This is a genomic window from Microcoleus sp. B4-D4, from assembly GCF_036705185.1.
Classification (GTDB): Bacteria; Cyanobacteriota; Cyanobacteriia; order Cyanobacteriales; family Microcoleaceae; genus Microcoleus.
Map to the genome: position 1 here is coordinate 1 of NZ_JAUBTX010000055.1, position 41,698 is coordinate 41,698.

The window sequence follows — 41,698 nt, forward strand, 5'->3', positions numbered from 1 at the left end:
CCGACTCTAGTGAAATTCCGATACTGCCATAGCCGAGTGCTGGTTTAACTAATAGAGGTGTGCCAAGGCGATCGCAAACTCCTTGAACGCGGCTGGGGTCTGAAATAACTTCGTAAGGAGCAGTAGCTATACTCCCCTCCATAAAAGCACGTTTCATCCAAATTTTGGATGTTGTGAGATGGAAAAAATTAGAATCTGCACCTGTAAAAATGATGCCTTTTTGTTCCAGCAGTTTGATAACAGAAGTACCAGGGTAGCCATCTATTTCACTCCCATCGCAATAGTTCAGCACGACTGGAATATATTCATTGCTAGAAACAGCTACCTCTTCTACAACCGCCTGCATATTCTCCAAGGTAATAGGCTGCCACTTCCATGCTAAGCCCAGTTCAGCAAAGACATCTGTTAGTTCCTGGCGAGTCTCAGGATTATCGTAGTCTTCGCTGATCAACTCTTGTCCTTTTATGCAGTAGGGAATGAACACCCAGACAAACAACTTGTTGCTAGGTACAGGCAATTTCTGAAAGATTGACATTGTTTTAGTAGCTCCAGTATTGACAGTAAATATCGGTACAAGTTCACGCTGCTTTGCTCACCGAGCGCGACTTGGTAGAATGCCTAGCAAAAGCCTCTGCGATCATTTCTGACATCAGTTGTGCAAAGGGTGTACCAGAAAGATGCAAGATAGTGCCAACTGAGGTTCCGGTTGGATCACAGAGATTGGAGAGAGACTGAGAGGAGATTCCGCAGTTAGGATTCACTTCCAAAACAAAGAGTTCTTGCGATACTCGATCCATCCGCAAATCCACCCGTCCATATCCGTTACCGCCAACCGCACAGTAAGCACGTTTACTTAACTCACAAAGCTTTTCATGCAAGTCAGAACCAACCAGTTGGAATGAGAGAAAAGATTCTTTTTCATCTCTTTCCCAATACCCGTAAGACAAAAACCGTTCAGTGTCAGGTACGCTGGAGTTAAATACCCGTTCCATTGGCGGATAGATTTTGAGTCTATCTGGTTGATGGGAAGAACCTACAACAAAAACCGTAAATTCACGACCATTGATAAACCGTTCCACAAAAATGTGCGAGAGCGTAAATTGCATCTCATGCTGTCCTTGCAGCAATCGCTGCACTTGTAACCTCACCTGCTCATCGCTATCAACAACCGACTGTAGAGAAATTCCTCGGCTTTCTAAAGAAATTGCAGGTTTGACAATTAGAGGAGTGCCAAGGCGATCGCAAACTCCCTGAATACAGTTGATATCTGAGATAACTTCATAAGCAGCAGTTGCTACACTCCCCTCGACAAAAGCACGCTTGATCAATATTTTATTGTCGCACAGATTGAAAAATTTAGTATCTGCCCCTGTAAAAATAATGCCCTTGGGTTCCAGCAGTTTAACAGTAGAAACGCCCGGATAACCGTCTATTTCAGTCCCATCGCAATAATTTAACACGACAGGGATGTAATCACTACTTGACGCTGCTACTTCCTCAACAACAGCGTACATATTCTCAAAGGTGATTGGCTGCCACCTCCACTTCAAGCCAAGTTCTGCAAAAACATCTGCCAGTTGCTGACGAAACTCTGGAATGTCGTAGAAGTAACTTATTATTCCTTCTTCCGTGACGCGGTAGGGAACAAACACCCAGACAAACAACTTGTTGCTAGGCACAGTTAGTTTCTGAAACATTGATATTTTCTCCATGAATGGGTGGCAAAACTGTGGCATAGTGTGCTTCGTTGAATTAAATCTGTAGGTTAACCAGTAACAACTAGGCACCCTTTATCCATCACAAACATCACATCTGCACGCAACGCATGAGCCATTTTGTGGGTAATGACAATCACTGTGCATTTCTTGGCAATGCGCTCTAAAGTTGTCATAATTTCCACTTCTGTTGCGGGGTCTAGCGCTGATGTGGCTTCATCCAGAATCAGAATGGCGGGATTTCTTACCAAGGCTCTAGCTAAAGCAATTCTTTGCCTTTGTCCCCCTGATAGCTGTCCCCCCCTGTCGCCAACAGGTGTGTCATAACCTTGAGGTAAAGTCAAAATAAAATCGTGAATTTCTGCGGCTTTCGCTGCGGTTTTTACCTCTTCATCACTCGCTTCCAGATAGCCCATGCGGATGTTTTCCCGCACTGAGCCATTAAACAAAATCACCTCTTGAGAAACCAGTCCAATTTGAGAACGCAGTGAGCGTATAGTGCAGTCGCGCAAATCAACTCCATCCAACAGAATGCGTCCCTTATCCGGGTCATAAAATCGCGTCAGCAAATTGACAATCGTACTTTTGCCAGCGCCACTTTGACCGACAAATACCGCAAAGTCTCCTTGGCGAATCTTCAGCGATAGATTTTTCACCCCGCCTCTATCTTTGGAGTAGCTAAAGCTAACATTATCAAAATAAATATCACTTTGAAAATGTGGCAAATCAATCGCACCCGGTGCTTCCTGAACTTCAGGGATTTCCGCCAAAATATCATTGATACGTTGCAGTCCTGTCACTCCATCGATTAAATAAGGCAGCCCCCAGGTAAAGTTGAGGATAGTTGAATGTAAACCGAGCAATAGAACCTGATACGAGACGAGTGTCCCTACTGAAATCCAATTCCCGTAGGTCATCACTGCGCTAAGACTCAAAATAACAAGCTGCACTAAGACAAAAGCGAGACTGGGAATTCTTTGCACTAAGCTAGACAGAAATTTCGCCCGGACGTAAACTTGCTTCAAGTCATTCAACTGGGCAGAAAAATCTTTTGAGACTCGTTTTTCTAGACCGAACACCTTGATAACGGATTGGGAGAGCAGATTCTCTTCGATTACGCTGGCAATGTGTCCTTCCTTTTGCCGCAGATGATAGCCTTCTTTGGTGGCACGACGGGCAACATTTGCTGGTGCAATTGCACAGAAAGTCAAACCGATGCAACTTAGAACAGCTAACTGCCAGTTAAGGGAAAATAGGAAAATTACCGAAAAAAGTATGTTACTCAGGCAAAAAATAACAACTGGCAGACCAAGGATGAAACTATTTTCTACCTTCTCTGCATCCGCCTGGAAACAGTTAATTATATCCCCGGCTGAACGTCGCCCAAAAAACTCCATTGAAAGGCTCTGGATGCGCTCAAATAGAGAACAGCGGATGTTGTTGAGTAACAGAATTCCCAATTTAGCTGATAAAAAATCACCAAGCAAGCCAACAACGATAAATACAATCGCTCCGCCTCCCAAGAGCAACAGAATTAAAACCAGAAGACTATAATTTTGAGGAACAATGGCTGCATCAATAATAAACTTGAAGCTGATCCTCATTGCTGATTCAAATGCGGCCTCAAAAATCTGACTGCTACAAAGGAAGATAGCTAGCCATCTATAAGGAGCAATATATTTATAAATTACCCTCACAAAATTCAAAAAACGCATTGGGCTTTGACATAAATGGGTAATATTTGTCCGTATAGCGAGCCTAAATCATTTATCTAAATAGATATGATAGGGGTAGTGCTAAGAGTACCTATCTCGGAGTGATTGGGACAACCAAACGGGGGATTGTTCCTAGAAAAAATCACACAATTATTTAGACGCGCTATATTGCTTTTGTGTGGGTCGAACCCTCACTTTCACTTGGAAGACAGCTAACTGCACCCATTGTCCTCCCAAATCTTTCGGCACCTTTCAAAAAGTTGGCTCAGTACGAAATTTCTTACCGGACGCTGCTATTGCACCCATACGTCCGCTCTTGAATGCCTTGGCAGCAGTAATACTCGGATTTTTCGAGCTACTACCCTCTGTAGATTCAATTTAATCTTTTTGCCCGCTTTACTCCTCAGTTCGTTTATTTATCATCTATCTTTAGACATACTTAGCTTAATTCTTTGGATAGATGCTTGTCAAGGGAAATCAATAAAACTTGTGTAAAGGAAACGTCATGGAAGGTAAAAATTCAACATTTCCTGGTTTGGACGTGAGTAACGTAGAAAAAGGTTGAGAAGAAAGGCCCCAATTTACATTCACTTCTAGAGCAAATAGTTCTTGAGATAATTGGTACATCCTTATATCCCTCCATCCATAGGGAATTTACTGATATAAAAATGATGGACGCACTATTCTGTAAATTACGAGCTAAACAATAGCCGTAATTTACAGAATAGTGCGATCATCGCGCACACTCAGAACAATATGTCAGTAATTAAGTAGAAGTGCCTTTTGTAGCGTTAAACCCTGATTATAACTGTATCGTTCAAAAGCTATGAAAGTCTATTAATTGCTTCCACAGCTTTTGAGACGCATCTTATCTCTATAATATTTCTTCTCCCCCGCCTTTGTAAGTCGGAAAAGTCGGATCGTAAAGTCGGAAAAGTCGGATCTTACATAATCTATCGAGCTCAGCTCTTGTTAATATCGGCCAAAAAATAGTTGCACGCTATATCACAACTTGTCTCTTAGTAGCCTAATTTTTTTAACTTCCTAACTTTTCCTTTCGGTAGCGGGACTTAAATAAATTTTCACAGTTAATAGGGTTAAAACCCTTGCTAGACAAGGAAAATACGTCAAAGGGGGTAAAATAACCTGAAACCTTTACCTATCAAAGATTTAAGTATTTTTGAGGTAAAAACTATACTAAACAAGGCTTTCAGCCATTTTTACCATTTTTTATCTAAGTCCCGTTAGGTACTACTTTTTGACAAAAACGATCAAGGTGAAAGACCAAAATCTTCCGGTTCCCACAAGCTCGATGCTGTGCGGCCGAACATGAGGAGATCCTGGATTTGCTCCTCGGTCAGGCTTTCATCGAACAGCCAAACTTTGGTGGTGGGTGCAAGTTTTCCCAACAACTCTATAGCTTCAGCTTTGAGCTTCGTTCCCTTTACTGTACGACTGAGGAACATCACTGCTTGGGGCGGGCCAAGCCTCACCTCCATAGCTTGTTTAATAATTTTCACCGCATCTGCTGCCGATTGTACGTCGATACCACTTGAATGAATCCCAGCCCAACAACACCCAATTTGTAAACTCTAATTCCTTCTCACGGCTAGGCGTTACAGCGTCATCGCCACAAAATTAAAGACTTGATGGCAGGCAAAAACACGCCCCTAATTAACGAATTACTGAGGCAACGCTATAAAAACATTCAAAACATAGAGTCAAGCATTTCGGTAACGTCCTGTTGGTCGCGCCCCCGGTTGTCGTCATATATCATGAGCGTGTTTAAATTCCTGTGCCTGCTGAGTTTCTGAACTTTCCGCACATCCCCGTCTGTTGCGTCCAGTGCCGCTGTGATAGCGCTGTGCCTGATGCGGTGAGGCGACATCTGTTTTTTAATACCAGCTTTTTCGCTGTGGCGGACAACCATCTTGCAGATACCGTCGCCACTAAGTCTGTGCCCGCTGTGAGCGGAGTCAAGTGCTATAAAAAGCGGGCTATCGGGCGAGCAACTTCCCCTTTCCTCCAACCAATCGGCGATCGCCTGCACCGTCGCAGAACCCAAATCGATCGTCTCAGCTTGCGTACCGCGTCCCTTACCAAGAATTCGCAAACTCTTACCGGCAGGATCAAAGTCACAAACACTCAACTGGCTGATTTCGTTGCGACGCAAAGCATTACCCCACAGCAAGCGCAACAAAGCATAATCACGCTTCCCAGCTTTCGTTGCCAGATCGCACGTTCCCAAAATCCGCTCAAAAGTCTTGGTATCAACCCCGGTTGTATCTCGGTAGCCGACAATTTTCTCCCCCTTGATATCCTCCAAACTGTAATGGCACGCGCCGAGCTTGCGACCCATTTCCACCAACGACTTGACAGCCGCCAGCCGCCGATTAACAGTCGCTTCCTTGAGTCCCTTGTCGATCAGCTTAGCTTTGTACTTCAACACCACCGACACCGCTTGACGTTCCTCAAGATGCAAAAACTCCAAAACGTTATCAGGCACGGCGGGCGTCCCCGTCATAGTAACTAAAAAGTCATTGACATCGCGTTCATAGGCGCGACGGGTATTTTCGGAGCGCTTCTCGGCGAGTAATCGTTTGAGCACGTCTGGATCGGTGTCTAAAGTGTCGAAATATCTTTCAATTTTGGCATCGAGAGAAGCTTCCAGGCGGGCTATCGAAAGTTCTGCTTTCATGATTTTTTGCTATTGATAAGAGTAATTTACGATGGCATGGGGGTAAAAATAGGTTCCGTCCATTTTGGACGGGGCTGTGGTGTCTAAGCCGCTCTGTGTTTTAGTATCTTAAGTTGGGCGCTCGGCCATAGTTTGATTTTCCGCTTCCAGGACTTAGCAAAGGAATCGTTTCGCAGGCTTTCGGATTGAGTCGATGTGCCCGCTCCGCCGCGTGATTGAAAGTGACCGCTCTCGACGAGAGAATCCGTCGAGAAAGAGAGCTCTCTTCACGCCCTTGAGTTACGAAGCTGCCGAGCGCCAGACGCGAGCGTCCCTGCAATTTCTAGTTCGCCCGGACGCACGTTGCAGACTGGCACATCAGAAGTGATGCGCTTTACCGAGACTAACGAGAGCATTAGTTTCAAGGCGGAGATCGGCCGGCGCCGTAAGCACTCTCCGTAGTTGGTGCGGTAGCGTCGGTGTGGCGATCGGTTCTGGGGCGGTGGTTTTGTTTGTACTAGATGAATACTAGCATTATGTCTAGTAATTTTTTAGTAATAAAGCTAGTTTTTGTGTCTAGTATTGATCGTGAGTCAATGCTAGTATTTCTGTCTAGCTTATGTACTAGATACCGCTAGCGAACCCTCCCATCGCTGGGGGCGGGCAACTGTTAGCTAGCGTCCCGGAGATCGGACTCTGTGACGATTGCCTTTAACCTCGCTGCGATTGCTGCTCGCGTCCCTTTTGTGTCGGTTCCCGGAGCCGATGCCAGCTTGCGGATTGATTGGATCGAAAGTTTATTAAGCCGTCCCTCGATGTCCGGCGTTGTTGGCGCGATCGGCCGGCGCCGTGCTGGGGTAGTTGGCGCGGTAGTGTCGGTGTGGCGATCGGTTCTGGGGCGGTCGGAGTTTTTTCGGGCAGTGGTTTTGTTTGTACTAGATAAATACTAGCACTATGCCTAGTAGACATTTAGTAATTAAGCTAGTTTTTGTGTCTAGTATTGATCGTGAGTTTATGCTAAAATTTTGTCTAGCTAATCTACTAGATACCGCTAGCGATGGGAGGGTTCGGTAGGGGTCAGGCAACTGTTGCTGATAGTCTTGGAGCTCGCGCTCGCTTGGCTTGTAGCGCTGCGATTTGGGCATTCGTGGCGTCGATTTTTGAGGTGATTTGAACGAACTTGTTGGCTAACAGAGTCATTGTTCTTCGTCCGAAGGGTTGTGTGTGCTGGTTGTGGAGCGTATGTAGCGAGCGGTTTGTGTCGTTTCCGTTTCGCTATATTTGTATACTAGCATGATGTCTAGTATTTGTGATGGCACAGACACTAGACACAAAGCCCAATTAAGATGCTAGATAAAAAGCTATTTGTGTCCTAGCATAATGTCTAGTATATATTGAGCATTTAATGTCTAGTATTTGCGATCGCACAGACACTAGACACAAAGCCCAATTAAGGTGCTAGACAAAAAGCTAGAGGCGCTAATTTTAAGCTAGCGTGATACTAGACAATTAAATAGCATTATGCTAGACTGTGGCTAGTTTATTACTAGACAAGACTATGACGAGCAAAACTAATAAGCCCGAAACCCCTACAAATAAAAGGCTTCAACTCAACTTGAGACTGGACGGACGGGAAGACTTGCTAGAAGCTATCAAGACCACTGCCGAAACAAAAGGCTTAAGCGTCAATTCTTGGGTTGTGGGGTTGCTAGAGTCAGCGACGGGGATAAAACCTGCTAGTGCAGCGCCGACAGGTGGGGATTTAGAATCAACCATCGCCAAAGAGCTAGACAAGTTGCTAGCAGAGAAGTTAGCCAGCTTTGAGGAACGGCTGGGAAAATTGAGTGCCTGATCGAGGGCAACGATGAATCGATCAGGCTTGAATTGCAGGCTGATGTAGGTTGGGTAGAGCAAGAATTGAATGAGGTTCGCGGCGATTGCCGAGTGCTCAAGGATGAACGCGACGAAGCCCGCGCGGACTACGCCCTGCTTCTAGAATCTAGTACCGCAGTGGCGGACAATATGCGAGAGGATATTCGGCAATTGCGATCGCAACTCGAAGCCGAACGGGCCGATCGCCAGCAAGTCGAGGCCCAACTCTCCAGCCTGCAAGCGCAACTTGCAACATTGGCAGCCGATCGGGAAGAACTCGCCCAACTCAAGAAAGAAGCCAAGGAAGCTGCGGAAGAGGTACACCGGGAGGGAAGGTCGATCGAGCTTGAGAAAGTCCGCTGGCAGCAGCAACTGAGCGACGCCAGGGCTGAACTAGAAGAGGCGAAGGCAACTATTCTCAAGCAAGGCGACAAGATTCGGGAATTGGAGCGGGGATACAATTTCAAGCCCAACCCCGCAGAGTCCGCCTTGAGGTTAGAGATAGGCAACTTGCAAGCTGAGCTAGAAGCCTATAAGCAGCAGCAGCCAGCGACTGAACTTGAGTTGCCGGAGCCGGCCGACTTGCTCAACCAGTTGAAAACCAGGCGCAAGAAATCAACCACAACGCTCGCAGATGTTGAGAAAATCTTAGAAATTCTTGAGGAAGGTAGTAATGAGCCAGACTGACTTTGAGCGTTTTGTAGAGAACAAAAAAGCAGAACTCGCGCTCGTGCTTGCGCGGTAGCGGCTGGCTGGATGAAGATATCCCCGATATGCCCGCCAGCAGTGATGCCGACCAATTATGCGAGCAATTCTACGATTCGATCGGGCAACCCGTAAACCTCTTGCTTTACCCGCGCCCAAAAGACGGCATTGACTGGGAAGCACTGGCAACGGAACTCAAGACTTTTGGGAACGAGATTATAGATAAGTGGCACGAACGGAAGCAAGCCCAAGATAAGCGCGAAGCCTACGAGATGGGGAGGGAGTGATGATGATGAACCAACTTGAACAGAAAACCTTTAAGGAGCTCAAAACGATCGCCCACCAGCTCAACGCCAAACCGACGGGGAGCCTGAAACAGCGCCAGACTTGGGAAGCGGCGATTATCAACCAAGCTCAAAAAATGGAGCTATCGATCTCCGCGGTGACAAACCCCATCCTCCGCACCTATTGCCTCGGTGGCCGGGATGGGTGCAGCACTCTCGACGATCGAAGCGGCTCTCGAATTGGTTGAGAGGCACTGCTACCCTAATCTTTTTAAGTCCAGTTCGATCGACTTAATCGAAAACAGTCCCGCGACTCAATTGGCGGCGAAAGTGCTACCGGGGATATTAGGCCCAACAAAAAAACCCGGCACAAGGTCGGGGCGTTTAATGAAGGGTAATTAGTAATTGGTAATTGGCAACGGGTGTTTGCCCCCAATTAACCACAGTGTAGCGGCTTAGGAGTTTGGGCGATCGGTACAATAGGTTTGTCGTTTCAGCAGCGGCGACACATTCCAAAAAAGAAGCCCCCGGAGATTCCCGGAGGCTTCTTTTTTAGTCGAGCTAGTGTTCGTTTGTTGTTGTCAAATCACCGATAACACAGTCCGGCTCGGTTCATCTGTGACAAGGTAGCGCTCGGTTAGGTTGCCGATGTTCAGTGGGCGATGTGAGCGTGGGCGATGTTCAGTGGGCGGGATTCTAATTCGATTCGCACTTATTCACTCTCTTCTAGTGAGATAAAAAAATCAGCAGTTCCTGAAACCCGCCGGACTTGGCGTGGCTTAAGTTTGTTCGGTCGGAGTTCTGCTGTAACCCGATCGCCTTTGACTTCGATCACCCGCCAAACCGAATCAGGATGCTCGACGCGTGGGCGTACAAAATCCCATAGTTGATGTTGCCTGGTCATTTTTGCCTCCTTTAATTAACGCCATCTGTTCAGAGGTTAGCTGCACAATCTGCTGCGGTGGCTGCCAGCGATGGCCCCAGTTCTGCCGAAGTTGGGAAAGTGCGATCGGACTTGGCAAGAGTTCGGCCCCACCAACCCAAACACCAATTCCTGATTCCTGTTGGGCATAGTAAGCATTGAATTGTGCCTGTGATATTTTTGCCAGCCTTCCTTGCTCCGATGCCCGCCACAGTCGATCGAGCGGTAGTCTCTCACGCTTCAAAACCCGCACAATTCCTAGCACTTCAGCGGTCGGCATTGTGGCGTAAATTGCAATATTATCGCCCGGTTTTAGGGATGCTCCAAAGCTGCCTTTACGCAGTTCGATCGTCTTTGGGTTACGGTCAAGGAAAAAGGCATCAGCCCAAGTCGGTCGCACTGAGATTAGGTATGTACTGCTGGGGTTATTCATCTTCTTCCTTATCCCTCTTCAGAGCATTTCTTAGAGCTGCCAAATTTTCCACAGCTTCATCAATGGCAGTGCTAGCCGAATCCATCAATCGCTGTTCGGGTTCTTCGAGCCACGATTGGTCTGTGAAGGGGTTGCTTATATGCTTTTCCGCTCTGATTTTTGCAGCTTGTAAGAAGGCAATGCAGAGAGCTAATTCATCAATTTTGGGTATTTCATGCTCATAAGGGTGGTCATATTGCTTTCCAGTCGGCATCAGTCATTCTCCTTAGTTAGTTGTAGTCGTTGTTGTTCAAGTCATCAGAGAGGATGATGTCACCGCGCCTGACTAACTCTGCAAAAATGGCATCGTAAATTGCATCAAGCAATTAGCCGGGAATCACCCTTAATAACTTACTAAGCATTGTTATTACCCCTTTCGTTTTGTAGGAACTCTTGAATTTTGGGCAACTGTGCAATCTCTCCATCATCGTAATTTTGAATTAGCCACTTCAAGAGGCTTTTTCCGTGGCGTGAATAGCTGCGTGTTGGATGACCGTTTTTTTCACCACACTTTAAAACTGACTTGATAATTGTGCGGATATTTGCGCCCGATAAAGCAGCCTCGGACACGGACACAAATAATTGCTCAGGAGCCAGGTTAGGGAACATCTGACCAAACCGTCGGACAGTCCACACGAAGCCGGACACTTCGCCGGACAGCTTGTCGGACAACGGTTCTGGCTGTCCGTTGTCATAGTCGGACACTTCCTCTGGGGAATCCTCTGGGGAATCCTCTGTCGGACTATCGGACGGCTTTTTATCGCCCAAATTAAACTCTAAATCGTAAGTTCGCTGCCAATATTCAGAGCCAGATGGCTGTGAATATTGGCTGGTTTCAGCAGTCGCTATTCCTGCCTCACACTGGATTAAATACTGCCTAAATTTCTCGATATCAAAAGCCAGTTGTTCGTCTCTTTCTTCTGGCGTAAGCTTGATAACAGCCTTCTCGATACGAGGCAACAAACCGACGTTTCCATTCCCCAAAGTCGTAAAGAAAACTGGAATCTGTTTCGCTTCAGATTCAGCCATTAACTCGTTAAGCTGTGCTAAGAGCATTGCCCTTTGAGCGTTATCGGAGACGATGTACTGGTTCTTAATCGACAACTCAACCAGCAGATAATCGCCCTTAGTTTTACCGTCTGCGGTCTTGACCAAAAGCCCCTGAGCTACAATCGCCATGTTTGCCCGCAAGTTTGCATCTCCAACCAATCCAAGCGCTTCAAGGTTTAGCGACTGAGCTAAGACTAGAAGGCAAACATTGTAATCTCGACCGACTGTAATAATGTCGAGCAACATCAATTCAATCTTTGCCCAGAGAGCCTTGTAAGCCTTCCGAAGCGTCAAAACGATGGATGACCAATCCTCTAAAATCAAGCGTAACGGGGGTAGATGTTTGCGGTCATCTTCGGATATCTTGTCAAGTCTGGCTAAGAAATTCTTGTGGAAACTCTCAATTAATTTGTAAGCTTTCGTCGGGTCAATCGAATTAAAAATTGTTAGTTTCCCCGCTTCCCGCAACCCGCAGAAACTATCGTTTTTCCGTCCAAGAATCCATACCGATGCAGTTTGTCCTTTGCTTCGTGCTTGGCTGTACACAGAATCTAACCACGCACTCAGAGTGTGACTTTTCCCCGCCCCGGTAGACCCTGCAAGAATCATTGACTTGTCGGAATATGCCAAGTCATCTAAGAGTTGTTCTCCGGGGGTTTTGGCTGACTTAATTATTGATACTGAATCAGATTCTACTTTGTCGCTAGGGTTGTTAATACCATCGAGTGTTTGAGTACCTGTCAATTGGAAGGGAGTCTTTTGGTTTCGCAAAAAGGCGATGTATTCTTGCTTCTTCTCATCCGACAATCCCGCAGTTTCTGCATCAAAAATGGCTTCCTCAGCCTCCAGTTGAGCAATTTTAATATCGGCTTCACCCAAAACTTCGCATTGCTTGAGAACCACAGCGCAATCGTTGGCGGTAGCGTCCAAATCGCCCTGCACCTGGACTTCCCTAATTGTCACATTGCGGTAATCTTCCAGTAACTCAGCACGAGCAGCCAGTTGCCCTTTTGCTAGGTCGCGTTTCTCTGCAATGACCTCATAGTTTGCAAGCTGTCGCTCGGAGTTTTGCAAGCTTCTTAAACCCATTCCCGCGACACCAAAGCTACAACCAGCGAGAGCCATCCACAGTGCTTTATTTGGATTTGTGGCGGGTATTGTGTCCTTAAAAACCACTTCACGGGGGATGCCGTTTGCCTTCCACTGTTGTGCGTGGTACTCGGTCATGATGTAGGGTTTGCCTGCCTTGTCAGCACATTGCAAGGCTTGTTTGTTGTTACGGATGCAGAGTCGCACCCTATTGCTGGCTGTTCCCTGGATTGCGTTTATTCCGCTATATATTCCCAGTAAAAGCGCCAAAGCAACTGCCGACAACTTGCCAGCAATCGGGAGTCTTTCAAAGGTCAGAAGCAGTGCGCGGTTTGACTTAAGTAATTGAGCGTGTTTTTCGGTTAATGGCAGCATTACTTGCTCCCTCCCTTGACCTTAAAGATTAAGTAAAAAACGATGGCGGCAAGAGCAATTGACGGCAAGTAATCAAAGTTATTAGAAGCAGGTTTTTTTACTGCCTGAATTTCTTTGATGCCTGTTTTTAGGCGTATTTTTGCCTCGCTTACTTGCTGCAATTCAGTAGCTGGTTCAGCGAGGCTAGCAATCATGCCAAGCGTCACGCCACCGCCAACAATTGCAGTAGGCAAGCGATGCTTAGACTGCCCGGTAATCTTGGCTGCTAAATAAATTTGATAGATGCCAATTGCAACCATTGACCCGCCCGCGACTTGCATGGCATGGAACATAAAAACCACTGCTGAACCAAGCGCTGTGGGTGTGATGACTTCACAGAAATTAGCAGCGTCCCGGTAGTGGCGCTCAGCGTTGGTTTCTTCCGGCTGCGGTTGGTCAATTGTTGGTGCTGGTGCTGTAGCTTGATATTGCTGCTGCTGCTGTTGTTGCTGTTGAATTCCCCCTCCCGAAAAGGAAAGGGGACTGGCCCCGATGAATTCGTGCATAAGTCCCCTCTTGCTTAACGGTTGTTGAAGTTCATTACGTTCGCAAACCAGCCCCCAAACCCTCTAGCTGTACCAGTTGCCGACACGCTGGCGCTGTTGTTGCTGGCAGATCCAATAGTCACTGGTACTTTTTCCTGAATCCCTTTGTCCGAGCCGACTGTGGCGCGACTGAGCAGCTTCTGTCGCCTTTCCCTAAGAGACTCTTGAATTGTTTGCCTCTTCTCTGCAACCTCGCCCCGATTTGCGATGGCTTCCATCTTGTTTTCATGTCGCCAAAGCTCGGCCTGTAAATCCCCTGTGAGCTCGGAAGCAATCTCGGCTAGTCCGTGCTGACGCTTGGTTTCAATCTTGAGCATTGCTGCACGGTCTTTGGCATCTAGTTGCTCCATCTCAGCCCCAAATTCCGCATTGAGCTTGCGGATTTTAGCGATGGCATTTGCAACTTTGGAGCCGAATTTTTTCCTAATTTCTGTCCATCTGACCTGACCATCGCTGATTTTTTCCAGCGACTCTAAGTAGCTTGTAGCGTTATCAAGGAAGGGTTCTAAAACTAAGGCAAGCTGTTCGGCATTGGCTGCTTTATCTGCCATCGCTTCAAGCTTCGTAACATCGCTCAAGTAAGAGAGAATGTCCGCCTCGGTGTCAGCCCACTCCCCCGCCTTCTCGTCAATGTATGGGCTGTGTCCCGCTGCTGGGTTCCTTATTGCTACGCTGCTAGTGTCATTGCGACCAAAATCCATAGTAAAATCTCCTTAGATTAGTCCCCCAGCGCAAGCTAGGGGAAGAATTACGAGCCAGTCGGTTACTTTCTCAGGGCGATCGGCTGGCTTTGATTTGTCATTTGGTTGAGCTTGTCAGATACTCGATCGCCCGCCGGGTGACCAATAACGGGCAACAACTCCCCGCGTCGCCAGCTTTCCGAAAGTTCGATCGCCGTTGCCAAATCCAGTCCAACAGCCGTAAATTGGCACTCCGGGAATCCGAGGTTATCGCAATTGATGCACGGACGCTCTGGCTCATCGGTAACAGGCGGCTGCAACTGAGCCCAGATTTCTGGATTGGATTCAGGCGTAATTTCAAAAACTTTGGTCATTGATCAATCCCTCCTATTTAGAAACGCTTCCAGCATCATCTGAATTCAGATTAATGCTGTTGTTAATCGTGACGTTTCCGTGAATAATTGTCGGCTCTGGAACTCGCTTGGCTCCAGATTGGTAGCCCGTATCGTACCCAATTGCAAAGACAAGAGTGCCAGCTACAAGCGCACCGCCAACCATTATCTTGGTCAGGTTTTTATCGAAGTCTTTGTCATCATCGTTAAGCATCGTTTAAACCTCCTCAGATTTCACGTCAATTGCCTCGCCATCCTTAGACAAATCCTTGCGTTCCGGCGTTGGTGAAGACTTATGGTTGATGACCGTGCCAGCAATGAAATCACCCTTAATTGTTTCGACGTAATTACCGCCATTCGTATTGATAACCCGTTTTCCAGGTTTGCCGTCTTCAAAAACTACACCGTTAATAATTCGTACCATTTTTAATCCCTCAAACTGTTGATTTGACCGAGTATTTCAATGCCTTTCGCGTCTGTAATGCCTTCTTCTCTCAGACTCTGAGCTGCCACTACAACAGCGTCCTGAGATTTGTTGGCAACTACATTGAACACTCGCGGTGCGTTGTACTCGCGTTTGACCTGAATCTTGTAAAAACTCATGATTCGGCTCCCAGCTTCATTGCCCGCAGTTGTGCCAGAACTTCAGCTTGTGCCTTCTGTTCAGCCTGAAAAACGGCCAGAGCACGTGCAGCCCCACGGTTTTGAGCGGCGTTGATTTCAGCAGTGTCCAAGTCAGCGTCGCGCTGTTGGGCTGCCTGATTTTCGGAAGCAATTTGAGCTAGAAGCTGCTGCACATTTTGATTCAAGGATGCCGAAGCAGAATTTGCATTCTGATTCAATTGGGTGATCCGGCGATCGAGCACTGGGATATATTCGGAGATTGCCAAGGCTTCGGCGATCGAGGGAGAAGATGCGGCGGGGGATGCTTCTACTAATTTCCGCAGTTCGCTAAGCTTGCCAGCATTCAGCAATTTGCAAGCTTTGAGGGCAAGCTCAGAGTATTGGGTCGCTCGTGCAGCGCCACGGCGGAGAGTTTCGCGGTCGAGTCCGTAAATGCTAACGAGCTTGGAAATCGATTGCTGGAGGCCTGCTTTGCTCAGTTTCAGCAGCCCTTGAATTTGCACCGCAGAGTACCAAATTTCTTCATCCTCTGGCTCTGAATTATCGATAGGCTCGGACTCAACGTCAATTACTGCAAGGTTTTCTAGTTCCATAGTTCAGTCTGTTTTAAAATTGGCATTTATCGATGAAAACGATTTCTATCGATATGTGTGTTAGTATATCAGTGCATCAGTGCATTAGTCAACTAATGCTTTTTGTCTCTTGTTACTCCAATAAATTGATGGCTTTATGCCTTAATGCCTTGTTGCTCAAATAAACTGGTGGATATGTCCATCAGCAAAAGGGGTAATGTGGCTAAAGGAGAGATGTCAATTCGGGTCTATCTGTTGCCCGAATTAAAAGACAAATTCAAAACAGCTTGCTTTCTTAATGGGCTGAATATGTCGGATGTTACCGCCGCACTTATTGAAGAATGGCTGACGAAAAATGCTGTAGACCTACCAGCACCCCAAAGAATCTCTAAGGCGCTAACCGAAACTGGTTCCGCCGACCCGCAGCCAGCCACAGAACCGGAGCCCACAGAACCGGAGCCAACCGCAGCAAAGCCAGCAACAGCAGCAACAGCTAAGCGGGGTAAGGCCAGTAAAGGTGCTAGTTAATGTCTAACAAATGTCTAACAAATGTCTAGCAAATGTCTAACAAATATCTAGCAAATGTCTAGCAAATGTCTAGCAAATGTCTAGCAAATGTCTAGCGACTATCTAGCAAATGTCTAGCAAAGGAAACAGACAACCATGATCCAAACCCAAACCAAAACAGTCACATTTGATGAGTTTGTTGCCTGGTATCCAGAGAACTCTGTCCGCCACTACGAACTACACAACGGAGTTATTGTCGAAATGCCTAATCCTACAGGAGATCATTCAGACGTTACAAGCTTTATCACCATCAAAGTAGCAGGTGAAATTGAACGTCGCGAATTACCTTACTCCATCCCTGGTCATTGCCTACTTAAACCCGTCCGCGATCGGGCAGGTTATCAGCCAGACGTAATAGTCCTAGACCGAACAGCGGTCATCAACGAGCCACACTGGAAAAAGGAATCTGTTATCACGATGGGCTCTTCGGTACGACTGGCTGTAGAGGTCGTCAGCACGAATTGGCGGGATGATTATTTTCTCAAAGCTTCCGAGTATGAAGAGATGGGCATTCCCGAATACTGGATTGTGGACTATCTCGGTTTGGGCGGTCGCAAGTTCATCGGTCATCCCAAACAACCCACACTTTCGGTTTGCCAGTTGGTAGATGGGGAGTACCAGGTCAAACAGTTGAGGGGGGACGATCAGGTTGAGTCGCTAGCTTTCCCAGAGTTGAGGTTGACTGCCGAGGTGATTTTTCGGGCCGGGATGCCTGCAAACGGGTTGAGCTAGAATGATGGGGCATTCCGGCGGCGGGCGATGAGTTGGGGGAGTTGCGGGCGATCGGTGCATCCCATGCACCAAAATTACTGCATCCTATGCAGTGAAGTGTCACAAACTCTCAAGCAAAAGATCCTTTAACTGCCGATATTCCAACGTCTTCTGGCACTTTCTCACCATCAAAACTCACTTCATTCTATGCAGTGAGTCGCTGTAAGTTTTTTGGGATAGCTTTAAAATTTTTCCCCTAAAATTACGAACTTCTTAATGTTATCTGCTAAATTAAAAAGAGTCGATTCGATCGAGGGCAAAACCTATCGATCGTATGATTCGGAAATTAGAGTGAAAACTGACAACTAGCAAAAGTTAAGAAGGTGCTTATGCTTTCAACTACAAGAAAACTGAGAATATCTTTCGCGCTTTCCCCGGAATTAACAGAGGCGCTTGATAATTATGCTGTCTCTTTTGGAGTATCTCGATCTGCCTTTACTGAAGAAGGACTTTGGATTTACTTAAATCAACTTGACAAGCACATGGAATCGAAAACTAAAACACGATTTCAAAACGAAGATGCGCTGGCAGCATAAGGGCTTCAGCGCATCTTTTTTTATCTTAAATAGTCCATACTTTGTCGCTAAGTCTTGGCAGGCGAACGACAAAAGTTAACCACACATCAACTCGGCATCCTAAAAAGATTGCCGATTGCTATCCCTATCATGCCATACATTGAAAAAAGAATAAAGCGCTATTTTTGCGCTGTTTTTGCGGTTGATGCTAGCTTGCTGGCTAGTCTTTGTGCCATCTGTAGCGGTGCGATCGAGCAAATTCTGAGTTTGAGCGCTACCTATAGATTTCAAAAGCCTGCAAAGCTTTGTTACATCTCAATTCTGCCACAAACTCCGGTAAATACGAAACATAACCGGGGATTGTTTGGGGTCACCTTTGAAGCGATCGGGGGTGCGGCGTAATGTACACCACAGAATCTACGCAAGAAAATCAAGGATTTGATACCGCGCAATCCACGCCAGAGCATCAAGGCCACATCGAAGCCGAGAGTGATCGAGATGCTGAAATGATAGCCACTTCTGATCAATCAATCCAGCAGCACCCTACAACACAAGGGCAAGTAGACTTAAGCGGCTTCGGGGTATTGTGCAGCGTTAACGAAAAATTCCTATCCCCTGAGCATGAAGCCCACATCGAAGGCAGAGGCTTACTCAATCCTTGGGCCCGCGAATGCAGCTTCAGTGCCAGCATCGCCCAAGCTTCGCTCTATGGGATTTCGACAAAATCGGCGGGCATCCTGTTCATAGGGCAAAATGGGCAAGTACAATTCCGGCCTGATGTCCGAGAACCGAAGCGAGGCAAGAAGGAGCCACCAAAGTATTTAACGTCAGTCGGAGAATTCGATGCTTTTGTCCCCCCATCCCCCGACAACCCGCTCTACTGGGAGATTGAAGCCCTAAAGCGAGAAGCTTTTTATATCAATGATGTGCCTTATATTCTCCTTACTGAGGGAGTATTTAAAGCCCTTGCCGGGTGCTCAAATGGCATCCCCACAATTTCCTTGCTGGGAGTAGAGCAAGGCCTCACAGGTAAAGCCCGCGACCCCGAAAATCAGCGATTTCTAGTACCCGCGCTGAGAAAGCTCGCAGAGGCTGGCTTTGGCTTTATCATTGGCTTTGATGCCGATGCGGCCACAAATCCAAATGTGCGGGCGGCCGAGAAGAAATTGGCTAAGCAATTGGCTAAATTCAATGTGCCAGTGAGAAGTATCACGGGAGCCTGGGCCGCTGCCTCAGTGATTGAGTCCGGCGAGGTGAAAAATACTAAAGGCATGGATGATTTTATTCAGCACAAAGGGATTGAGGAATTCCGAGCAATCCTCAGCAAAGCAAAACTGTTTGGCGAGAAAGAGAGTGATGCCGAAAATGGAAAGGACAGAACTAAACCTATTACCCCCCGCGAAACAGCAGCGCAAATAGCCGAAGAATACGGGCATCACTGGAAATTTGACAATGAACAAAAAGCTTGGCGAATATGGACTGGCAAAGAATGGGAGAAAATCGAAATAGGCAATTTTGAAACTCTACTAATGACCGTAATTGATGCCAAAAATATTCCTTACAGCGGGGACGCCTACTTAACTGACGTACTCAAACTTTTAACCAAAAGACTGAGGGTTGCTCGCTGGCAAACTTGGGACAGGAAGCGTTACATCAATTTCAATAATTACGTGCTCGATGCTAGCAGGTTTACACGCTTAGACCACTCGCCGGGTATGGGATTTACTTCACACCTTCCTTATGAATACAAGCCTCTCACAGGCAGTACAAGCAGCGAGGTGTTGGAGACGTTAAAACTAAACTGCCCGAAGGTTTACCGATGGATGAATACGGCAATGCAGGGCAACCGCAAGAAAATCCTCAAACTGTTGGCAATCATCAACGGATTGCTTAAGTTTCGATTTTTTGACTTGCAGATGCTCGTTCACTTAATCGGTAAGCCGGGGAGCGGAAAGGGTACATTTATTCGACTACTTCAAAAAATAGTAGGTCGAGAGAATTGGAAAGGATGCAAACTCAAAAATATGGATGACGGCTCAACAATTGCCAGTATTATCGACAAGCAATTGGTAGCCTGTCCAGATGAGCGCACTGCTTTGGGTGTAGATGCGATATTGTCCTTGACTGGTGGCGATGCCGTCAGTTACCGGGAGGTATATAAACCAGCCTCTGATGCTTTTTTCTACGGCTTACTAATCATTGGAAGTAACAACCCGATTTTCGTAGGCGATACAACTGGTTTAGACCGCCGTTTGTGTCTTGTTCACTTCGACAATCCCTTACCAGCGGTGTTGCGAAATTCAAACATTGAAGCGGAGATGGATGAAGAAATCTCTCAACTCATTGCCGTGGCTCTTAGCCTTTCTGACAGCACAGTTACCGAGTGCATTCAAGGGGTAGGCAAAAATCAGATTGCAGAATTCAAGCTCGAAGAATGGGACATGAAGCTGCAAACCAACAGCGTTGCAGCTCACTTTGATGATTGCTTGATTGTAGACCCGACTGCCTCGACACCTACGGGCAAGATTTACGAACATTACAAGAATTGGTGCGACTCCAACCTCAAAGCAGTTTCTCATATCAAGTATCCAAAGATGCTCTCGGAGCTCTGCAACGATTACCTTGAACTCACTGGAGTCAAGTGGCAGCGTTCCCGTGGTCGCAGTTGGATTGAAGGACTAAGACTTCGCACCGAAGGGGAAACATCGCCCACTCATTCTGATGTACTTTCGGCACTTATCCCTGAAGATTCTCCTACCAATGATGCGGGGTTTGACGGGGTTACGACGGGGTTACGACGGGGTTCAGAATCCTTGCCAGACGGGAATTACAGCCATTTGCGGGGTTTAGACCCTTTAAACATTCCAAATAAAACCGAAACTTCTGCATCACACGAGGAAAGCCACAAGACGAACCAGGAAACAGAAGCAGTGGAAATAGAAAAAGTAGGTTTGAACCCCGTCAACCCCGTCAAAATACCAGAACCCTTACCAGTAGAAGATTTAAACCCCGCAACAAACCCCGCACAAACCCCGCACAAACTCCGTCAAACCCCGCACTCTGAACTCAACGAAGATGAACTCAACCTGCTGGACATGATTCGGATAGCAACGGCAGAACCCGACCCCGAATCTGCACGACGGGCAGCGGCAGACATTCTGCCAATCCTTAAAGATGTCTGTACCAGGGGAGCTGCCAACCGCGAGAAAGTTTGGGCCGCTTTGACCGATTCGGAGCAAGCAATATTCTCGGAACTGACGGCGAAGCCGATGGCCGCTCGCGACAATCCGCAAGAACCAAACCCCCTCCAACCCGTGCCAGAGCCAGAAATTATCGCCCCCGCCGATGCCGAAATATTGCGAGAAATTGCAACAGTTTGGTGGGACGAATTTTATGGCGAACAACTGCAAAACCTACTCACCCAGATGTTTGGCTGGCAAGCACCGGGGACTAAATACGACGCCACCACCATAAACGCTTGGCTAGTGACTGAGGACGCAATTGTGCGCGATCGGATAGGCGAATTGTGGCAACTAAAACACGGCGAAGGCTTGATAGATTCCCTTGACTGTGGCTTTTAGGCGAACTCCCCACACCCGTCGTTTACCCAAATACTTGAGTTACCCCATGAAAACTTTTCTCGAATTCCATCGCACTTACCTGTTTGCAAGCAAAACGTTGATCCAATTGGCAACCGACCGCCTCACAAACAATCGTGCGTATCAAATCTCGCAAGCAAAACTGGCGATCGCAATCGCTAACCAAAAACTCGAAAAATTAGAATCTCCCGTGTCTGTGTTTAGAACTCTTTCTGAGTACGAGACGGAATTGCCCAACGTGGGGGAGTTGCGGGAGGAATTAACGGTCTTAAATCGGAGATTGGTGGCCGCCTGTCGAGTTCCCGATATTCTGCCGTCCAAGCGCGATAAACGACGGGCGATTGAGCAAGTTAAGGATGTAGTAGAGGGCGTGGTTTTGAATCTCAATCCTGAATCAGTGATCAAGTGGAACCCGCAATTATCGTTGCTGGAAAAGCACTTGCTCTCACGATTTCCGTACCTGTCGGAACAGGAAAATCTCGTGGTAGAGGGCGTTATTTTTGGGATGGGTAGTACCTGGTACAATGTCACGTTCTCTGGGGAGTATGACACTTTAATGGAGCCGATCATCCAGCGTGTTGGCGGGGGTATCGTAACTCGAAACTCTTACGGGGTTCTGGTACTTAATTCCCCTTCCGTAATGTTTGTGGATATCGACATCGAGGGGGAGGACATGAGTTGCCGATCGCGATTCGGCGGGGATATCAAATCGGCTGTGAATTTGATTGAAGCATTCACCAAGTATTCGGGGCTGGCTTTTCAGGTTTATAAAACGAAAAACGGGCTTAGGTTGCTTGAATTGTCCCGGACTTGGGATGCGCGGGGAAAAGATGCGGCGGAAGTTTTTGACAAACTTGACGCCGACCCATTGTTTGCTCAACTGTGCAAAACGCAAGGTACTTTCCGGGCGAGACTGGAGCCTAAGCCTTGGCGCGTGCGATCGAACTCCATTAATGCTGTCGCGTGGAATTTGGGGGTACTTGGACAACCGTCAAAAATTCCTTTGCAAGTACGCAAAATCCAGCAATATCACGATGGCGCGTGTTGCACCTCGATGTCGCAAAAAAGTGTCCTAGCTTAACCCACAACCCACCGCCGATGTTCTGGCGGTTGTCGGCGCGACAGAATTTGCCCGGTTCAAGCGGATTGCCGATCGTTGCCCCGTTTTTTGATTTCTTCGTGCTGACACGGAATGAACCAGGTGATCGGCTTGATGCGGTAACTCGATCGCCCGCCAGCAGACTTATCTGTTCGCCACTCGCACCGTCGATCGAAGCCGCCACCAAAAAAATTAGCTGATTTTTTGTGTGCCCTAAAGTCAGGCGTTTGCAGTATAAAGTCAGGCGTTTGCAGTATAAAGTCAGGCGTTTGCAGGTATTTGTAGGGGCTGCATTTTACCTGCATTTACCTGAAAATATCCTGCAAACACCTGCAATTTCCTGCCTTTTTGTGCTGTTCGTGTCTTGATCTGTTGGGACTGGTTATAGTTGTTCTCTCTCAGTAGCAAGCAATGTTTTTGTGATCACAAACCGTGACTAATGTGTGCAGAGAAAACTATCCACCCCCATCAATATTGAGCATACTGCTTACCCACAGTTCAACCCCTGTTGATATGGAATCAGTTCCGACTCGCGAGTGGCTACTGAAGCCCAAATACATCAATAAGAGCGGTAAGGTATGGGACAGGACGGCGAACTAATTTTTTGTGGGAATGTATTAGCGATCGCTCTTTACGCCTAGAGATTACTGCCTGTATTAATAACGTGGAGAATTATAACCGCCATTAATAGGTGGAAGTCGAGCGACTACTCTAAACCGAGCGACTACTGTAAACCGAGCGACTACTGTAAACCGAGTCAGGCGGTAAATTTTTATCCGACTGTCAAGCTCGCTCGGGCAATAACAGTTTAGCCGATTGCAAAGCGCGGGCCCGACAATAATATTTCACCCGACTGTCAAGGCTGACATAACGGCTGCTGTGTTGCCAATTTTCTCACACTTGCTTAACTTGATTTTTAATTCAAGTTAGATACTGTAACTTGATTATTAAATCAATTCACTTTTTGTTAAAAACGCTAAAAAATCACTAATTGTTGCGTCAGCTAAAGTCAGGCAAGTGCAGTATAAAGTCAGGCAAGTGCAGTATAAAGTCAGGCAAGTGCAGTATAAAGTCAGGCGTTTGCAGGGGGTGCACTTTACCTGCATTTACCTGAAAATATCCTGCAAATGCCTGCAATTTCCTGCCAAATTACTGCTTTTTTGTGCTGTTCGTGTCTTGACCTGTTGGGACTGGTTATAGTTGTTCTCTCTCGGTAGCAAGCAATGTTTTTGTCCGTACAAAACCTTATTTATTACTTTTAAATAAAAACGATGCACCCTTATGAATGGGGAATCCTAAGTGCAAGGCGATCGCGCTCTTGCTGGCTATCGAACGAACGATTCCCTCGCGATGATCATAGCCATCAGCCGGCTGCTTCGCTTGCAAACAGGAGAGCGGGCGCGCGCTCGCGTCGGGCATTCGCCACCAATGCCGAACTGCACCAACTGGCTTGTGTCGTGCCCGGCAATGCTCCTTCGTAAAGGCGGCTGCCCTGTACACCAACAGGCTCGCTCCTGACTTCAAGAGCGACTGGCAGGAGCACAGTTCTATCCTTGTCCAAACTGCCCCATCAAACTTTCTTGCCTTGGCTGTTGTCGTGTGCGTGAGCGCCAGTCCTGCCTACCAACAATTCTCATAGCAATCTTGCAAAAACCCTTAATTTGCAAAGAGTGCTCAATTTTACCCCCTATAACGTCTATTTGACATGGCTTGCTATGCGACTAGGGTACTAACTACGAGGATTGAGGAGGATTCAGAAGGGTCTAAATTACCAAAAATCGCGTCAAAAGCAACAATTCTTTACAAAAACTGATAAGTATTTATACTGATTGTGACCGAAAAAGTAGGAATTACGAGGTGTAACGAGTAATAACTGTGCTGGTTTCTCCTCTTTTTTCCTCCCAAATTTTAGCGAAAAATTGTGAATGAGTAAGTGCGATTTTCCTGCATTGTTTTGGTCAAAGTGTACTTGGATTGATAGCATCAATGGTGAGCCAGTGGTAGCGACTTGCAGGCTGATTCGGATGTTCGAGTAAGGGCAGCGGAGTCGAATCGCGAGTTGTAGTTTTTAAAGTCAAAACAATTCAAATCACCACAAAGGTTAGGCTTTGAATCGATCGAAGCAGCTATCGCCACAAACACCTAAAAACTAGAGATGGAGTGTCAAGGGGCTTAATTTTACCCGATATTCAACTGTGCCTCCCAATCAATGCCACTGATGGATGTTAACCAAGTGTGACAAAGGGCTTAATTTTACCCGATATCCCACTGTGCCGATTGCTCATACTATTGTGGCGACAGTTGTGGCAACACTGGCATCAATTGCCGCAACTGTCCCCATTGAACTTGGGTAGCATCGTTACGGCCTAAAACTTAGAGGCGCGAGGCTCACGCGCTCTCTCTGAAATCAAGTACAACCGTACCATCGCGAACACAATTGTCACTGCCTTCTCATTGCCTAGTTTAACAAGTTTTGCCGCATTTACTTTGACTACAAAATTCACTGGGTTGCCGAAGTAACTGTTAGAGCATTCTGGCAGCAAAAAAATATTGAGGCACTTCGCTTTTTTTGTACAAAAGTGCGGTAGCACTGCATTCAATAAAGCCAAACAAACTTAACTGCAACTCTTGCTAGAAAACGGCTACCGCCTTTGTCCGATACATTAATATGCAATAGCTGAATGGCTAATAACGAGGCGGCAATTTTTAGGCAACCTTAACAGCTTTCAATTAGTTCGGCTTGCTCAATTGTGAAAGTACAGCTTGCTATAAATGCTACCACTTTTGAGCCTCTACTACATTTGCCTAAAATTGGAGTGTAGAGCTTGCTGTTAAATTATTAAATTGATATTAAGTGTACCGGGACAGGAAAAAACCTCAAAATTAACTTTTTAGGACTGATTTTTCGTGAGTTTTTGGCTGTTTTTGGCTGTTTTTTCTGAGAATGTGCGAGTAAACTTGTGCAAGCTCAGCTTAATTGTTAGCTGAATTTGGGGGCTTGTTAGCAACAAAAACCGCATGAGAACTCAAACTTATGCAGATAGGAAGCTTGCACAAAAAGCAGGATCACTGATAGCAATAGCAATGTTCAGAGATATATTTATACCAAAATATAAAAAACTTCTCCAATAAAGAGGAGCGTTTGTATTGTAGAGCCACAACACGCTCAGTATTGAACAAAAATTCAATTAGGCAAACGATCGCCCTCGTAGTTTTAGCAGACTTAGCAAACTCAACAAATACTTTTCGATGCAGTATGCGGGGTGAAATGAGCAGTCGTACAGAAACTTACGCTAAGAAATTGATTAGTCGTTTTGAATACTGCGCTCGCCTCTTATAAACTTGTACCAATTGATCTGTCTGAAATTTAAAAGTCTCTAATCCTTACTGTACCGTACAAAAAAGCTGTACCAAAAAATCTATGCTTTAATTGGTACAGTTTAATTTTTAACTCTTCAAGTTTTTGAAAGACAAAAAGAGTGATTCCTAGAATGCTTATCCAGTAAAACTTTCAGCCGATTCGTAAGTTTCTGTACGACTGCTCACTTCACCCCTAATAGTAGCTATCCTTGACCATCAGGGAACAAGCTTCGGCAATGCGGCAGGCGGTGTAGAGACAAACCCCGAAGAGCGTGCGATCGCGTGAGGTTTGCAAACCTTTGTTGAACAAAAGCTCGATTTCCTGTTGCGTGAGTATTTTTGCCTGGCCGTGCCGTTCTATCTTCATGCAGGCGTGTATACTCAAGCCGGGATAGCCTATATGGTGGCAGTCCGGGTTTTTCTGTCTTAACCCGTTGAGGGAAAGTTATACGAGCGCGTTTTCTGATCTCAAATTCAAAAATTATGGATAAATATTATAGATAAATCTGTTGTGCTGGGTTGGGGCTGAGTTGGTTTCTAAGATGCCTAATACACCGTTGCCTCAAGATAATGCCCGACTTCTAAAAGCTAGAGAGTCGAATAATAATAAGAAATCTTCTGAAGTTCGCGACCAGGAATATTGACTAGAGTCCGAAGTCACGGCGATGATGAACGCAGCCAGGGCGGGTAGATGGGGGCATCGTGAAATGGCATCCTATGGACACGAAAAACAAGGACTTTGTGGCGTATGTCGGCTCAATGCCTAATTAATTCGTCCGATCGTCTAGCCCCAACAAGAAACTGATATCAGGCTAGCTTCACCTTGCCAGCCAGCCGTAGCCCAATATTTTCTCTGCTTGCAGTCATCATTATCCCACTCTCAACTGCGTTACTCCATTTGTCTGGAGTATTTCTCAACGCGGTAGCGAGCAGGATCAAGCCGAGCGCATTCAGAACCATTACACTGCTAGCCGCGCCACAATACGCAGGACGCTTTGGGGTTTCAATGTGAGCGCTAAGCGGTTGAAAATCCTGTAGCTCTTGCTCTGGCGAGCGTAGCTGTGGTCTTTATCAGAAACACCATTGACAGAGTGTAATGTACCTGACATCATCGCTGGCTGTCTCATTTGCCAGAGTTCCTTGCTTCTCGACACTGGCAAGTAAATAGATTCCTAGCTCCTAGTTGTAGAGCCAATAATCTAGTCCTCACATATAAACCTATCTTCTTCCCTATTGAGAGAATGCTCATCTAAAAACCTCTTCATTTTACGTTTGCCCTCGGCAATATTTTGAGAGCAAATCGCTACAGAAGCGTAAGGAAGAGGGCTAGCCATCTATAATAGGCAATATATTTATTAATTACTTTCAGAAAAACCAATAAATTCAGTGATTTTGAGATAATCGGGTAAACTTCTCACTGTATAGGAATAACTATCTTCTCTTTTGTTTCTCTGGAGAACCTGGAAATTACTTAGGAAAGAAAAATTAATAACTTGCACAATTCAACCCCAGAAGCCTTGATCCAAGGTAAACTATTGCTCTATTAGTCACCTTATTTACAGCGGTTCCCGCTGTTATGAGGTACACTGGATGAGTGAATAGTCAAAGCCTATGAAATCATATTCCCTCGATCTCAGAAAAAAAATAGTGACAGCACACTTGGCAGAAAAGATCTCAATCAGAAAAGTGGCTGCCAGGTTTGGTGTCAGTAAAAGCCTAGTACAAAAACTGGTGAAACAGCAACAAGCTGAGGGTAACTTACAACCGAAACAGAGGGGGAAACCACAATTGAGTCATCTGACCAATGCAGAGGCTGAAGTTAAAGCATTGGTGGCGGCTCATCAGGATGCAACTTTGGTTGAGTTGTGTGAATTATTTGCACAGCAAACGGGAAATTGGGTGAGTCGGAGTGCCCTAAGCTGCTACCTACAAAAATTAGGACTCAATCGTAAAAAAAAACGTGGTACAGTAGCCAAGCAGGGACAGAAAGAGTCTTAAAATTAAGAGAGGAGTATTGGGTAAAAATCAAAGATGTCCAGCCTGAAAACCTAGTATTTCTGGACGAAACCGGAATTATGCTGGGTTTGAATAGAACTCATGCCCGCTCACAGGTGGGAACAAGAGCCTGTGATTTCAAACCATTTTATAGAGCAGCTAAAGTGACAGTTATTGGTGCAATTAGCTTAAGCAAAGTGCTAGCAGTAATGACCTTGAATGATTCAATGGACGGAGCAGCATTTTCTGTATTTATCGAGCGTTGTTTATGCCCTCAATTATGGAAAGGAGCGGTAGTCGTGATGGATAATTTACCAGCTCATCAAGTTGCGCCGATTGTACCAATGATTGAAGCTGTGGGTGCGCGTGTTATTTATTTATCCCCGTACTCTCCTGATTTTAATCCCATTGAACTCTGGTGGTCACAACTTAAATCTTTTTTGCGAACTTTTGCTCCTACGACCCCAGAAATGATTGATAGAATCATTGCGGTTGCCCTCCACTTAATCAATTCTGTACATTTAAAAAATTGGTTTACTAAGTGTTGCTACTGTACCTCATAATAGCGGGAAGCGCTGTATTTTTCATTCCTTAACTTATTGTGAAAAAAGAGATAGGCTGTGTACGTGAATTCTCTATTGACAACTATCCCCTATTCTCGTAAAGTCATTCAGGTCAGATATAGAGAATGAGCCACCTCTATTTTTAGTTGTGAATTCTTTAACTTCTTTTGGCGCTGAGTTACAGAATTTTCAGGTGTGCCGCGAATAATTCCCCGACACTTAGGCGACCCACACTGACACTGAAATTCGGGAAAATTTTCATTCTCGATTGTTGCGTAGTCTACGGTTAACTCTTCTCCTGCTGCAATATCCTTGAGCGCGTATATATTGAGTCCTCGGTAGCCTATATTGGGTTCGCAAGAGTGGTTTTGTGGTATCCTGTTGGCTGGGTTTTCGTCCCCAAACATAAAGACTTCTTCACTCAAAGGAACAGCATACTGCCGAAACTCTTCTTGCTCTGATGCACTCCAGTGGGATTGGATATAATCACGGGTAACAATCCTTTTTGGATACTCCTCTCCCTGGAAGATAATTTCCCCAGTTTTCAAATCAGTCACCGCATAAATGCCATAGCCAGAAATAGCATTTCCACATACTTTAAATTTTTTCTGACGGCGTTGGTATCTGATAATACCTTCCGCCATAATATGTTTGAGAAAGCTTGATGCACCTACATCGTCATACTTTAAAATGTAGTCAGCCGATGCTTCTGCGCCTCCTTCAAAAAAAATTGAAGGGTTAAAGTTAACTTCAAGAAAGAAAATTTCTTTTTGCTCATTTACTCGAAAATCTAGACGAGCATAGCCAGCACCGTTAAAAGCTAAGAAAATATTCTTAGCAGCGTCTCTCAAGCGGAGGTCAAGTTCTGAATCGGAACAAGGAATATTACGCTTTGGGTGATGTTGTCGCACCTTCAAATCGTAGGTTTTAAATTGTTCTCCTTCCGGAAAGACGAACTCTAGAGATTTATACGTTATCGGAGAGCGGCGCTCTTCAGGGTTAGCAGCCACAAGGACTGTAAACTCTCGCCCAGGTATATACTCATCGATTAGAACTTGACCAAAGTTGGCTATGAGTTCAGCCACTTTGCTCTGTAATGCCTCTTTTGTTGTTACATAGGATTGATGGTCAATTCCCAGACTGTCTGATGAGGCTGCTGGTTTAACAAACAGGGGGAATTGCAAGTTTTGACAAGCCCTCTCAACATCAGCTAACGTTTCAGCTTTCACAAATGCTGGTGTGCGTACTCCTGCAATGTAAGCAACGTACTTCATTAACTCCTTGCCTGGATCGTAGAGGTCAAAAGTCGGACCCGTGTAAGGCAAATTAAGCTGCTCCAAGGCAACGATGACATCAATAGAGGGAACATCCCAGTCCAAACATCCCGTACAGAGGTTGACAAAAATATCGTAACCTTGCTTCTTTAAATCTTTTAGCTGACGATACGTTGTCGCTTTGTTGAGAAATACATGGTCTACCTGGTCTTGTGGTAGTAGATGAGAAAGGTTACGTGGCGGTTCGCAGTTTTTGTAGTCTGCTTCTACTGTTGATTGAGAATAGTCAGGTTGCAGAACGCAAATTTTCATGTTGATTTCCTAGAGTGTCAGTTTGATACAAGTATCGTAAAAGATTGGATTAGTTTTGAGTTATTGCGATCGCCTCTCGGATTTTTAAGTGCCATCATCTCAGAGAGGGGCAATCGCCTTTCAGATAGAGGAACTGCAAGAAGATAGTGCAGCTATCCCTGAAGCTGTTGCACGAGGACGAGTATCGAGTATAGGGAAACTGGCTCAAGGAGCGATCGCTCCTCTGACTCCTGAATCAAATTAGGCTGAGGAGTGATCGCTCTGATTTTGCTGTAAAGGAGTACGAGGTTCAATTTCAGCAAAAGCTGGAATTCCTACCGTGATTTGTACTTGCTCCACTCCTCTTTTAGCTTGTGCTTAAATTCACCATATGACCAGTCCGTGTTTGGGGTGAACTGCTTAATCTGCTTCGCCTCTTCATCTATGTAATCGAAAAACTCATAGTGTGTGCGATCGTTTCCCCCATACTCGTAACACTGAATGGTGGCACACATCTCTCCTTCTGGTTTATGGTTATACAAACGATGTGTCTGGTAGAAATCGTTGGAGAGCCACGTCACGTCACCCTTTTTCAGGTAGGCACACGTAAAGTAATCCTGCTGGTCAATGCTGAGTTCCGGATAGTATTCAGCCACAATCTCTCCGTGCAGAATTTTGATGATGGCGTAGCTGTTAGCATGGGAATGAATGGGCGAATAATGTCCACCTGGCCAAATTTCCAAGACATACGGAATTCCTGGGGAATCCCCCCGATCTACTCCCACAGTGACGCGCAGGTATGTCGCCTTTGGGTCGCTTTTGCCGAACTCCCCTGCCTTAGACTTCAACATTTCATAACATATGCAACCTGGCGTGATAATACTGTGGTTGATCGCATCCGCAAAATCTGGGAAATCTGGGGAATTGAGCAAAATGTTGGGAGCTGCGACGTTCGCGTACAGATGCTGACACTCTTGCGGCAAGTTTTCGACGACAGTAACCAAGCAGCTTTCCATTTCGTCCAGCGTCACGACTTCGTTCCTGATGATATAGGGTGGCAGGTCAATGGTGACTGGAAGTGGCCACAACTCGTGCTGAATTTCTTTCACGTCAATTTCGTTCCACGCGCCACACAGGGCGACATAACGTATATTCTCAATCCACGCGAATGAGTTTTCCTTCCCTGCCGCTCCTGCATCAGAGAAGGAAAACTCGAACACACACAGCTGGCTATGCATATAACCCTTTCCGAAGCGAAGTCTCCGATTCTTCTTGTCAAGGCTAATCCAATACTTGTGCTTTTTTCCCGATTCGAGCAGTGCTCGCATCTCGGTGGTTGAACTCAGTACATCTTCTGACTCATCATTGTTGCGCTTTCGGAAGTAGGTATGCTTATCACCAACGTCCAAAACCAGCACTGATCGCTGACCGTTTGACTGCACCTTCTGATCACTCAACACGATGCGAAACGGCTGCGTTGTGTTGAACTCGAACAAGACTGTGCCTTGTCCGCGTACCGGAAATTCGCATTCGGTATACAATTCGGTGTAGGTTTTAGTCACTGCATCGACCAGCACTTTTTGTCCGTCAACGAGCTGAATTTTACTCAATTCTTCCACATTGAACAGTTGTGGCAGAGGTTTATGCGTTTGCTTTTTCAGAAAGTAATGACGGTAACTGCCATTGCCCAACGTAAGCGCTGGCTGATATGAAAAAGTGCTAGAGCGTTGCTTTTGTTCTTGGTGGAGCATAGTGGGATTCGCGTTTAATGCAGTTAAGTGAATAAGTGAAAAAACATCCGATAGTGAGTACAGATAAGCAAGGTAACCGCTCTCTTATCGATGCACCGGATGAAACAGTTTCCAAGACGTAAACCTTTTTATGCCAAGCAACTTTAATTTCTCATTACACTGGCATGACTTCGATTTTCAAACACAACTTCATTGCCTGCTCAAGGCAAACCTTAAGCCGTTCCGCTAAAACTCGCACATGAGGCTCCTTGACGATGGTGTAATGATCTCCAGAAATTATATCAATCTTCACTCCACCTTCTGTTAACTGATTCCAACCCGTTGTGGGGTCTGAATTCTCTAACCCAAACGATTCCTCCGCACGAAATACCATAATCTGGTTTGGATAAACAACTGGCGTGTAGGTGCGTTCAGCCTGACGATTTGCCAAAACAACCTCTAGCAGACTGCCAATTTCAACCACTCCAGCATCAGGAAGCACAACGTTAGCCGCCCTTGCCCGCTCCAGCACATAGCTCAACTGCTCATCCGGTGCAAGCGATTGGAGAGCGCTAATCGATATAGCAAGCTCCTTCCCAAAATAACTGCCCAAATCCTTAGCAAACCAAGCTAGTGTGGCAGCAGTATCAACCTCCATCGCTTGACTGTTGTGGTGGGGTGCTGAACTATCTATCAAAGCAAGCAGCGCCACTTGCTCACCAGATGAGTACAACTGTTGAGCCATCTCAAACGCTACCACTCCACCAAATGACCAACCTCCCAGCAAATAGGGACCTTGCGGCTGAATCTCGCGGATTGCCTCGATATAATAACTAGCCATATCTTCAATCCGGCTCTTTGGCTCCCCTTTCCCATCAATCCCCGACGCTTGCAAACCGTAAAAAGGCTGGTCTTCACCCAGATGACGAGCTAAATCCAGGTAACAGAGCACATTGCCCCCAATGGGATGAACGCAGAAAAAAGGACGCTTTGTACCATCTGGCTGAATCGGTACTAAAGGAGAACTCAAGCTAGAACCCGTCGCCTGACGCAGAATGCTTGCCAAATGCTCAATCGTCGAACTGGGAAAAAGCGTCGCTAGCGATAACTTTTGTCCAAAATGCTGCTCAATCTCCAGCATCAGGCGTACTGCCGATAGAGAGTCACCGCCCAGGTTAAAGAAGTCATCTGTAACGCTGATGGGGTGAATACCCAGCACGTTTTCCCAAATATGAGTCAACTGAAGTTCCCAAGTGTCACGGGGAGCTATAAATGCAGTTGGTTCAATGCGTCTGCTGTCTCTTGGAGTGGGTAGTGCTTTGCGGTCAACTTTCCCGTTAGGATTCAATGGTAGGGACTCCAAGAACGCAAACCCTCCAGGAAGCATATAAGCTGGTAAGCGCTCTTTCAAGTAGGCGCTTAGGCTTTTATCGCATAGCTCTCCGGGAGTTGGTTGCTTGTTTAACACTACCTCTGGCGCGAATAGGCGATCGTAAAATAAGTTGCTTTTTGAGGGAGTTTTGTAGAGAAAAGAATCGTATTCAAACTCAATGCGTTCTCCACTCTGTTTGAGCAAATAGCCTTGAATGTGATAGTCAGGACTTAACTGGTCTTCACTCAACTGAGCGCTACAAACGGCTTCAATTTTGTCTCCGGCAGCCACTTCAATCCCCGGATTAAACACTGGAAAATACACAGGTAGCCAGCTTCCGACATAAGCTAGACTGTCAATGACTTCATTCTCAACCGTGTGTAAATTAAGCCATAACAAAAATCCATCTATTTTGCCAGCTAGATTGATGGTAAGGCTTATCTGTCGGTCATATTCGGGATTAGAGACTTGATTGAAATCCACATCCTCAAAAACATCTACAGTGGAAATGATGTTTGACTGAGGAAAATTTCGGAAAGATACCCTTAAGGGTATTTTCCCTCCGAGCTGGTTGAAAATCTGCTGAGTGTAATAACCCGATAGTTCCGAAAAATGAGGCTGACTGGCAAACGTTTCAGGAAGATAAACAGCAGCGATGTTAGTCACGCAGCGCTGGGGAATCATCATTCCATCTTCCTTGAGAAACCTTCTGGCATCATTGAGAATCGAAACCGCCCCTTCTGAATTGCCGATTACGCCAATCAGTTCTGAAACACACAGATCGACTTTTTCAGGGAGTTGCACTTGCGTGGCATCCCCATAAATTACCGATATCTTGTCTGACAGCCCCAGAGATTCGACATAACTCGTTGCCTGTTCGTAAGCTTCAAATTGCATCTCAATGGCGTAAACTTTCTTAGCGCCATGTTCGGCACAGAATTTCGCCCAAACAACATCCTTACCCGTGCCAATGTCTACAACAACTTTGTCCTTAACAACTTTTTTAAGTGCCACCTCATAACTATGATTTCTCACATGGTCATAGGTCATGGCATAGTACAGGATGGCATCATAAACTCGGTAGTCTCCCGGACAGGGCCATAGTTCTACCTGAGTGTTTTTGGGTTTGGGAACGACATAGGCGACGAGGCGTTGCTTGCCTGATTTTTCTTCGTGAGCCACTACCACACTGTCTTGCACCAGTGGGTGCTGATTGAGAGTTGCTTCGATTTCCTCCGTTTGGATGCGGAAGCCGCGTACTTTTACTTGGTTATCAATGCGCCCCAGGATTTCGATATTACCGTCGCTCCCGATACGGGCTAAGTCCCCAGTTTTGTAGAGGCGAGAAGTGGCTTCATCACTAAAAGGATTGCGGATGAACCGTGCCGCGGTCAATTCGGGACGATTGAGATAGCCCCTTGCTAAACCAAGACCGCCAATATATAATTCGCCCGTCATCCCTTTAGGCACAGGCTTTTTGTTTTCATCCAACAAGTAAACCTGGGTGTTGGCAATGGGACAACCTATAGGTACGGAGTTAACATCCGGCAATTCTTTCCAGATATCTGGTGCGTAAAGCGTGGATGTGATAGTGGTTTCAGTCAGTCCATAAGCATTAAGCCAGCGGACGCGATTACCAGCGATTTTCTGCCAATTCATCAATCGCTCTGGCAAAACCTTTTCATTGCCAACCACAACTAAGCGCAGCGTGGAAGGTAATTGCGCCTGTGAACTAGATAAAGCAGATACCCATTCATGCCAGTAAGAAGCAGGCAGGTTGAGAACAGTCAGCTTTTCTCGCTCTATCAGTGCTTGAAACTCTGCAACAGTTGGAGTTACAGAATCAGGACGAAGAACGACAGTACCCCCGCTTAACCAGGTAGGGAATAACTCTTCTGCTGCAACATCGAAACTAATTGAAGCAAACTGTAAAATCCGATCTGTTGTCTGCAAATTATAGTGCTTGGCAATGGAAACACTGTGGTTGGCTAAAGCTTGATGCGGAATTAGAACTCCTTTTGGCTGCCCTGTAGAGCCTGAAGTGTAAATGACATAAGCTAGAGTGTCAGATGTCATGCAGGTGTCAGGGTTCTGCTCGCTGTATTGGGCAATCTCCTCCCAATCAGCATCTAAACAAACCACTTTTGCTTCGTGTGGGAGAAGATTTTCTAGCCACCGTTTTTGAGTTAACAGCACTGGTGGTTGAGCATCCTCTAGCATCAAGGACAGTCGCTGTTGCGGATAGGTTGGATCTAGGGGGACGTAGGCACCACCTGCTTTGAGAATACCCAGCAGTGCGATCGCCATTTCTAAGGAACGCTCCACACCAATTCCAACTAGAACTTCCGGTTCCACTCCTAAAGAAATTAGGTAATGCGCTACCTTGTTCGCTCGATGGTTTAATTCCCGATAACTGAGGCTTTCCCCCTCAAAAATCACGGCGATGCTGTCAGGAGTTTGTTCTACTTGAAACTCAAATAACTGAGGAATGCACAATAGTTGAGGCGTTGATGAATCAATATTATTTGCCATTTGTTCTCTTGGTAGTCGCCGTTAATCCCTGCAATACACTGTTTATCTAAAGTTTAAAGAAGAGCGCATCAAAGTTTCAAGACTGTATCAAGAGTCTTCATCATGGCTTCTCTCCTCCTCTCGCGTCAGTCGGGAAAGTCGGATTGTCAAGTCGGAAAAGTCGGATCGTTGCCTAAATTCATACATATTACGAATATAACTTATTTCTTAAGGAGGATGTCAATCAGAATACTCCTGTAATGTGTAAATCTTCCGTGAATAACTTTTTGAAGATAAAATAAATTGAACCATTCGAGGTAACAACACAGTCAAAGCATAAGTTGTATCAGCCTCATACCCCTTATTCCAAAGCTGAAAAATTGGCAGCTTATTGCGCTAGCGCACAGGATGTCATAAAAGAAGCGATCGCACAAAGCGCAGTCCTGGAGGCGATCGCATTTTCCAAGAAACCGACTCGATGACAGCCTGCTACTCTTTCAGTTGGGGGAATGGGTAGGGGTAATGGCGTTCTTCACAGCTTACACCCGTGCCTCACTTGCCCGGAGGTTCAAACTCCTACGCGATATCGCATGAGACAGCTTGGTGTGATAGGTTTGAATTGCACCTCTAGATCGGATCGTCTGTTGTGGCTAAGGATCGTTTTCATCAAGTTGTTAAGACGGTTCTGGCTAAAGATGGGTGGAATGTGACTCACGATCCGCTTCAGATAAAAGTAGGTGGCGTAGATAGGGAAATTGACTTGGGGGCAGAACGATTACTGGCAGCGGAGCGAGGAGATGAGAAAATTGCGGTTGAAGTCAAAAGTTTTTTAGCTAGTGCATCGACAATTTCAGAGTTTCATACAGCGCTGGGGCAGTTTATTAACTATCGGGCTGCATTGCGTCGTGAAGAACCCAATCGCATTCTCTATCTAGCTGTGCCCGATCTAATCTATAACAGCTTCTTTCAACTTGATTTTCCAGCATCAATGCTGCAATAAGATTCCGTAAAAATAATTGTTTACGACATTGAATTGGAGCCAATTTCACTATGGAAGGAGTGACGGATAAATTAACGAACTATCAGCAAATTGTGCAGCAATTGTTGATGGGTTACGCAGAAATTAAGCCAGCTTATGGTGATATTGAGGTTGAGACTATTTTTGATACGCAGCGAGATCGCTATCAAATTGTGCATCTAGGCTGGCTACATAAGCGTTGGGTACATCATTGTGTAATGCATCTTGATATTCGCCATGAGAAAATCTGGATTTTTTGCAATTCAACGGAGCATGATATTGCGGCAGATTTAGTCGATTTGGGTGTGCCAAAACAAGATAGTGTGATGGGTTTTCATCCTCCTTTCATGCGTGAAATGAGTGACTATGCAGTGGGCTAAAAGCAGAAGGATGAAAGAGGCGATCTCTTGATGGATAAATCGCGCTCCCATTACAATGGCTTTGATTCAAGATAGATGGGCGATCGCTCCCTCAACTTCTTTAAAGTTGTCTTAATTCAAATAAAAATAGAGTGGTGTTTCCCTACGAAATAGATCCGCTTCACGCAGCCTAGCTGCTGAGGCTTTGACATCGTACAGGATATTGTGGCGGAGTTGGGAAAATTAAAGCAACTTCAGCGAGTTTAATTGGGTTTTAAGTTTCTCATCGACGATGAATGCTTCCACGTCAAAGGTCAAGACAATACAGATTTGCTCGACTGAATCAGTTATGTTTATATGCTCTTTTCCTTTGCGGTCTGTACATATTTCTATCATCTTGAAATTAATTTCTTCATTAGTTGAAACTTCAGGGAAATTTACCGACCACTGCGAGAAGGGAGTAATTTGGGAAACTAGAGGATCGTAACTACTCCATCCGCTTTCATAAGTAACAGATTCATCTGAACTTTCGCGCACATCACTAATATATTCGTTAATTCCTCTACAAGACATCATGCTGAACGCTTTTGTTTGTCGGTTGAAGTCACGATCGTAGAAAGGATTGCCATTAAATTTCCATTCTAAGATATATTTTCCAGAGCTGGTATCAATATGCACCGTCGTTGATGTATTAATTGATTTCTCAAAAGCGACATCAACATTTTTAACTCTAACTCTGACATACTCTTTAAATTCTTTAGCATCTAAAGGAATATCAAATGTGAAAGAATTACCATGAGTTACTTTTTCTGGAGCTACCCACACCTTGTATTTAATTGGCTTCAATGACTTGGGCTTCATCGCTTGACTTGTTAACGCAGCTTGCATTCGTTCTTGTTGATTGATCAGTAATTCAGTTAGATTAATCAACTCCAAATTGGAAGCTTTTTCCGCATTAGAAGCCTGTAGAAATTCATACTGCATAGCAGAGTCTAGTAAATTGAAGGCTCTGATGAACATCAATAATAACTTTCGTTCAATAAGTTGAGCCTGACAAATCAGCCAAGACCAGTCACGTCCAACCTCTAAAGTGAGAGAGTTAATAGATATTTTGTTCAAGGCTTCTTTTTGATTTTTTGCTGCTACTTTTAGTCGCTCACTCTCTGCAATCTCTTTTTCCATTCTAACAATTTGGGCTTCAGTCTCTAAGTAAGTTTTGGATTGAAGAGCAAGTTTTTCAAACTCACCTATTGCGGTGTTTCTTGAGGAAGCAGCCAAGTTAATATTACCCAGGACTGTTTTTATATCCACCAACATTACATCCCACTCTAGCTTAGTGGGCATTTTATTTTCCTTAATGTTCCCTTTTACTTTGCTTAATTCCTTTTTAAGGGTATTGAGTTTTGAACTATCAAAATCTTTTGGAAATTTTATGATTTCCAAAGTTAGTTTTATTGCTTCAGAAGACAACTTCAAAGCGACACTAAGTCTCGCTATATTCTGTGCAAATTTTGCTATTCTCTGTAGGGCTTCTGCTGCGGCTGATACTTTACTTGCTGCCTCCGTTAATTTGCTAAAACTGTCAACAGAGGTAGCACCACCAGAAAGAACCGTTGCGGTTAAACTAACGAAAGCCATAATTGCTTGCCTTTCAGCATCTTTTTCAGCATCTTTTTTAAAATTCTCCAAAGCCTTTTGAAAATTCTCCCCTTGAGTCGTTATTTTGTTAAGTAGATTATTTTTTTCTACTGTTAGTTTACGAACATCCTCCTGAGCAAGCGATTTATTTTTTTCATAGTTAGCAGCCATCGCTTCTTGGTAATCTGCTGTTGCTTTAATGAATGCGAGCAGTGCATCACCATTTTGTTCAATATTTAGGCTGAGCTTTTTTAACCCATCCAGAAGATTGGATGTGTTCTGCTGACTGATAAGGCCGCGAACTTTCGACTGAACTAAAGTTGCTTGTTCTTTGATCAGATTAAGGTATTCTTTATAAACTGCTGGTGAGCAATACGGTACTGGAGTATAGGGAGTATCAAGCATGACGACTAACTCAGATGACAAAGCGGCTAATTCACTCATCCTGATAATATCAATGTCTCCGATATTTTTATTGCTTTGCGGAAGAATATCCAGAACCCACTGAACATATTTTTTCGCTGCTGAACGAGCATCTTTGGAAAAAGAATTAGCCAAAATCAGACACGTAGATAGAGAAATTTCAAAGCCATCAATCGAATCAATCAGAGCTTGTTTATGTAGTAGCTGCAATTCATCATTATCTTGATCGCTGTTATTTTCCCAGCGATCAAATAACCTTGGACTTGGGTATGGAAACAATAGTTTTGATGTCCAATTATCTTTAGATATCGACCTAATACGGTACACCTTCGGCTTGGAGTCATGAATAGCAATTATTTGGCAATCTGAGCCTTCAGGTGTCTGTATAAATGGACATACTTGGGCATTTTTTTCTATGTTTTTTACAAAAGACTTAACTTCTATATTCCAATTTGGGTTCTCAAAATTATTACGGATTGATTGTGAAATTATGCACAGACGGCGATGAACGGGGATAGAAATTTTTTGACGAATTTCGTAGTGTGCGTTTAGAAATAGTAAGTCACTCACTAAAATAGGATCAGAACAATTTTCTGATAAATAAGGAATATCTATACAGAATGCAAAAATCGTGACAGACTCTATTTGATCGTGAGGAACTCGATTAAAGTCTAGTTTGGTCAGATCAAGTCGCTCCTTATAAATAAAAACATGAGGCAAATCAGCCGGAGTAACCACATAACCTGTGTCGTCTTTTGGGAAAATACTATCGTAGTTAAGGCATTCATTGTCAAGCGCTATAGTAGTGGTTTGAACTAGTTGATTGTTACTCATAGTCTTCTCCAGGTTTGGGTTTACATCTATATAACGCTTAAAGCTTGCGATTTCTGAAAAGAGCAGGCTCTCACGGTGTGACTACTGATTTAATTCCAGTTTCCCTACTGATAGCAAACTCACACACCCGTGAGCCTTGCCGTAAGACATCGCAAAAAGTTACCCTTGGGATAAAGCTAATTTGAGGAAGTTTGACTCAAAAGAAACGAAACCTCATCTTCATCCCCGACAGACTCTTGACAAAGAATTGAAAATAGGGAACAACACGATCCCAAGGAGGAGAGCGCAACAATCGCACAAATTTTCCCACAACTTTCCCCACCTGATGCTGTTGTTGCATCCTCTGCACCGCCAAATAGGAATTCCCTCAACATCCAGTTTCTTCATCAAATTGTGCCAACGCCAAAATCGGTGTAAGCAGCCTTTCGCACAGCGCCGCCTCAACGCACCGACAACCATCACTCTTTACTTGTAACATCCCCTCAGAAGTCGCCCCAACCATCACCGACTCAGACTGCTGCACATCACGCGCTACCTCGATCGCTTCCTCACCCTCAACACTTTCCACTTCCTCCGTCGCAATGGATAACGTCACCGTCTCGCCCACAGTCGCTTCAACTGGCGCATTCCCCTGGGGCATTTCCCCAATTGCCGACTCCGTTGCAGTTGGTGGAACAGATTTATCCCTATCCGTCCCCTCCTCCTCGATAAAATATCCCCTCAACTCCTCTCGCAGAATAGCCCGCGCCTGGGATATGCGCTTGCAGACATTCTGGTAGGAAATCTCTTGCCGTTGGGCAATCTCTGGATAAGACAATTCCTGATAAAAGTGCAGGATAAACGTCTCGCGCAACCGAGGAGGTAAATTGTCAATCGCACGACGAATCACCATCCTTTTTTCGCCAGTCTCCAAAACATTTTCTGGGGTATCCTCACTCCGTAGCAGTCCTTGCTCCTCACTAAATGCGTAACCTTCTATATCCTCAACTCGATTCGCCCCCCGACTGCGTTCACGATAAATGTCCACGCACAGATTGCGAGTCAGCGTCGTCAGCCATGCCTTAAAATTATTAATTTTCCCGGCAAACTTTTGCACCTTTTCCCAAGCTTTCAGCATCGTCCGACTCAGGGCATCTTCAGCATCAGTCGGGTTCCCCCACATCCACTTAATGCAGCAACGGTGAAGATAATCTTGATACTGCTGCCATTGCTGCCAAAACCCTTTCCCTAAATCTTCAGAGCAACCCCGCAGGTATGATGCACTAACTGTTTGAGAATCTGACATAAATCAATAACTGGTAATGTAACCAAATTGAGGACAAATAAGACTTAAACTTTAGAAGGTTTTATCCATACAAGCTCACGCTGATTTGCTCACCAAAGGCGACTTGGTAGAATACCGATCAAAAGCCTCAGAGATCATTTCTGACATCAGTTGTGCAAACGGGATACCAGCCAGATGCAAGATAGTGCCAAGCGAGGTTTGGTTTAGGTCGGAGAAGTCAGTCAGAGGTATCGAAGAAATGGCACAGTTAGCATTAACTTCCAGAACAAAAAGCTCTTGAGAATCTTTGTCCATGCGGATATCTACTCGCGCATATCCGTTGCCACCAAGCGCACAATACGCACGCTTGCTGATCTCGCAGAGTTTTTCGCTCAAATCCGAATTTACCGATTGGCAATGGTAAAACGGTTCCGAGGATGACGATGAAGATTCTTCAAGGTGTTCACCCCAGAAGTTATCGTAAGACCGAAATTGTTCGGTTTCAGGCAAGCTGGAATGAAACACCAATTCAATCGGCGGATAGATTTTGAGGCTTTCCGGTTGTTGGGAATCACCTAGCAGGAAAACTGTAAATTCACGACCGCTGATAAATCGTTCTACAAAGATGCTGTCCGGTGGAAACTGCATCTCGTGTACCCCTTGCACCAATCGCTGAACCTGTTTACTCACCTGTTCATCGCTTTCAACAACCGACTCTAGTGAAATTCCGATACTGCCATAGCCGAGTGCTGGTTTAACTAATAGAGGTGTGCCAAGGCGATCGCAA

38 protein-coding genes and 2 pseudogenes are annotated in these 41,698 nt (G+C 45.5%); 16 read left to right on the forward strand and 24 right to left on the reverse strand.

What is annotated here, in order from left to right; all coding sequences use genetic code 11:
- The 5 genes from QUB13_RS26180 to QUB13_RS26200 all read right to left on the reverse strand — a co-directional run.
- The coding region (locus QUB13_RS26180) for a hypothetical protein (RefSeq protein ID WP_333386797.1) at positions 1 to 535 on the reverse strand (535 nt) is incomplete at its 3' end.
- A 43-nt stretch (positions 536 to 578) separates the two neighbouring features.
- Positions 579 to 1,697 (reverse strand): hypothetical protein, encoded by a 1,119-nt coding sequence (locus QUB13_RS26185; RefSeq protein ID WP_333386800.1) that lies wholly within the window; start codon positions 1,695 to 1,697, stop codon positions 579 to 581.
- A 68-nt stretch (positions 1,698 to 1,765) separates the two neighbouring features.
- Positions 1,766 to 3,430, reverse strand: a complete 1,665-nt coding sequence (locus QUB13_RS26190) for an ABC transporter ATP-binding protein (protein WP_333386803.1) — start codon at positions 3,428 to 3,430, stop codon at positions 1,766 to 1,768.
- 1,271 nt (positions 3,431 to 4,701) lie between these two features.
- Positions 4,702 to 4,950: a hypothetical protein gene (locus QUB13_RS26195; protein ID WP_333386806.1), complete on the reverse strand. Its 249-nt coding sequence runs from the start codon at positions 4,948 to 4,950 to the stop codon at positions 4,702 to 4,704.
- 188 nt (positions 4,951 to 5,138) lie between these two features.
- Entirely contained in the window at positions 5,139 to 6,128 is a 990-nt protein-coding gene (locus QUB13_RS26200; protein ID WP_333386809.1) for a tyrosine-type recombinase/integrase, read from the reverse strand.
- Positions 6,129 to 6,805: 677 nt separating this feature from the next.
- On the opposite strand from QUB13_RS26200, the gene QUB13_RS26205 reads away from it, so the two are divergent.
- The 5 genes from QUB13_RS26205 (at position 6,806) to QUB13_RS26225 (ending at position 9,216) form a co-directional block, all read left to right on the forward strand.
- Positions 6,806 to 7,057, forward strand: a complete 252-nt coding sequence (locus QUB13_RS26205; protein WP_333386812.1) for a hypothetical protein — start codon at positions 6,806 to 6,808, stop codon at positions 7,055 to 7,057.
- Positions 7,058 to 7,665: 608 nt separating this feature from the next.
- Positions 7,666 to 7,959 carry a hypothetical protein gene (locus QUB13_RS26210; protein WP_333386814.1) on the forward strand — a complete coding sequence of 98 codons (294 nt, stop codon included), beginning with the start codon at positions 7,666 to 7,668 and terminating at the stop codon, positions 7,957 to 7,959.
- A gap of 32 nt (positions 7,960 to 7,991) precedes the next feature.
- Positions 7,992 to 8,666: a hypothetical protein gene (locus QUB13_RS26215; RefSeq protein ID WP_333386817.1), complete on the forward strand. Its 675-nt coding sequence runs from the start codon at positions 7,992 to 7,994 to the stop codon at positions 8,664 to 8,666.
- A 47-nt stretch (positions 8,667 to 8,713) separates the two neighbouring features.
- The gene (locus QUB13_RS26220) at positions 8,714 to 8,971 is read left to right on the forward strand and encodes a hypothetical protein (protein ID WP_333386818.1); all 258 of its coding nucleotides are present in this window, start codon (positions 8,714 to 8,716) and stop codon (positions 8,969 to 8,971) included.
- Positions 8,971 to 9,216, forward strand: a complete 246-nt coding sequence (locus QUB13_RS26225) for a hypothetical protein (protein ID WP_333386820.1) — start codon at positions 8,971 to 8,973, stop codon at positions 9,214 to 9,216. The genes QUB13_RS26220 and QUB13_RS26225 overlap by 1 nt, the downstream gene beginning before the upstream one ends.
- Before the next feature lie 600 nt (positions 9,217 to 9,816).
- On the opposite strand, the gene QUB13_RS26230 is transcribed toward QUB13_RS26225, so the two are convergent.
- The 10 genes from QUB13_RS26230 to QUB13_RS26275 all read right to left on the reverse strand — a co-directional run bounded on the left by QUB13_RS26230 (position 9,817) and on the right by QUB13_RS26275 (position 15,749).
- Positions 9,817 to 10,323, reverse strand: coding sequence for a hypothetical protein (locus tag QUB13_RS26230; protein ID WP_333386823.1), 507 nt, complete (start codon positions 10,321 to 10,323; stop codon positions 9,817 to 9,819).
- On the reverse strand, positions 10,316 to 10,576 hold the full coding sequence (locus tag QUB13_RS26235; protein ID WP_015179852.1) for a hypothetical protein: 261 nt from the start codon (positions 10,574 to 10,576) through the stop codon (positions 10,316 to 10,318). The genes QUB13_RS26230 and QUB13_RS26235 overlap by 8 nt, the downstream gene beginning before the upstream one ends.
- A gap of 140 nt (positions 10,577 to 10,716) precedes the next feature.
- Complete coding sequence (locus QUB13_RS26240) at positions 10,717 to 12,876, reverse strand: hypothetical protein (protein ID WP_333386826.1); 2,160 nt, start codon at positions 12,874 to 12,876, stop codon at positions 10,717 to 10,719.
- The gene (locus QUB13_RS26245; RefSeq protein ID WP_333386829.1) at positions 12,876 to 13,421 is read right to left on the reverse strand and encodes a hypothetical protein; all 546 of its coding nucleotides are present in this window, start codon (positions 13,419 to 13,421) and stop codon (positions 12,876 to 12,878) included. The genes QUB13_RS26240 and QUB13_RS26245 overlap by 1 nt, the downstream gene beginning before the upstream one ends.
- A 14-nt stretch (positions 13,422 to 13,435) precedes the next feature.
- A complete protein-coding gene (locus tag QUB13_RS26250; RefSeq protein WP_333386832.1) occupies positions 13,436 to 14,161 on the reverse strand; it encodes a hypothetical protein in 726 nt (241 codons plus the stop codon).
- Between the two features lie 62 nt (positions 14,162 to 14,223).
- Complete coding sequence (locus tag QUB13_RS26255) at positions 14,224 to 14,514, reverse strand: hypothetical protein (protein ID WP_333386834.1); 291 nt, start codon at positions 14,512 to 14,514, stop codon at positions 14,224 to 14,226.
- A 13-nt stretch (positions 14,515 to 14,527) separates the two neighbouring features.
- Complete coding sequence (locus tag QUB13_RS26260; RefSeq protein WP_333309832.1) at positions 14,528 to 14,746, reverse strand: hypothetical protein; 219 nt, start codon at positions 14,744 to 14,746, stop codon at positions 14,528 to 14,530.
- A gap of 3 nt (positions 14,747 to 14,749) precedes the next feature.
- On the reverse strand, positions 14,750 to 14,956 hold the full coding sequence (locus QUB13_RS26265; RefSeq protein WP_333198306.1) for a hypothetical protein: 207 nt from the start codon (positions 14,954 to 14,956) through the stop codon (positions 14,750 to 14,752).
- A 2-nt stretch (positions 14,957 to 14,958) separates the two neighbouring features.
- Entirely contained in the window at positions 14,959 to 15,135 is a 177-nt protein-coding gene (locus QUB13_RS26270) for a hypothetical protein (RefSeq protein ID WP_333386837.1), read from the reverse strand.
- The gene (locus tag QUB13_RS26275; RefSeq protein WP_333386839.1) at positions 15,132 to 15,749 is read right to left on the reverse strand and encodes a hypothetical protein; all 618 of its coding nucleotides are present in this window, start codon (positions 15,747 to 15,749) and stop codon (positions 15,132 to 15,134) included. The genes QUB13_RS26270 and QUB13_RS26275 overlap by 4 nt, the downstream gene beginning before the upstream one ends.
- Positions 15,750 to 15,923: 174 nt before the next feature.
- Here QUB13_RS26275 and QUB13_RS26280 point away from each other — a divergent pair, with 174 nt between their 5' ends.
- From QUB13_RS26280 to QUB13_RS26305, 6 genes are all read left to right on the forward strand, one after another.
- Positions 15,924 to 16,256, forward strand: coding sequence for a hypothetical protein (locus QUB13_RS26280; protein WP_333309825.1), 333 nt, complete (start codon positions 15,924 to 15,926; stop codon positions 16,254 to 16,256).
- A 135-nt stretch (positions 16,257 to 16,391) separates the two neighbouring features.
- Positions 16,392 to 17,027: a Uma2 family endonuclease gene (locus tag QUB13_RS26285; protein ID WP_333386842.1), complete on the forward strand. Its 636-nt coding sequence runs from the start codon at positions 16,392 to 16,394 to the stop codon at positions 17,025 to 17,027.
- A gap of 368 nt (positions 17,028 to 17,395) precedes the next feature.
- Positions 17,396 to 17,602: a hypothetical protein gene (locus tag QUB13_RS26290; RefSeq protein WP_333309820.1), complete on the forward strand. Its 207-nt coding sequence runs from the start codon at positions 17,396 to 17,398 to the stop codon at positions 17,600 to 17,602.
- Between the two features lie 129 nt (positions 17,603 to 17,731).
- Positions 17,732 to 17,983, forward strand: coding sequence for a hypothetical protein (locus QUB13_RS26295; RefSeq protein ID WP_333386845.1), 252 nt, complete (start codon positions 17,732 to 17,734; stop codon positions 17,981 to 17,983).
- A complete protein-coding gene (locus QUB13_RS26300; RefSeq protein ID WP_333386848.1) occupies positions 17,983 to 21,162 on the forward strand; it encodes a DUF3854 domain-containing protein in 3,180 nt (1,059 codons plus the stop codon). Before QUB13_RS26295 ends, QUB13_RS26300 begins: the two co-directional genes overlap by 1 nt.
- Before the next feature lie 46 nt (positions 21,163 to 21,208).
- Positions 21,209 to 22,261 carry a hypothetical protein gene (locus QUB13_RS26305; protein WP_333386851.1) on the forward strand — a complete coding sequence of 351 codons (1,053 nt, stop codon included), beginning with the start codon at positions 21,209 to 21,211 and terminating at the stop codon, positions 22,259 to 22,261.
- Between the two features lie 56 nt (positions 22,262 to 22,317).
- Here the strand turns inward: QUB13_RS26305 and QUB13_RS26310 are convergent, their stop codons facing one another.
- The 3 genes and pseudogenes from QUB13_RS26310 to QUB13_RS30550 form a co-directional block, all read right to left on the reverse strand.
- Positions 22,318 to 22,584, reverse strand: a complete 267-nt coding sequence (locus QUB13_RS26310) for a hypothetical protein (protein ID WP_333386854.1) — start codon at positions 22,582 to 22,584, stop codon at positions 22,318 to 22,320.
- Positions 22,585 to 25,832: 3,248 nt separating this feature from the next.
- Entirely contained in the window at positions 25,833 to 26,006 is a 174-nt protein-coding gene (locus QUB13_RS26315) for a hypothetical protein (protein WP_333386855.1), read from the reverse strand.
- Positions 26,007 to 26,446: 440 nt separating this feature from the next.
- A pseudogene (locus tag QUB13_RS30550) lies at positions 26,447 to 26,674 on the reverse strand (phytochelatin synthase family protein); the annotation flags it as partial.
- Positions 26,675 to 27,250: 576 nt separating this feature from the next.
- Here QUB13_RS30550 and QUB13_RS26320 point away from each other — a divergent pair.
- On the forward strand, positions 27,251 to 27,637 hold the full coding sequence (locus QUB13_RS26320) for a helix-turn-helix domain-containing protein (protein ID WP_333386858.1): 387 nt from the start codon (positions 27,251 to 27,253) through the stop codon (positions 27,635 to 27,637).
- Positions 27,638 to 27,660: 23 nt separating this feature from the next.
- Positions 27,661 to 28,197 (forward strand): annotated as a pseudogene (locus tag QUB13_RS26325) (transposase); the annotation flags it as partial.
- A gap of 107 nt (positions 28,198 to 28,304) precedes the next feature.
- On the opposite strand, the gene QUB13_RS26330 reads toward QUB13_RS26325, so the two are convergent.
- Complete coding sequence (locus QUB13_RS26330; RefSeq protein WP_333386861.1) at positions 28,305 to 29,783, reverse strand: SET domain-containing protein-lysine N-methyltransferase; 1,479 nt, start codon at positions 29,781 to 29,783, stop codon at positions 28,305 to 28,307.
- Positions 29,784 to 29,871: 88 nt separating this feature from the next.
- Here QUB13_RS26330 and QUB13_RS26335 point away from each other — a divergent pair, with 88 nt between their 5' ends.
- Positions 29,872 to 30,027 carry a hypothetical protein gene (locus tag QUB13_RS26335; protein WP_333386864.1) on the forward strand — a complete coding sequence of 52 codons (156 nt, stop codon included), beginning with the start codon at positions 29,872 to 29,874 and terminating at the stop codon, positions 30,025 to 30,027.
- A 70-nt stretch (positions 30,028 to 30,097) separates the two neighbouring features.
- Here QUB13_RS26335 and QUB13_RS26340 read toward each other — a convergent pair whose 3' ends face one another.
- Together QUB13_RS26340 and QUB13_RS26345 are read right to left on the reverse strand one after the other, a co-directional pair.
- Positions 30,098 to 31,513: a hypothetical protein gene (locus tag QUB13_RS26340; protein WP_333386867.1), complete on the reverse strand. Its 1,416-nt coding sequence runs from the start codon at positions 31,511 to 31,513 to the stop codon at positions 30,098 to 30,100.
- Positions 31,514 to 31,667: 154 nt separating this feature from the next.
- On the reverse strand, positions 31,668 to 35,396 hold the full coding sequence (locus QUB13_RS26345) for an amino acid adenylation domain-containing protein (RefSeq protein WP_333386869.1): 3,729 nt from the start codon (positions 35,394 to 35,396) through the stop codon (positions 31,668 to 31,670).
- A gap of 625 nt (positions 35,397 to 36,021) precedes the next feature.
- Between QUB13_RS26345 and QUB13_RS26350 the strand changes: the two genes are divergently transcribed.
- Positions 36,022 to 36,375 carry a XisH family protein gene (locus QUB13_RS26350; RefSeq protein ID WP_333386872.1) on the forward strand — a complete coding sequence of 118 codons (354 nt, stop codon included), beginning with the start codon at positions 36,022 to 36,024 and terminating at the stop codon, positions 36,373 to 36,375.
- Between the two features lie 50 nt (positions 36,376 to 36,425).
- Positions 36,426 to 36,773: a XisI protein gene (locus QUB13_RS26355; protein WP_333386875.1), complete on the forward strand. Its 348-nt coding sequence runs from the start codon at positions 36,426 to 36,428 to the stop codon at positions 36,771 to 36,773.
- A gap of 222 nt (positions 36,774 to 36,995) precedes the next feature.
- On the opposite strand, the gene QUB13_RS26360 is transcribed toward QUB13_RS26355, so the two are convergent.
- From QUB13_RS26360 to QUB13_RS26370, 3 genes are all read right to left on the reverse strand, one after another.
- Entirely contained in the window at positions 36,996 to 39,647 is a 2,652-nt protein-coding gene (locus QUB13_RS26360; RefSeq protein ID WP_333386878.1) for a hypothetical protein, read from the reverse strand.
- Between the two features lie 367 nt (positions 39,648 to 40,014).
- A complete protein-coding gene (locus QUB13_RS26365) occupies positions 40,015 to 40,932 on the reverse strand; it encodes an RNA polymerase sigma factor (RefSeq protein WP_333386881.1) in 918 nt (305 codons plus the stop codon).
- A gap of 75 nt (positions 40,933 to 41,007) precedes the next feature.
- Positions 41,008 to 41,698: hypothetical protein (locus tag QUB13_RS26370; RefSeq protein ID WP_333386884.1), on the reverse strand; the 691-nt coding region annotated here is incomplete at its 5' end.

Bases quoted from the DNA above. Each gene is read 5' to 3' on its own strand.
- QUB13_RS26185 (WP_333386800.1), bottom strand. From the start codon at position 1,697: ATGTTTCAGAAACTAACTGTGCCTAGCAACAAGTTGTTTGTCTGGGTG.
- QUB13_RS26190 (WP_333386803.1), bottom strand. From the start codon at position 3,430: ATGCGTTTTTTGAATTTTGTGAGGGTAATTTATAAATATATTGCTCCT.
- QUB13_RS26200 (WP_333386809.1), bottom strand. From the start codon at position 6,128: ATGAAAGCAGAACTTTCGATAGCCCGCCTGGAAGCTTCTCTCGATGCC.
- QUB13_RS26210 (WP_333386814.1), top strand. From the start codon at position 7,666: ATGACGAGCAAAACTAATAAGCCCGAAACCCCTACAAATAAAAGGCTT.
- QUB13_RS26225 (WP_333386820.1), top strand. From the start codon at position 8,971: ATGATGATGAACCAACTTGAACAGAAAACCTTTAAGGAGCTCAAAACG.
- QUB13_RS26230 (WP_333386823.1), bottom strand. From the start codon at position 10,323: ATGAATAACCCCAGCAGTACATACCTAATCTCAGTGCGACCGACTTGG.
- QUB13_RS26235 (WP_015179852.1), bottom strand. From the start codon at position 10,576: ATGCCGACTGGAAAGCAATATGACCACCCTTATGAGCATGAAATACCC.
- QUB13_RS26240 (WP_333386826.1), bottom strand. From the start codon at position 12,876: ATGCTGCCATTAACCGAAAAACACGCTCAATTACTTAAGTCAAACCGC.
- QUB13_RS26245 (WP_333386829.1), bottom strand. From the start codon at position 13,421: ATGCACGAATTCATCGGGGCCAGTCCCCTTTCCTTTTCGGGAGGGGGA.
- QUB13_RS26250 (WP_333386832.1), bottom strand. From the start codon at position 14,161: ATGGATTTTGGTCGCAATGACACTAGCAGCGTAGCAATAAGGAACCCA.
- QUB13_RS26255 (WP_333386834.1), bottom strand. From the start codon at position 14,514: ATGACCAAAGTTTTTGAAATTACGCCTGAATCCAATCCAGAAATCTGG.
- QUB13_RS26260 (WP_333309832.1), bottom strand. From the start codon at position 14,746: ATGCTTAACGATGATGACAAAGACTTCGATAAAAACCTGACCAAGATA.
- QUB13_RS26265 (WP_333198306.1), bottom strand. From the start codon at position 14,956: ATGGTACGAATTATTAACGGTGTAGTTTTTGAAGACGGCAAACCTGGA.
- QUB13_RS26270 (WP_333386837.1), bottom strand. From the start codon at position 15,135: ATGAGTTTTTACAAGATTCAGGTCAAACGCGAGTACAACGCACCGCGA.
- QUB13_RS26275 (WP_333386839.1), bottom strand. From the start codon at position 15,749: ATGGAACTAGAAAACCTTGCAGTAATTGACGTTGAGTCCGAGCCTATC.
- QUB13_RS26280 (WP_333309825.1), top strand. From the start codon at position 15,924: ATGTCCATCAGCAAAAGGGGTAATGTGGCTAAAGGAGAGATGTCAATT.
- QUB13_RS26285 (WP_333386842.1), top strand. From the start codon at position 16,392: ATGATCCAAACCCAAACCAAAACAGTCACATTTGATGAGTTTGTTGCC.
- QUB13_RS26290 (WP_333309820.1), top strand. From the start codon at position 17,396: ATGCTTTCAACTACAAGAAAACTGAGAATATCTTTCGCGCTTTCCCCG.
- QUB13_RS26295 (WP_333386845.1), top strand. From the start codon at position 17,732: ATGCCATACATTGAAAAAAGAATAAAGCGCTATTTTTGCGCTGTTTTT.
- QUB13_RS26300 (WP_333386848.1), top strand. From the start codon at position 17,983: ATGTACACCACAGAATCTACGCAAGAAAATCAAGGATTTGATACCGCG.
- QUB13_RS26305 (WP_333386851.1), top strand. From the start codon at position 21,209: ATGAAAACTTTTCTCGAATTCCATCGCACTTACCTGTTTGCAAGCAAA.
- QUB13_RS26310 (WP_333386854.1), bottom strand. From the start codon at position 22,584: ATGCAGGTAAAATGCAGCCCCTACAAATACCTGCAAACGCCTGACTTT.
- QUB13_RS26315 (WP_333386855.1), bottom strand. From the start codon at position 26,006: ATGAAGATAGAACGGCACGGCCAGGCAAAAATACTCACGCAACAGGAA.
- QUB13_RS26320 (WP_333386858.1), top strand. From the start codon at position 27,251: ATGAAATCATATTCCCTCGATCTCAGAAAAAAAATAGTGACAGCACAC.
- QUB13_RS26330 (WP_333386861.1), bottom strand. From the start codon at position 29,783: ATGAAAATTTGCGTTCTGCAACCTGACTATTCTCAATCAACAGTAGAA.
- QUB13_RS26340 (WP_333386867.1), bottom strand. From the start codon at position 31,513: ATGCTCCACCAAGAACAAAAGCAACGCTCTAGCACTTTTTCATATCAG.
- QUB13_RS26345 (WP_333386869.1), bottom strand. From the start codon at position 35,396: ATGGCAAATAATATTGATTCATCAACGCCTCAACTATTGTGCATTCCT.
- QUB13_RS26355 (WP_333386875.1), top strand. From the start codon at position 36,426: ATGGAAGGAGTGACGGATAAATTAACGAACTATCAGCAAATTGTGCAG.
- QUB13_RS26360 (WP_333386878.1), bottom strand. From the start codon at position 39,647: ATGAGTAACAATCAACTAGTTCAAACCACTACTATAGCGCTTGACAAT.
- QUB13_RS26365 (WP_333386881.1), bottom strand. From the start codon at position 40,932: ATGTCAGATTCTCAAACAGTTAGTGCATCATACCTGCGGGGTTGCTCT.